Genomic DNA, 55,344 nt, shown 5'->3' on the forward strand with positions numbered 1-55,344 from the left:
TGTCGAAGGTGTGCCACTCCCAGTTGTCCTCCTCGACGTTGGCGAGCGCGGCACACATGCCGCCCTGCGCCGCGCCGGTGTGCGACCGGGTCGGGTAGAGCTTGGTCAGAACCGCGGTGCGGCTGCGCTGGGTCGACTCGATGGCCGCGCGCATGCCGGCGCCGCCGGCGCCGACGATGACGGTGTCGTACTGGTGAATCTGCATGGGGTCAGTCGCCTCTGGTGGCTCGTCAGATGTTCGGGTCGAAGGTGAAGATCACCAGGGTGCCGAGGACGACCGTGAAGACGGTCGCGACACCGAGGAGACCCTTCAGCCACAGACGAGTGGCGTCCTTCTCCGCGTAGTCGTTGATGACGGTGCGCATGCCGTTCGAGCCGTGCAGCATCGCCAGCCACAGCATCAGCAGGTCCCACATCTGCCAGAACGGGGAAGCCCAGCGGCCCGCCACGAAGGCGAAGCTGATCTTCGAGACGCCGCCGTCCAGCATCAGGTTGATCAGCAGGTGGCCGAGGACCAGCACCACCAGGACGACACCCGACAGGCGCATGAACAGCCAGGCGAGCATCTCGAAGTTGGTGCGGGTGCGGCGCGGGGTCTTCTTGGTGCGGGCCCGGGCGGGCTCCACCACGAAGGCGTCGGCAGGGTTGCCGGTGCCCAGACCCTGGCCCGTGTGGGCCTGGAGCGAGGGGACCACCAGGTCCTTGGTCTCAGTGGACATGCCGGATCAGCCCCCGAACCAGGTGCGAAGGGTGTGCTGCAGAACGGGGTAGAAGGCGCCGCCCATCAGGACGACCCAGATGCCGACGACGGTCCACAGCATCTGCTTCTGGTACTTCGGGCCCTTGGCCCAGAAGTCGACCGCCACGACGCGAAGGCCGTTCAGGGCGTGGAACAGGATGGCGGCCACCAGGCCGTACTCCATCAGGTTCACGATCCACACCTTGTAGGTGGCGATCACCGAGTCGTACGCCTCGGGCGACACCCGCACCAGGGCGGTGTCCAGGACATGTGCGAACAGGAAGAAGAAGATCAGGACGCCGGTGACTCGGTGAGCCACCCAGCTCCACATGCCTTCCCGGCCGCGGTACAGCGTTCCAGCCGGCACGGAAAACCCTCCGGAAGCGGATTGGGGGCTCGGCCGGCTTTCTGTCGGTCAGCCCGGCCGGATACGGTCCACCGGCCGCGAGCATCCTATCGACGCGCCGCGCCCCTCCGCCGTCGGGGGCCCCTGCTGTGATCAATCAGGCACGCACGGGCTAATCGGAACGGGAACTCCGACGCTCCGTGACGAAGCGCTCGCAGCACGGCCCGGGGCCGCCCGGTCAGCTCCGGACGGCCACCAGGTGCTCCAGGCGGGTCAGCGCGATCCGGCGCAACTCCTCGGCGGAGATGAGGCGTTCCTCGTCCGGGTCGTTGGCCAGCCGGGTGCGGATCGAGGTCAGCACCGCGTCGAGCATCTCCTCCGGGTCCACCCCGTCGAGGCAGACCACGAAGACGTGGCCGAAACGCGCCTCGTACGCGGCGTGCGCGGCGCGCAGCGCGGTGTGCGCCGCCTGGCTGCCGGGAGCGCGCATGCCGAGCAGCGGCTGCGGCATCCAGCTCTCGTCGGCCAGCGCCTCGGCGAGGTCCGCCGGGCGCAGGTCGTAGCTGGCCTCGCTCGCGGCCGCGAGCAGGGAGCCGATGTCGGGGTAGGGGCGGTGGGCGGTCAGGCGCAGGGCCCAGCGGTGGCTGCCGCAGCAGGCGAGCAGCGCCTCCTCGACCGCGCCGGAGTCGGCCTCGTTGAACCGGTGCAGTCCCAGTAGGGACGGATCCGTCCGCACGTCGAGACGCTGCGGCGGGATGTCGCTGGCCAGCGGATCCTCCTCGTGAGGGCGGGAAGGGGGGATGCTGCAGAGACAGAGGGAGGGTGTGGCAGTGCCTCCGCCCGGAGTCGGCGACGGCTCGGCGGGGCAGCGCCTCCACGGTAGTTGAGGGTTCATCAGTTGGGGAGGCGGCGGGCCGATTTCATCCGATCGAGCTATCAAGTTGTGACCCGCCGCCGTTGTCGTTCACCGAGGTCCGGTCAGCCGGTCCGGTGCACCTTGTGGTTGGCCGCCTGCGCCCGGGGCCGGACCACCAGCAGATCGATGTTGACGTGTGCCGGACGGGTCACCGCCCAGGAGACGGTGTCGGCGACGTCCTCGGAGGTGAGCGGCTCGGCGACGCCCGCGTACACCGCGTCGGCCTTGTCCTGGTCGCCGCGGAACCGGGTCAACGCGAAGCCCTCGGACTTCACCATTCCGGGCGCGATCTCGATCACCCGGATCGGCTCGCCCACGAGTTCGAGGCGGAGGGTCTGCGCCACCGAGTGGACGGCGTGCTTCGCCGCCACGTAGCCGCCGCCGCCCTCGTACGCGGCCAGCGCCGCCGTCGAGGACATGATCAGCACGGTGCCGTCCCCGGTGGCGCGCAGCGCGGGCAGCAGCGCCTGGGTCAGGTGCAGCACGCCCATCACGTTGACCTCGAACATGGTGCGCCAGTCCGCCGGGTCGCCGGTCTCGACGCTTTCCGCGCCGAGCGCGCCGCCCGCGTTGTTCACCAGCACGTCCACCCGGCCGACCTCGGCGGCGAACGCGTCCACCGCGGCCCGGTCGGTGACGTCCAGGGTGAAGGCCCGGCCGCCGAGCTCCTTCGCCAGCGCCTCGATCCGCTCGGTGCGGCGGGCGGTCAGCACCACCTGGAAGCCGTCCGCGGCCAGCCGTCGGGCGGTCGCCGCCCCGATGCCGCTGCTGGCGCCGGTGACCACTGCCACCTTCTGCTCGCTCATGTCCCACTCCTCGTGTCTCGGCCTGGTGTTCGGTGCAGGTGGATCATCCCAAGGAACGGTTCGCACGTGTTGTGAGCAAGCTCCCAGCCGTGGCACCTGTCTGCCCGTGAGGGGCGCGGCTACATTGCGTATCCAGCCGAGGCGTCAATCGGCGCCAACCCCCCATCACCTTCCGCGGAGGACATCCATGGCAGCCGAGCCCCGCCGCACCGAGTCGGGCCTGCCGATCGAGCCGGTGTACGGCCCCGAGACCCTGGCCGGCTTCGACGCCGCGAGCCGGCTCGGCACCCCCGGCCAGTACCCGTTCACCCGCGGCGTCTACCCGACCATGTACACCGGCAAGCCGTGGACGATGCGCCAGTACGCCGGCTTCGGCACCGCCGCCGAGTCCAACGCCCGCTACAAGCAGCTCATCGCCAACGGCACCATGGGCCTGTCAGTCGCCTTCGACCTGCCCACCCAGATGGGCTACGACTCGGACGCGGCGATCTCGCACGGCGAGGTCGGCAAGGTCGGCGTCGCCGTCGACAGCGTCGAGGACATGAACGTCCTGTTCGGCGGCATCCCGCTGGGCGAGGTCTCCACCTCGATGACCATCAACGCACCCGGCTCGCTGCTGCTGCTGCTCTACCAGTTGGTCGGCGAGGCCCAGGGCGTGCCGTCGAACAGGCTCACCGGCACCATCCAGAACGACGTGCTCAAGGAGTACATCGCCCGCGGCACCTACATCTTCCCGCCCAAGCCCTCGCTGCGGCTGATCGCCGACGTCTTCCAGTACTGCCGGGCCGAGATCCCCAAGTGGAACACCATCTCCATCTCCGGCTACCACATGGCCGAGGCCGGGGCGAACCCCGCGCAGGAGATCGCCTTCACCCTCGCCAACGGCATCGAGTACGTGCGCACCGCGGTCGCCGCCGGCATGGACGTCGACGACTTCGCGCCCCGGCTCTCCTTCTTCTTCGTCTCCCGCACCACTCTGCTGGAGGAAGTCGCCAAGTTCCGTGCCGCGCGCCGGATCTGGGCCCGTGTCATGAAGGAGGAGTTCGGCGCGAAGAACCCCAAGTCGCAGATGCTGCGCTTCCACACCCAGACCGCCGGCGTCCAGCTGACCGCCCAGCAGCCCGAGGTCAACCTCGTCCGGGTCTCCGTGCAGGCGCTCGCCGCCGTCCTCGGCGGGACGCAGTCGCTGCACACCAACTCCTTCGACGAGGCGATCGCGCTCCCCACCGAGAAGTCCGCGCGGCTCGCGCTGCGCACCCAGCAGGTGCTCGCCTTCGAGACCGACATCACCGCCACCGTCGACCCGTTCGCGGGCTCCTACGTGGTCGAGGCGATGACGGACGAACTGGAGGCCGCGGCGCTGGAGTTGATGGCCAAGGTCGAGGACATGGGCGGCGCCGTCGCGGCCATCGAACAGGGCTACCAGAAGAGCGAGATCGAGCGCACCGCGTACCGCATCCAGCAGGAGCAGGACTCCGGCACGCGGACCGTGGTCGGCGTCAACCGCTTCCAGCTCGCGGCGGAGGAGCCCTACGAGCCGCTCAGGGTCGACCCGGCGATCGAGGCGCAGCAGGCGGAGCGACTGGCGCGGCTGCGGGCGGACCGGGACTCGTCGGCGGTGGACCGCTCGCTCACCCTGCTGCGCAAGGCGGCGGAGGGGACGGACAACGTGCTGTACCCGATGAAGGAGGCGCTGGCGGCTCGCGCGACGGTCGGCGAGGTGTGCGACGCGCTGCGGGGCGTGTGGGGCACCTACGTGCCGGTGGACCGCTTCTGAGGGGCGCGCCCACGCGCACGTCGCTGTAAGCGAAGAGGGGTGCCGGGGAAGGATCCCCAGCACCCCTCGACTGCGTTCTACGGGTTACTTCTTGATGGCGAAGGACTTGAAGAAGCCCTTGCCCGGGGAGCCCAGGCCGGTGGCCGTGTCGTAGCCGTCGGCGGCCGAGAGGCCGAAGTCGGCGCCGATCTTGTAGAGGCGGACCTTCAGGGCGCCGTTGACGACGCCGAGGTCGACGACGTTGCCGCGCTTGGTGTGGACGGCGTTGTCGTCCACGTCGTGGAAGGCGTTGGTGGCGGCGCGGTCGTACAGGGCCGGGTTGGCGAAGCCGAGGGCGCGGCCGCCGCGGGCCTCGATGGCGTTGGCGAACATGGCCGCGGTCTCCGGGGCGGAGACCGAGGTGCCGCCGAAGCCGCCCTCGCTGTAGGCGCCGTCGGCGGTGAAGCCGACCAGGGTGGCGGCCACCAGGTCACCGCTCATCGCGATGTCGGGGGTGGCGCGCAGCGGGGTCTTGGACGTGCTGCCGTCGGCCGCGGTCCGGCTGATGCGGTCCGGGACGACGCCCTGCTGGTACCACGGCTGGGCGAAGTCCTTGGAGACACCGCCGCCGCCGCCGAAGTAGAACTTGCCCGGCATCGGGGTCCAGGACTTCTGGTCGGCGGAGAGCACCGAGCGCAGGTCGCCCATGGAGACCTCGTGGCCGTACTTGCCGGCCTTGTCGTTCAGCTGGAGGGCGGTGCCGCCGACCGAGGTGACCCACGGGGACGCGGACGGCCAGTCGGCCTGCGCCTGGTTGGTGTCGGCCTCGCAGTTGACGCCGGTGGCGGCCGCGCCCGGGGAGCTGTCGCCGCAGTCGCCGGAGGAGAAGGTGAAGCCGATGCCGGTGAGGGCGCCCAGCTGGAAGATCTGGTTGTCGGCGGCCACCACGGCGGGGTCGATGTCGCCGGACTTGCCGTGCATGATCTCGCCCCACGAGTTGGAGACGACGTCGGCGAGGTGCTCGTCCACGACCTTGGCCATGGCGTCGTAGAGGTCCTCGTCGTAGCAGGAGTTGCCGCCGACGTAGACGACGTTGGCGTCCGGCGCGAGGCCGTGCACCATCTCGACGTCGAGCGCCTCCTCGCCGGCCCAGCCGGCGGGGCCGCCGCACTCGGCCTCGTGGACCCACTTGTCCGGGGTGACGTACTCGGTGTACTGGCCCGGCTTGAACGGCTGGTCGCCGTGCAGGGTGGAGAAGTGGTTGGCGTCCTGCTCCATGGTGGACAGGCCGTACGCGTCGATGATGGCGACGCGGGCGCCCTTGCCGCCGACCTTGGCGTCGGTGACGCCGTAGGCCTTGCGGAGCTGGGAGGGGATGTACGAGCAGGGGGCGAACGGCTCGTTCTTCTCGTAGCCCTCGGGGGCGCCCTTGGCGGTCTTCGAGCCATAGCCGTCCTCGGAGCAGGTCGCGACGGTCGGCAGGGTCGCCGGGTCCTTCTTGTCCGGGCCGGCGAGCTTGGCGGCGGCGTTCAGGCGCTGCTCCGCCTCGCGGACCGAGGTGGCGGAGGAGACGTTCTTGTGGATCGAGTCGGCCAGGCCGGAGACGGCGAGGACGGCGTCGGAGACGGAGGCCGGCACCTTGGCGTCGGCGGTCGGCGCCCGGTGGGTGCCGTCCGCGGTGCGGTAGTTGTGGAAGCCGGTGCCGAACGCCTTGGTCATCGCGGCGGTGGAGCCGGCGACCTGCACGTAGTGGGCGTTGGAGGCGGAGACGGTGAGGCCCGCGGCGGACACCCAGTCGGTGACGGCCTTGACCTGCTCCGGGGTGGCGCCGAACTTCGCCTGGACCTGAGCGGACGTCAGGTACCGGCCGTAGCTCGGGGACTTGGGGTCGGAGACGGCCTGGGCGAGGGCGGCGAGGCCGCTCGCGTCGCGGCCGGCCAGGTAGATCCGGGCGGTCGCCGGGGCGGCGGCGTCGGCCGCGCCCGCGTCGGCCTGCGGGGTGGCCCACTCCGGGTGGGTGCCCGGCAGGGCGCGGGCGGTGTCGCCCACGGGGGTGGCGGCGGTGGCCGGAACGGCCGCGCCGAGGGTGGTGATGATCAGTGCGGCCGCGACGGTGGCCGGAGCGATGCTCTTGGCGAGCCGATTGCGCGTGATGGGCACGTCGGTCCCCCCTTCTCGGTTCGATGGAGCGTCAGCCGCCCTTCGTGAGGGCGTGACGAGGCGCGCCGCAGGCGGACTGTCCCACCCCACTGCGGCACCGGAGTTGACTGTGCGACAGCTGTCTATTCGGACTGATGTGCGCCGCTCAAGAGTGAGGCCGAAAGATTTACCCGGCCATGACCCGATCGGGGGGAAGGGTTGGTCGCGGGCGGGGCGGCGGGCCCCGGGGGAGTGGTCACCGTGTCCGGCCGCCGGTGCAGGTCGTTGCATACGAAGGGAGCCGAACACAGGCGCGGGCCGAATCGAAGAGTCATACCCATCGTGGATCCCGGTATGCATCCAAACGGTGAGAACTTTGGTGGAAGAGGGGCCAAAAGCCTCTCACCGGCCTAGTCTTGTCAAGGTGAACGATCCTCAGCCTGCAGCCGCTGCCACCGTCACCGCCGTCCGCCCGCTCGCCGCCCTCCGGGCCCGAGTAGCGGCCCACCAGGCCGAGTTGATCGACCTGCGCCGTGATCTCCACCGGCATCCGGAGCTCGGCCGCCAGGAGTTCCGCACCACCAAGCTGCTGCGCGAGCGACTGGTCGCCGCCGGGCTGGAGCCGCGGGTGCTCCCGGGCGGCACCGGTCTGCTGGTGGACCTCGTCCCGCCGGGCACCGCGCCCGGCACCCCGCTGCTGGCGTTCCGCGCCGACATCGACGCGCTGCCGATCGACGACGCCAAGAAGGACGTCCCGTACCGCTCCACGGTGCCCGGCCGGGCGCACGCCTGCGGGCACGACGTGCACACCGCGGTGGTGCTCGGCACCGCGCTGGTGCTGGCCGAGGCGCTGGCCGCGGGGGAGCTGACCCGTCCGGTGCGGCTGATCTTTCAGCCGGCGGAGGAGACGATGCCGGGCGGCGCACTGGACGTGATCGCGGCCGGCGGGATGAAGGGGGTCGGGCGGATCTTCGCGGTGCACTGCGACCCCAAGGTGCAGGTCGGCCGGATCGCCCTGAAGACCGGGGCGATCACCTCGGCCTGCGACAAGGTGATGATCAGCGTGGACGGCCCGGGCGGGCACACCGCCCGCCCGCACCTGACCACCGACCTGGTCACCGCGGTCGCCAAGCTGGCCGCCGAGGCGCCGTCCGGGCTGGCCCGCCGGATGGACCCGCGCTGGGGCGTCTCGCTGGTGTGGGGGCGGATCGCGGCCGGCTCGGCGCCGAACGTGATCCCGCAGCACGCCGAACTGGAGGGCACCGTGCGCTGCCTGGAGCTGGCGGGCTGGCGGCAGGCGCCGGAGGTGCTGGAGGAGCTGGTCGCGCACCTGGCCGAGACGTACCGCGCCAAGTGGACGCTGAACTACCACCGGGGCGTCCCGCCGGTGGTCAACGAGGCCGACTCGATCGACCAGCTGGAGCGCGCCATGAACGAGCGGTTCGCCGAGGGCCGGGGCCCGGTGGTGGAGCCGACCGAGCAGAGCCTGGGCGGCGAGGACTTCTCCTGGTACCTGGAGCACGCGCCGGGCGCGCTGGCCCGCCTGGGCGTCCGCAGCCCGGACGAGAAGGGCGTCCGCGACCTCCACCAGGGCGACTTCGACGCGGACGAGCGGGCGATCGCCATCGGCGTCGAGCTGTTCGCCTCGCTGGCCCTGGAGCACGCCCGGATCTGAGCGCGCACCGGGGCGGGCCCCCTTCCGGGAGAGTCGTTCGCGCGGCCGGATCCGCCGCGCGAACGACCACCGGGGAGGGGGCCCGTTCCATGGGCCGGGACCGACGGCCGGGGCCGGCGGGGCCGCTCCGGCGGGTGCGGGGAGGCGTGTTCCGGGGTAAGGGGCGGAGGCGTACCGTGGTGGCGCGCTACCAGCCAGTAGCGGAACGGGAGTTGAACAAGTGTGCGGCTATGTCCGGATTTGCCCGGGCGTACGACCACATTTTGATAACAACCCCGGGGCCCGTGCAGGCCGTAACACAACCGTGTTCTACGCGCGTTACGGTGGCGCTCGACCACGCCAACCGGGTGTGTGAGAAGGAGAAACTCCCTTGCGCCGTTCACTCAAGCTCGCCGCGGCCGTGCTCTCGGGTTCCCTGGGCATCGCCTCGCTCGCCGCCTGCGGCGCAAAGAGCACCGACAACAACACCGCCGGTGCCGGCGGCGGCTCCGGTCTGAAGGTCGGCATGGCCTACGACATCGGCGGCCGTGGGGACCAGTCCTTCAACGACTCCGCCGCGCGTGGTCTGGACCAGGCCAAGTCCGAGCTGGGCGCCACCATCAACGAGGCCGAGGCCAAGTCCGGTGAGTCCGAGGCCGACAAGGAGCAGCGCCTGAAGTCGCTGGTCAACGGTGGCTTCAACCCGGTCATCGCGGTCGGCTTCATCTACCAGGACGCGGTCAACAAGGTCGCCAAGGACAACCCGAACGTCAAGTTCGCGATCGTCGACTCGAACTCGCCGGACCAGCCGTCCAACGTGACCTCGCTGACCTTCTCCGAGGAGCAGGGCTCCTTCCTGGCGGGCGTGGCCGCGGCCAACAAGTCGAAGACCAAGCACGTCGGCTTCATCGGCGGCGTCCAGTCCGAGCTGATCAAGAAGTTCGAGGCCGGCTACACCGCGGGCGCCAAGTCCGTCACCCCGGACATCACCGTCGAGGTCACCTACCTGTCGACCCCGCCGGACAACACCGGCTTCGCCGACCCGGGCAAGGGCAAGCAGGCCGCGCAGGGCCAGCTCGACAAGGGCGCGGACGTCATCTACTCCGCCGCCGGCTCCTCCGGCAGCGGCTCCATCGAGGCCGTCGCCACCGCCCCGGGCAACAAGTGGGCGATCGGCGTCGACTCCGACCAGGCCAACCAGCCGGCCCTGTCGAAGTACAAGGACCACATCCTCACCTCGATGCTGAAGAACGTGAACACCGCGGTGTTCTCCTTCATCAAGTCGGCCAAGGACGGCAACGCCCAGGGCGGCGTGAAGAACTTCGACCTGAAGGACGGCGGCGTGTCGCTGTCCGTCACCGGTGGCTTCATCGACGACATCAAGGCGAAGATCGACGCCGCCACCCAGCAGATCACCAGCGGCGCGACCAAGGTCCCGACCGTCCCGCAGGGCTGATCCCCTGCCGGTGCGCCGCCCGCCCGCCGGGCGGCGCAGTGGTCTGACACATCTCACGGAAGGGGCTCGGACGGGATGCGCGCTGCGCATCCCCCGGGCCCCTGCCCATGCCGCACCCCGGTGTCCGTCCGGCGGCTGCACCACCCCAGGGTTCCCTCTTGAGCCTCCAGCGCGACGAAGCGCCCGACGACCAGCAGGAGATCGCCATCACCCCCTCCGACTCCGCCTCCCCCGGCGGCATCCCCAGCGCGGGGACGGCGACACCGGCCGTCGAACTGCGCGGCATCACCAAGCGCTTCCCCGGTGTGGTGGCCAACCACGACATCGACATCACCGTGCAGCGCGGCACCGTGCACGCCCTGATGGGCGAGAACGGCGCCGGCAAGTCCACCCTGATGAAGATCCTCTACGGGATGCAGAAGCCGGACGAGGGCACCATCGCCATCAACGGCGAGCAGGTGGTCTTCGCCACCCCGGGCGACGCGATCGCCCGCGGCATCGGCATGGTGCACCAGCACTTCATGCTGGCCGACAACCTCACCGTCTGGGAGAACATCGTCCTGGGCAGCGAGAAGCTGTACGGCATCGGCGCGAAGGCGAAGGCGAAGATCCGCGAGCTGTCCGACCAGTACGGCCTCGGCGTGCGGCCGGACGAGCTGGTCGAGGACCTCGGCGTGGCCGACCGGCAGCGCGTGGAGATCCTCAAGGTGCTGTACCGCGGCGCCCGGATCCTGATCCTGGACGAGCCGACCGCGGTCCTGGTCCCGCAGGAGGTCGACGCGCTGTTCGACAACCTGCGCGAGCTCAAGGCCGAGGGCGTCACCGTCATCTTCATCTCGCACAAGCTGCACGAGGTGCTGTCGGTCGCCGACGCGATCAGCGTGATCCGCCGCGGCACCACGGTCGGCGACGCCGACCCGAAGGTCGTCACCGCCCGCCAGCTGGCCGAACTGATGGTCGGCGCCGAACTGCCCTCCCCGGAGAGCCGCGAGTCCACCGTCACCGACGTGGAGATGCTCCGCGTCGAGGGCCTGCGGATCGCCAAGCCGGACGCCGAGGGCGTCGAGCGCGTGGTGCTGGACGACATCTCGCTGCGCATCCACAAGGGCGAGATCCTCGGCATCGCCGGTGTCGAGGGCAACGGCCAGGCCGAACTGGTCGAGGCGATCATGGGCATGCTGCCGCTGGACGCCGGCACCGTCACGCTGGACGGCGCCGACCTGACCGGCACCCGCACCCGGGCCCGCCGCGAGGCCGGCATCGGCTACATCCCGGAGGACCGGCACCGGCACGGCCTGCTGCTGGAGGCCCCGCTCTGGGAGAACCGGATCCTCGGCCACGTCACCGAGCGCCCCAACTCCAAGGGCGCGCTGCTCGACCCGGCCGGCGCCCGGGCCGACACCCAGCGGATCGTCGAGCAGTACGACGTCCGCACCCCCGGCATCGAGGTCACCGCGGCGTCGCTGTCCGGCGGCAACCAGCAGAAGCTGATCATCGGCCGCGAGATGAGCCACGACCCGAAGCTGCTGATCGCCGCCCACCCGACCCGCGGCGTGGACGTCGGCGCGCAGGCGCAGATCTGGGAGCAGATCCGCTCCGCGCAGCGCGAAGGCCTGGCGGTGCTGCTGATCTCCGCCGACCTGGACGAGCTGATCGGCCTGTCCGACACCATCCGGGTGATCTACCGCGGCGCGCTGGTCGCCGACGCCGACCCGGCCACCGTCACCGCGGAGGATCTGGGCACCGCGATGACCGGCGCCGCCACCGGCCACATCGTCTCCGACACCGGCACCACCGGCTCCGACCGGGTTCCGCCCACCGACACCGCCGATTACGTGCAGGCGGGGGAGTAGCCACATGACCAGTCCCAACCCCCCGGCTGCAGAAGCGGCCGACCGGCCGCGCAAGCGGCAGATCGACCTGGAGCGGATCGGGCTCGGCCTGGCCGCGCCCGTGCTGGCCGTGCTGCTGTCGGTGATCATCGCCGGCACGCTGCTGGCGGTCTCCGGCCGCGACCCGTTCGGCGCCTTCCGGATCATGTGGAACTACGGCACCGCGTCGGACGGCCAGGTCGCCGTCCTGAACAAGGCGACCGTGTACTACCTGGCCGCGGCCGCCGCCGCGTTCGGGTTCCGGATGAACCTGTTCAACATCGGCATCGAGGGCCAGTACAAGCTGGCCATGATGATGGCCGCGTTCGTCGGCACCCAGATCGACCTGCCGGCCTTCCTGCAGATCCCGCTGCTGCTGATCGTCGCGATGTTCGTCGGCGGCCTGTGGGCGTCGATTGCCGGTGTGCTGAAGGTCTACCGCGGCGTCAGCGAGGTCATCTCGACCATCATGCTGAACGCCATCGCCACCGCCGTGATCGGCGTGCTGCTGGTGCCGGGCATCCTGGCGCCGAAGACCGGCGGCACCACCAACTCGATCCAGACCGCGAAGATCTCCGAGTCCAGCCACTTCTTCTCGATCGAGACCCAGGGCGGCACCCTGTGGGGCTTCATCGTGATCGCGGCGCTGGTCGGCGTGGTCTTCCACTTCACCCTGAACCGCACCCGGTTCGGCTTCGACCTGCGCGCCACCGGCCGCTCGGAGACCGCCGCCAAGGCCTCCGGCGTCAACGTCAAGCGCATGGTGATCACCTCGATCGTGGTCTCCGGTGCGCTGGCCGGCCTGGTGGGCCTGCCCGAGCTGATGCAGAACACCCCGTACTTCGGCCAGAACGTGCAGGTCGGCCTGGGCTTCATCGGCATCTCGGTGGCGCTGCTCGGCCGCAACACCCCGATCGGCATCGCGTTCTCCGCGCTGCTGTTCGCCTTCCTGGACGCCTCCGGCGCCCAGCTGCCCACCCGGGGCGACTACCCGGCCGAGATCATCCCGGTGATCCAGGGCACCATCGTCATCTGCGTCGTCGTGGCCTACGAACTGGTGCGCCGCTTCGGCCTCAAGCGCCAGCAGCAGAAGGTCGGCGCCGAGCTCGCCGCGCAGGCCGCCGCCGCTGCGGCCGCCCAGAAGGAGGTGGCGGCATGAGCACCACTGTCGCCAAGCCGACGTCGTCCGTCGCGCCCGCGAAGAAGAAGTCCAAGCTGACCTGGCCGGTGGTGCTGCTGCTGATCGCGCTCGCGCTGCTGCTGTTCGCGGCGATCGGCGCGATCACCGGCAACCACGGGCTGACCTCCTCGGGCCAGATCGGCGCCGCGGTGTCCTCCGCCGTGCCGATCGCCATGGCCGGCCTCGGCGGCCTGTGGGCCGAGCGCGCGGGCGTGGTCAACATCGGCCTCGAAGGCATGATGGTGGCCGGCACGTTCTGCGGCGCCTGGGCCGGCTTCCTGGTCAACCCGTGGGTCGGCCTGCTGGCCGGCATGGCGGGCGGCGCGGCCGGCGGTCTGCTGCACGCGCTGATCACCGTCACCTTCGGCGTCGACCACATCGTCTCCGGCGTCGGCATCAACCTGCTGGTCCCCGGCATCTGCGCGTACGTCAACCGGATCTACTACAAGGACTACGTGGCCGACGGCGCCGGTGCGAACCAGTCGCCGCCCGCCGAGTCGCTGCCCACCTTCACCGTCCCCGGCCTGTCGAACTGGCTGGACGGCATCGAGCAGCACCACTGGTTCCTGGTCTCCGACGTGGCCGGCATCGTCCGCGGCCTCACCACCGAGCTGTCGGTGGTCACCCTGATCGCCGGCGCGTTCCTGGTCGGCAGCTACTTCGTGCTCTGGCGCACGGTGTTCGGCCTGCGGCTGCGCTCCTGCGGCGAGAACCCGACCGCCGCCGAGTCGCTGGGCGTCAACGTCTACAAGTACAAGTACCTCGCGGTGATCTCCTCCGGCGCCTTCGCGGGCCTCGGCGGCGCGTACCTCTCGCTGGTCGCCGCGCACTTCTACCGGGACGGCCAGACCCAGGGCCGCGGCTTCATCGGCCTGGCCGCGATGATCTTCGGCAACTGGATGCCGGGCGGCCTGGCCGCCGGCGCGGGCCTGTTCGGCTTCACCGACAGCCTCCAGCTGCGCGACGCCGACTCGGTGCACGTGCTGCTGCTGGTGGTCGCCATCGCGATGGCGGCGCTCGCGCTGTGGCAGTTCTACCGCCGCAAGTTCACGGCCGGCGCGATCAGCCTGGTGGTCGCCGGCGGCGTCGCCCTCTGGTACGCCACCACCGACGCCGTCCAGCGCCCGCTGATCGTCGCCACCCCGTACGTGATCACCCTGGTGGTGCTCGCGCTGGCCGCCCAGCGACTGCGGATGCCCAAGGCCGACGGCCAGATCTACCGCAAGGGACAGGCCAAGTGACGCCGCCCCCGACCGCGGACGCGGTGGACTGGGAGGCGCTGCGGGAGGCCGCCCGCGCGGCGATGCGCCACGCCTACGCCCCCTACAGCAAGTACCCGGTCGGGGCGGCGGCCCTGGTCGACGACGGCCGCACGGTGACCGGCTGCAACGTGGAGAACGCCTCCTACGGCCTCGGCCTGTGCGCCGAGTGCGGCCTGGTCTCCGCGCTGCACGCCACCGGCGGCGGCCGGCTGACGGCGTTCACCTGCGTGGACGGCGCCGGCGAGCTGCTGATGCCGTGCGGGCGCTGCCGCCAGCTGCTCTTCGAGCACGGCGGCCCCGACCTGCTGGTCGAACTGCCCTCCGGGGTACGGCCGATGAGCGAGGTCCTGCCGGACGCGTTCGGGCCGGACAAGCTGTAGCTTCTGCTGGCTGATCACTTTGTTACGCGCGTAGAGTGTCGCGGGAGGACATCCCGCGGCACTCTTCGCATTTCACACCTCTCTGGAGCACCTGCATGGACGCCATCTCCGTCATCCGGGCCAAGCGCGACCGGGGCGAGCTGACCGACCCCCAGATCGACTGGGTGATCGACGCCTACACCCGCGGCGAGGTCGCCGACGAGCAGATGTCCGCCCTCGCGATGGCCATCCTGCTCAACGGCATGACGGCCCGTGAGATCAGCCGCTGGACCGACGCGATGATCCGCTCCGGCGAGCGCATGGACTTCTCCTCGCTCGGCGTCCCCACCGCCGACAAGCACTCCACCGGCGGCGTCGGCGACAAGATCACCCTCCCGCTCGCCCCGCTGGTCGCCGCCTGCGGCGCCGCCGTTCCGCAGCTCTCCGGCCGCGGCCTCGGCCACACCGGCGGCACCCTCGACAAGCTCGAATCCATCCCCGGCTGGCGCGCCCTGCTCTCCAACGACGAGATGCTCGCCGTCCTGCGCGACTGCGGCGCCGTGATCTGCGCCGCCGGCGACGGCCTGGCCCCCGCCGACAAGAAGCTCTACGCCCTGCGCGACGTCACCGGCACCGTCGAGGCCATCCCGCTGATCGCCTCCTCGATCATGTCCAAGAAGATCGCCGAGGGCACCGGCGCACTCGTCCTGGACGTCAAGGTCGGCTCCGGCGCGTTCATGAAGAACCTCGACGACGCGCGCGAGCTCGCCCGCACCATGGTCGGCCTCGGCCGCTCCGCCGGCGTCGCGACCGTCGCCCTGCTCACCGACATGTCCACCCCGCTCGGACTCACCGCCGGCAACGCCCTCGAAGTCCGCGAATCGCTGGAGGTCCTCGCCGGCGGCGGCCCCGCCGACGTCGTCGAACTCACCCTCGCGCTCGCCCGCGAGATGCTCGCCGCCGCGGGCGTCCACGGCAAGGACCCGGCCGACGCCCTCCGCGACGGCTCCGCCATGGACCACTGGCGCCGCATGATCACCGCCCAGGGCGGCGACGTCGACGCCCCCCTCCCCGTCGCCCGCGAGACCCACGTCATCCCCGCCCCCGCCACCGGCGTCCTCACCACCCTCGACGCCTACGCCGTCGGCGTCGCCGCCTGGCGCCTCGGCGCCGGCCGCGCCCGCAAGGAGGACCCGGTCCAGGCCGGCGCCGGCATCGAACTCCACGCCAAGCCCGGCGCCACCGTCACCGCCGGCCAGCCCCTCCTCACCCTCCACACCGACACCCCCGAGCGCTTCCCCTACGCCATCGAGGCCCTCGCCGACGCTGTCACCGTTGCCCCCGTCGGCACCGCCTTCACCCCGGCCCCGATCGTCCTGGACCGGATCGCCTGACGGTTCGCCGACGCGCCCTGCGCGCCCGCTCTCAGGAGTAGGTGCGCAGGACGCCGGTGTCGAGGGTCCACGGGCCGACGGTGATGACGTCGCCGAAGGCGAAGTGCTCCCGGCGGGCGTACTCGGGCTCGTCGTGGACGATGCCGGTGCCCTTGCGGGGGTCGACCAGCAAGTAGGTCGGGATGCCCATGGCCGAGTAGTCGCGGACCTTGGTCAGGTAGTCGTTCTCCGGGTTGGACGCCGAGACGACCTCCACGACGAGGAGGACCTGATGAGGGAGCAGCGCGGCTTCCTCGTCGTTCAGGGCCTCCTCGTGGAAGACCATGATGTCGGGGTTGCGGAGCCGGCCTCGGACGGGATCCACCAGGTCCGCGCCGCCGTGGGCGAGGTGGCCGGGGTGGGTCTGCGGGAGCTGGTCGTTGAGCTGGCGGGCGATGCGGATGACGGCGAGCTCGTGGCGCTTGACCGGCGACATCATCATCACGATGGTGTCGTTCGAGATCTCGATCTTCCCTATTCCCGGCACCTGCGGAAGCTGGTCGGCGATCGCACGGAGTCTGGCGAACTGGGCAGGGTCGACGCTCATGCCCGGAGTGTATCGACGGCCACCGCCCGGCGGGCGGCTGTGGCGCGGTGGGTGGCGTACAGGGTGACGCCGGCCGCGCAGGCCATGGCGGTGAGGGCGACGGCAGCCGTGCCGGACCAGCCGGTGGAGTGGTAGGCGTCGGCGCCGATCGTGCCGCCGAGGCTGTTGCCGAGGTAGTAGGCGATCAGGTAGAGCGCGGAGGCCTGGGCGCGGCCGGTGGCGGCGGTGCGGCCGACGGCGGAGGACGCGGTGGCGTGGCCCGCGAAGAAGCCGGCGGTGATCAGGACCAGGCCGAGGATCGCGCAGAACAGCGAGTCCGCGAGGGAGAGCAGCAGGCCGGCCGTGGTGGCGGAGATCGCCAGGTAGAGGGTGCCGCGGCGACCCCAGCGGGCGGTCAGCCGACCGGCCGAGGCGGAGGACGCCGTGCCGACCAGGTACACCACGAAGATCGACGCGGCGACGGACTCCGGCAGGTGGAACGGCGCCGAGGTGAGCCGGTACCCGACGGTGTTGTAGACCGCGCCGAAGACCGCCATGAACAGCATCCCGAGCGCGTACAGCCGCAGCAGCAGCGGGTTGCGCAGGTGTCCGGTGACGGTCGTGGCCAGCGCGCGGGCGTCCACCGGCGTCCGCCGGAAGTGCCGGGCCCGGGGGATCAGCAGCCGGAAGGCGAGCACCGCGAGCAGCGCGAGGACGGCCGAGACCGCCAGTCCCCAGCGCCAGCCCCAGGCGGCCGCGACCCAGCCGGAGACCAGACGTCCGCCCATCCCGCCGATCGAGTTGCCGGCCACGTACAGGCCCATCGCGGAGGCCAGCGCCGTCGGGTGCACCTCCTCGGCGAGGTAGGCCATCGCGGTGGCCGGGAGCCCGGCCAGCGCCGCGCCCTGGACGGCCCGCAGGACCACCAGCGTGGTGAGGTCCGGGGCGAACGGCAGCGCGAGGGCGAGCAGCGCGGCGGCGAGGGTGGACGCCGTCATCACGGCGGTGCGTCCGTACCGGTCGGAGAGGGCGCTGGCGGGCAGCAGCGCGAGCGCGAGGCCGAGGGTGGACGCGGAGGCCGTCCAGCTGGCCTGACCGGGCGTCAGGTCGAGGTCGGCGGAGAGGATCGGCAGCAGGCCCTGGGTGGAGTACAGCAGGACGAAGGTGGCGACACCGGCCGCGAACAGGGCGAGGTTGGCGCGGCGGAAGTCCCGGCTGCCGGGGCGCAGGCGCGGGTCGGTCACGGATGCGGGGGATGCGGGGGCGGGCGCGGAGAGCGCCTCGGTACTGGCAGGCTGCATGCCAATGACGCTAGGGCGGCGCGGGCTGATGCGTCCAATGCATGAATGAGGGAAGATCCATGCCGTGACGTATGAGAGCAGCTCCGCGCCCAACCGCCTCGCCGAACTCGGTCCGGACGCCGATGTGACGCGCCTCGCACCGCAGTTGGCGGAGTTCGCGGCGGTCGCCCGACTGGAACACGTCACCCGGGCCGCGCAGCTGCTCGGCATGCCGCAGCCCACCCTCTCCCGCGCGGTCGCCCGCCTGGAGGCGCAGCTCGGCGTCGACCTGCTCGCCCGGCAGGGCCGCACCGTCCGCCTGACCCGGGCCGGACGGCTGCTGCTGGACGCCGTCGAACGGGCGCTCGCCGAGGTCGAACGCGGCGCGGAGGCGGCCCGCGCGGAGGCCGACCCGACGGCCGGGCGGGTCGCGTTCGGCTTCCTGCACACCATGGGGACGGACGCGGTGCCCGCCCTGCTGCGAGGGTTCCGGGCCGGGCATCCGCAGGTCCGCTTCCAACTGGTGCAGGACTACGTCGCCGCGATGCTGGAACGCCTGCGCGCCGGGGAGTTGGACCTCTGCCTGGTCTCCCCGCTCCCCGACACGCCCGAACTGACGGCCCGTCCGCTCGACGAACAGCGCCTCTACCTGACCGTCCCTGCGGACCACCGGCTCGCGGGGCGCCGCCGGATCCGCCTCGCCGAGGTCGCCGACGAGCCGTGGGTGACGGTCGAGGAGGGCTACGGCCTGCGCCACATCATGGAGGGCTTCTGCGCGAAGGCCGGCTTCACCCCGCGGATCGCCTTCGAGGGCGAGGAGGTCGAAACCCTCCGCGGCCTGGTCGCCGCCGGCCTGGGCGTCGCGCTCCTCCCACCCGCCCTCGTCCCCCGCCCGGGCGTCGTGGAACTCGAAGTCACCGCCCCCCGCACCCGCCGAGCCATCGGCCTCGCCTGGCACGCGACCCGCCCCCTCACCCCACCGGCAGCCGCATTCCGGGACTTCGTCCTGTCCCGCCGGGGAAGCATCCTCGCGCACGACTGAGCGAGGGTTCCGCTTCGCGGTGTGGGTTCCGCTTCGCGGTGGGTGAGGTAGGGCGGGGCAACTCGTCGGCCTGGCCCGGCGGGCCGCGCATCCCCTCGCCCCATCGGTGGCTGCGTTTCGCGACCTCGTGCTGTCGCGGCGGAGGCACCTCTGCTCAGGGCCGTGCGGGGGTTCCGCTCCCCTCGGTGGGTGGGGCGCGTGGCTGATCTACGCGCGTAGGGGCTATGCTCCGGCAATGGAGAAGCAGATCACTCTCGCGGGCACGACGGCCCCGCGTGTTCCCACGGCGGAGCAGATTGCCCGCGCCCCCAAGGTTCTGTTGCACGACCACCTCGACGGTGGGTTGCGGCCGGAGACCATCGTCGAGCTGGCGGCGGACTGCGGCTACGAAGGGCTGCCGACCACCGACCCGGCGGAGCTCGGGGTGTGGTTCCGGGAGGCGGCGGACTCGGGGTCGTTGGAGCGGTACCTGGAGACGTTCGCGCACACGTGTGCGGTGATGCAGACCCGGGAGGCGCTGGTCCGGGTGGCGGCGGACTGCGCGGAGGACCTGGCCGCGGACGGCGTGGTGTACGCCGAGGTGAGGTACGCGCCGGAGCAGCACCTGGAGGCGGGGCTGACCCTGGACGAGGTGGTGGAGGCCGTCAACGAGGGCTTCCGGTTGGGCGAGGCGAACGCCCGGGCGCGCGGGCACCGGATCCGGGTCGGGACGCTGTTGACCGCGATGCGGCACGCGGCCCGTTCGCAGGAGATCGCCGAGCTGGCGAACCGCCACCGGGACCGCGGGGTGGTCGGGTTCGACATCGCGGGCGCGGAGGCCGGTCACCCGCCGACCCGGCACCAGGCCGCGTTCGACTACCTCAAGGGCGAGAACAACCACTTCACCATCCACGCCGGTGAGGCGTTCGGGCTGCCGTCGATCTGGGAGGCGGTGCAGTGCTGCGGCGCGGACCGGCTCGGTCACGGTGTGCGGATCGTGGACGACATCACGGTCGGCGAGGACGGCCGGGTGGAGCTCGGGCGGCTGGCCGCGTACGTGCGGGACAAGCGGGTGCCGCTGGAGATGTGCCCGACGTCGAACCTGCAGACCGGCGCGGCGGCGTCGTACGCCGAGCACCCGATCGGGCTGCTGGCGGGGCTGAAGTTCCGGGTCACCGTCAACACCGACAACCGGCTGATGAGCGGGACCAGCATGAGCCGCGAGTTCGGGCACCTGGTGGACGCGTTCGGCTACACGCTGGGCGACCTGGAGTGGTTCACCGTCAACGCGATGAAGTCGGCGTTCCTGCCGTTCGACGAGCGGCTGGCGATGATCAACGATGTGATCAAGCCGGGGTACGCGGAGCTGAAGGCCGAGTGGCTGTTCGGTCCGCGCGGCTGACGGTCCGTCGGCGGCGGGCTGCCCCCGAGTGGTCAACGTCCATGGAGATGGTCGGACTTATCACTCGGGGGAGTGGTCGGATTTTGAACCGGGCGTGGCGCTGTCACTACGGTGAGCCGGTCACTGCTGACTCGGTGTGACGGCCGTGCCCTGAATCCCCGGGCGTGCGACCCCGCACCGGCCCGACCAGGACTGAGGACGCACACATGAAGCAGGCCACTCTCAAGGCCGCCGGCACCGCCGTGCTCGGCGTTGTCGCCGCCGCCGTCGCCGCGGGCACCGCCTCCGCCGCGCCGGTCGCCCCCGGCGGCCTCGGACTGCCGACCGGCGCGCTCACCAACCCGGGTGTGACCGGCGCCGCCACCGGGGCCGTGAGCAAGCTGCCCGGCGCCGACCAGCTCGGCACCGTGACGGGCGCGCTCAACCCGGCCGCCGGCACCCCGGCCGCCGCCCCCGCGCCGGCCCAGGCCACGGAGCAGACCGCGTCGGTCGCCGAGCAGGTCGGCCCCGCCGGTGTCGACCCGCAGGCCGCGCCCGAGCACCGGGTGGGCGGCCTGGACGCCGTCCCGGGCGGCCAGGGCCTGGCCAAGACCCCGGTCGGCGGTGTGATCAGCACGCTGACCAGCCTGACCCCGACCGGCGGCGGCGCCCCCGGCCTGCCGGGCCTGCCCGGCGTGGGCGGCTGACGGCTCCGGCGAGGAGCAGAACGGCCGAGGGGCCGTCCCGCAGCAGCGGGGCGGCCCCTTCGTCATGGGCGGTACGGGTGGCGCGGGCGTCATCGGGCGCCGCGGGCGGGTCACGGCTCCTGCGGGAGCAGCAGCCACAGCGCCAGGTAGATCAGGAACTGCGGGCCGGGCAGCAGGCAGGACGCCAGGAAGATGATCCGGACCGTCCACGGCGTGAACCCGAAGCGCTGGGCGATGCCGGCGCAGACGCCGCCGATGACGCGGTGGTGACGGGGACGGGCGAGGGTGCTCATCTTCTCCTCCGAGGGGAGTGCTTCCGGGCCGGGCGGTCCGACCGGGGATGACTCCATCGTCGCGCCGCGACCTGCTGCTCTCCGTCCGCCGCGATGCCGATTCGGACCCGGAGCCGCTCCCCGTCCCGGGGTACGCCGACCTCGGGGTCGACTCCGGGGCGGACCCCGAGGCCGGGAACCTTCGCGTGCATTTCGTCTTCCGGGCAAACAAGGTCAAAGGGTGGGTGAAGGGACGGAACTGACTGGTGGTCGACGTCGGGGAAATGCCACACTCGCGCGAATTGATCTTCTTCCGCCGAATTCGAAGGACTTCCCGTGCGTGCGAACCGGTTGCCGGCCGCCTTTGCCCTGACCGTTCTCGCCATGGCGGGAACGGCCGCCTGCGGATCGGAGGACCGTCCGGGCCCGGCCGCGGAGAACGGGCTGGCCGGGCTCTCGGGGGCGGAGGTCGTCGCCCGGATGCAGGCGGCCGGGGCCGGGGCGACCTCGGTGCGGATGATCCTTCGGGGCGACTCGGAGGACGGCAGCGAGACTGCCACCGTCGCCGCCGCCCGCAACGGCGACTGCACCGACGAGGTGGCCGGGGGCAACCCGATCGAGGACGGCTACAGCAGGCAACTGCGGCAGACCCACGTCCTGCGCAAGGACGGGCGGACCTTCTTCAAGGCGGGCGGCCTGCGCGGCCTCGGCGGGCCGGCCGACCAGTGGATGTCCACCAGCAGTAAGGAGGCCGACCAGCTGGCGACCTACTGCGACCTGGCCCTCGGCCTGCCGGACGAGCTGAACACCCTGACGGGCGGCGCCCGCAGCGGGCAGTGGGTCCGCGACGGCAGCACCCGGATCGGCGGCGTCCCGGCGGTGGTCCTGCACTTCACGACGGAGGACGCCGTCGACGAACTCGCCCTGGACACCGGCCCCGCCGGCAGCTCGGAGCTCCGGATCGCGGTCGCCGCCGAAGGCGAACCGCATCTGCTGCGGGTGGAGCTCGCCTCCGGCTCGAACCGCCTCACCGTGCGGCTCCGCGACCACGGCGCGCCGGTGACGGTCACGCCGCCGCCCGCCGACCAGGTCCACGACTTCGACGCGCAGCTGCCGGTGGGCGAGGAGCTGCCGGAGGGCTGAACTGCCGCCGCGGGGCGGCGGAATTCCGGGCCTGCGCATTCGACCGTTCGATCGTGAGCGAATGCCGTGGGAGCGGAAATCGGACCGCGACGCGGGCCCTCAGCGCCGCGGAGCCACCGGGGAGCCGAGCGTCCGGATCACGGGCGCCGCGACGGAGCGCGGGCGCTGCTCCTTCGGGCCCCGGCGCGGCGTCGCGGCGCGCGGCGCCACGGCCGGGCGGCGCAGGGCGTGGGTGCGCAGCGGGGTGGCCAGGAGCAGGTGGGCGGCGGCGGCGCCGAGGGTGCCGAGGAGGATGTCGTCGACGTCGAGGACGTGGCCGGGGGCCCAGCCCTCAAGGATCTCCAGGGCGGTGGCGAGCAGGGCGGCGGCACCGGTGGTGCGGAGGAAGGACAGCAGCCAGGACCGGTCGGGGCTGCCGACGGCGAGCGGGAGCAGCAGGCCCGCGGGGGCCAACGGCAGGAGGCCGGAGGCGAGCGCGGCGGGCAGGGTGCGGGTGGTGAGCGCCTGGTGCACGGAGGCGAACGGGGTGAGGTTGGACGGGCCGGTCCAGGCGGCGGTGACCGGCCGGAGGGCCAGCCAGACCAGCAGCAGGAGGTGGAGGGTCAGCAGCAGCCGGGCTGCCGTCCGGTACCGGTACGGCGCCGTCGTGCGGTCGGTTCGCGCAGTGGTGTGCACATTCCGGGGGACGCGCGCCGTACCGGCGGTGGTTCCGCCGTACGGGTGATCAGGGGCAGTGGCGGGCCGACGGCGCGCCGAACACCCCGGGCGCCGTCGCCGTCGCCGTCGGCGAGGGCGTGGCCGACGGCGTCGGGACCCGGCTCGGGGTGGCCTTCGCGGAAGCGGACGGGGACGCGGCCGGCGAGGTGGCGCCGGCCGACCCGGTCGCCGTCGGGGCGACCGGCATCAGGACGGGCGTGGGGCAGGCGGTGCGGCTGGCGGGCGCGCCGGCGTCGACCGGCACCGCGGTGGGGCGGATGCCGCAGCCGGTGAGCAGGGCCGTCGAGCCGGCCAGCAGGGCGACGGCGCGGAGGCGGCGGCGGGCGGTCATGGTGCTTCTTCCGGGCCGGGGGCGGGCGGTTGGGTGAGCGGCAGGGTGAGGGTGAACACGGCACCGCCCTCCGGGTTGTTGGCGGCGGTGATGGCGCCGCCGTGGATGAGGGCGTTGGCCTCGGCGATGGACAGGCCCAGGCCGCTGCCCTCGGAGCGGGCCCGGCCCTTGTCGGCCTTGTAGAAGCGGTCGAAGACGTGCGGCAGCACGTCCTCGGGGATGCCGGGGCCGCCGTCGGAGACGGACACCACCACGGTCTCGCCGTCCTGGCGGACCTTCACCTTCACCGGGGAGCCGCCGTGCTTGAGCGCGTTGCCGATCAGGTTGGCGAACACCACGTCCAGGCGGCGTGGGTCGACGACGGCCAGGATGCCGCGCGGGGCGTCCAGTTCGACGGCGTCGTACCAGGCCCGGCCGTCGATGCAGGACATGATCAGGTCGGCCATGTCGACCTCGTCGGCGACCAGCTTGGCGGTGCCGGCGTCGAACCGGGTCACCTCCATCAGGTTCTCCACCAGGTCGGACAGCCGACGGGTCTCGGAGACCACGATCCGCACCGCCGGCTCGATCATCGGGTCGAGCGAGTCGGCCTCGTCCTCCAGGATGTCGGTGACGGCCGTCATCGCGGTCAGCGGGGTGCGCAGCTCGTGCGACATGTCGGCGACGAACCGCCGGGACTGCGCCTCGCGTGCGCTCAGCTCCGCGACCTGCTCCGACAGCGACTCCGCGGTGCGGTTGAACGTCCGCGCCAGGTCGGCGAGTTCGTCGTTGCCCTCGACGTCGAGCCGGGTGTCCAGCTCGCCCTCGCCGAGCCGCCGGGCGGCGTCGCCGAGCCGGCGCACCGGCCGCAGCACCGTCGCCGAGGCGCCCTGCGCGAGCAGCGCGGAGCCGACCAGCGCCAGCAGGGTGGCGATCGCCAGCGACCAGCCGAGGGTGTTCAGGTCGGCCCGCTCGTTCTGCAGCGACTTGAACATGTAGGCGGTCGGCCCGTCCGGCTCGACCTTCGTCCCGCCGACCACGTACGGCCCGGACAGGTTCACCCGCTGCCAGTACAGGTGGTACTGGTACGGGTTGCCCGGGCCGATCTCGCGCGGCTTGTTGACCGCGGTGACCAGCGCCGGCGGCACCTGCTTGGCGGTGAAGGCGATCGGGTCGGAGGAGGCGGTGCAGTCCGGCTGCGACGGGTCGACCACGACCACGTCGTACGCCAGGCCGGAACTCGCCACCTGCACCGCCAGCGACGACAGGTCCTGGCAGGTCGGGTGCACCGGCAGCTGCGAGACGGTGCGGGTCAACGAGCCGCGGAAGTCGTTCAGGGAGGCGTTCTGGGCGCGCCTGAGCACCGCGTCGCGGTTCAGCCAGTAGGCGATCCCGGACGCGGACACGGCGGTCACCAGCGCGACCGCGGCGAACACCGCGATCAGCCGGACCCGCAACGAGCTGAGCCGCTGCCAGGACACCGAACGGGCACGGTGCGGCGCGGACTGATGGTCGGTCAAAAAAGGCTCACCAGGCAGAAGGAGGGCGTCACGCGGGCGGGTCCAGACGGTAGCCGACCCCGCGGACGGTACGGATCAGCGTCGGCGCGGACGGCACGTCCTCGACCTTCGCCCGCAGCCGCTGCACGCACGCGTCCACCAGGCGGGAGTCGCCCAGGTAGTCGTGCTCCCAGACCAGCCGCAGCAGCTGCTGTCGGGACAGCGCCTGCCCCGGGCGGCGGCTCAGCTCCAGCAGCAGCCGCAGCTCGGTCGGGGTCAGCTGGAGGTCCTGGCCGTCCTTGGTCACGGTCATCGCCGAACGGTCGATCACCAGGCCGCCGTACGCCGCGGAGTCCGAGCTCTCCCGCTCGCCGCGGCGCAGCACGGCCCGGATCCGGGCGTCCAGCACCCGTGGCTGCACCGGCTTCACCACGTAGTCGTCGGCGCCGGACTCCAGGCCGACCACCACGTCGATGTCGTCGGAGCGCGCCGTCAACAGGATGATCGGCAGCTGGTCGGTGCGCCGGATGCGCCGGCACACCTCGAAACCGTCGATGCCCGGCAGCATCACGTCGAGCACGATCAGGTCCGGGCGCTGCTCCTTGAACAGGCGCAGACCGTCCTCGCCGGACGCGGCGGTGGCGACCCGGTGACCCTGGCGGGTGAGGGCGAGTTCGAGGCCCGTGCGAATGGCGTCGTCGTCCTCGATCAGAAGCAGGTAAGACACGGAGGTCATTGTGTCCCACCCTGACCCGGGAAACACCCACCCGGGTGATCCTGGCCCTCCCGGGAACCGGATCGGCCCGCTCCGGCGTCAGCCCTGTCGGAGCCGACGACTGCCCGGAAACGGGTGTCCTTGTGACAGCCCTGTGACAGTCGACAGACACCGCCATGACGAGCGCCCGGCAGGATTTTCCTTGTCGCCGCAACAGACACCGGGCCCGGCCCGGAGCGGCGACGAGCAAGGAACCGCTCGTACCGACCATGGGGGTGCCCGATGACCGCAACGCTGACGACCCGAAACGCCGGGCCGCGTGCAGCCGTGCTGGGCACCAACCGGCCGCGTCACGAGGAGGAGAGCGCCGGCGCCGTCGTCGTACGGGGGTGCACGCACAGCGCCGGAACCCGCCGCCCGGTCGTGGGGACCAGGAGCGGGGACACCACCCACGGCCGGCTGGGGAGCCAGGCCGCGGGCCGGATGCTGCGGCTCGCGCCGCAGACCTTCCGGGGGGAGCAGGCCGACCAGGGAGGCGCGCAGGGCGAGCAGCCGGCCGCCGCGACGGACGAGGCACGCGACATCGCCGAGTTCACCGCGTACGTGCGTGAGCGCCGCGCCTCCCTGTACGCCACCGCCTACCACCTGACCGGCGACCGCCACGAGGCCGAGGACCTGCTGCAGTCCGCGCTGTTCTCCACCTACCGCGCGTGGGGCCGGATCACCGACAAGGCCGCGGTCGGCGGTTACCTCCGCCGCACCATGACCAACCTGCACATCTCGGCCTGGCGCCGCCGCAAGGTCAACGAGTACCCGACCGAGGAACTCCCCGAGCACGCCGGCGACACCGACGCCATGGGCGGCACCGAACTGCGCACCGTGCTCTGGCAGGCGCTCGCCAAGCTGCCCGAGAACCAGCGGACCATGCTCGTGCTGCGCTACTACGAGGGCCGCACCGACCCGGAGATCGCCGACATCCTCGGCATCAGCGTCGGCACCGTGAAGAGCTCCATCTGGCGCGCGCTGCGCCGGATGCGCGAGGACGAGCAGCTCAACCGCTCCGGCGACACCGTGCACGCCTTCGGCGAGCTGGTCGCCTGAGCGACACGACTCCCGTCGGGGGACGGGTGGTGGGGGAAGGTGGTGGACGACGGCGGACCGCTCTGGGGGGAGCGTCCGCCGGGGGCCGTCCGGCACCGCAGGCGAAGGCGGGCCCCGGTGCGGGGGAGAAAGCACCGGGGCCCGCCTCCGTCGTCTCCCGGCCCGCCGACCGCCACAATGAGCGGATGGACGACCCCGTGGCGGAATCCCCGCAGGCCCGCGCCGACCGGCGGCTGGTCGAGATGCTCCAGGAACTGCGGGTGCTGCAGACCGGCGTGCAGATCGTCTTCGCGTTCCTGCTCGGCGTCGCCTTCACCCCGCGGTTCGCCGAACTCGACGACGCCCGGCAGGACCTGTACGTGGTGGTGCTGCTGCTCACGGTGGTCGCCGCCGCCGTGCTCGCCACGCCCGTCGCCCTGCACCGCGGCCTGTTCCGGCACCCCAAGCGGACCAGGATCGTCAAGGTCTCCGCCCGGATCGCCCAGGTCGGCCTGGTCCTGCTGGCGATGGCGCTCAGCGGCGCCGTCCTGCTGGTCCTCGCCGTGGTCCTCGGCTTCCCCGCGGCCATTCCGATCACCGCGGTGATCGCGCTGCTGTTCGGCGGCCTCTGGTTCCTGCTGCCCTGGCTGGTCCGCCGCGGCGTGCCCGACGAGGGCTGACCCGCCGTCAGTGCGCGTCGGCGGTGTGCAGCACGTCCTGGGCGCGGTTCAGGCCGCGCAGCACGAACGCCTCGACGGCGTCCGCACAGCGGTCCAGCAGCTCCGGCATCCGCTGCTGCTCCTGCTCGGAGAAGCGGTCCACCACGAAGTCGCTCACCCTGACGCCCTTCGGCGGTCGGCCCACGCCCACCCGCAGCCGCGCGTAGTCGGCGGTGCCCAGCGCCGTGTGCACCGAACGGGTGCCGTTGTGGCCGCCCGGGCCTCCGCCGCGCTTCAACCGGGCCGCGCCGAACGGGAAGTCCAGGTCGTCCTGGATCACCAGCAGCCGCTCCACCGGCACCTGGTGACGGCGCAGCAGCGCCGCGACCGGGCGTCCCGACAGGTTGATCGACCACTGCGGCTCGGCCAGCAGCACGGTGCGGCCGTCGAGGGCGAACGAGGCGGTGCGGGTGGTCACCCCGCGCCAGCGGGCGCCGTGGCGCTCGGCCAGCCGGTCCGCCACCAGGAAGCCCGCGTTGTGCCGCGTCCCCGCGTACCGGCGGGTCGGATTGCCCAGCCCGGCCACCAGCCAGCGCTCGTCCACTGCGACGTCCCCCTTGTGTCTCAGACCAGTTCGGCGGGCAGTTGGCGGGCCACCGCGGCGATCCGGCGGCCGGCCTCGACGCCCGAGCAGGCGTACGAGCCCAGTTCGACCTGGCGGGCGACGATGCCGCGCTCGGCGTGCATCAGGCGCAGGCCGCGGCGCAGCAGGTAGGGGATCGACTTGCGGCCCTCGCGGACGTCCCGGCGGAAGCGCCGCCAGGCCGTGGTGGACGGCTTGTTGCGCAGGCACAGGGCGTCGCCGAGCAGGCCCTCGGCCTGGCAGCGGCGGACCAGCTCGGCCGCGAAGATGCCCTCCGCGACGAACGCCGCCGCGCCGTCCAGCTCCAGCGTGCGGCTGCCGGAGCGGCCGTTCGCGGGGATCGAGTACACCGGCACCTCGGCCTGCCCGTCGAAGGCGAGCGTCCGGATCGCCGCCAGCGCCTGCTCGCCGTGCCAGGAGTCCGGCGAGTCCCAGTCCGGCCCGCCGCCGTCCGGCAGCTGCGGCAGCGTCGGGTCGTCGCCGTCCTTGTAGAAGTCGTCGAGCTGGAGCACCGGCAGGCCGCTGCGCTCGGCCAGCGAGGACTTCCCCGACCCCGAGGGGCCCGACAGCAGGATGACGCGGGATATCGGTCGGCGGTTCAGCGGGGAGTCACTCACGAGATACCAGTCTGACGCATCCGACGGGCTGGTCGTAACCCGCCGGTCGGCCCCGATTCGAGTGCGAGGGCATGAGGACGGGCCCGCACCAGGGGGGGGAGAAGTGCGGGCCCGTCGCGGCCGCCCGGGCCCCCGGGGGGGTAGGGGCGCTGAGGACGGCCGGTCTGTGTGGAGTTGGCCGGTCGGGCCGGGCTAGATGCCCATCGGGTGCCAGACCGTCTTGGTCTCCAGGAAGGAGAGCAGTCGCCCGGTGCCGGGGGAGGCCGTCCAGTCCACGGCGGACGGGTCGGCGGCCGGTCGGACCACTCGCTTCAATGTATCCGCCGCCGACGCCTCCAGGGCGGCCGCCGCGCCGGGTCCTTCCAGGTCGATCGCCCCGGCCAGGTCGAGGGCGTTGACGTCCTGGTGGGAGGCCAGCGTGGGGGCGATGTCCGCGGTGCGGCCGGAGATCAGGTTGACCACGCCGCCCGGCACGTCGGAGGTGGCGAGCACCTCGCCCAGCGACAGCGCCGGCAGCGGGGCCTGCTCGGCCGCAGCCACCACCACGGTGTTGCCGGTGGCGATCGCCGGAGCGACCACCGACACCAGGCCGAGCAGCGAGAAGCCGTGACCGGTGCGCGGCGCGACCACGCCGACCACGCCGGTCGGCTCCGGGGTGGACAGGTTGAAGAACGGACCGGCCACCGGGTTGGCGCCGCCCGCGATCTGCGCGACCTTGTCGGTCCAGCCCGCGTACCAGACCCAGCGGTCGATCGCCGCGTCCACCAGTGCCGCCGCCTTCTTGGCGCCCAGCCCCTCGGCGGCCGCCACCTCGGCGGTGAACTGCTCGCGGCGGCCCTGCAGCATCTCCGCGACCCGGTACAGCACCTGGCCGCGGTTGTACGCGGTGGTGCCCGACCAGCCCTTCACGGCCGCGCGGGCCGCCAGCACGGCGTCCCGGGTGTCCTTGCGGGTGCCCAGCGGGGCGTTGGCCAGCCACTGGTCCTTCGTGTCGGTCACCTCGTACACCCGCCCGCTCTCCGAGCGCGGGAACTTCCCGCCGACGTACAGCTTGTAGGTCTTGAAGACCTCGATCCGCATGGCAGTCTCAGACATCGAGGGCCTCGACATTCAGGTAGGGCTCCAGACCGTGGCGGCCGCCCTCGCGGCCGTAACCGGACTCCTTGTACCCGCCGAACGGCGAGGTCGGGTCGAACTTGTTGAAGGTGTTCGCCCACACCACGCCCGCGCGGAGCCGGTTCGCCATCCACAGGATGCGCGAGCCCTTCTCCGTCCAGATGCCCGCGGACAGGCCGAACGGGGTGTTGTTGGCCTTCTCCACGGCCTCGGCCGGGGTGCGGAAGGTCAGCACCGACAGCACCGGCCCGAAGATCTCCTCGCGGGCGATCCGGTGCGCCTGCGAGACGCCGGTGAACAGGGTGGGGCGGAACCAGTAGCCCGCGCCGGGCAGTTCGCACTCCGGCGCCCAGCGCTCGGCGCCCTCCTGCTCGCCCGCGGCGGCCAACTCGGTGATCCGGGCCAGCTGCGCGGCCGAGTTGATCGCGCCGATGTCGGTGTTCTTGTCCAGCGGGTCGCCGACCCGCAGGGTGCCCATCCGGCGCTTCAGCGCGTCCAGCAGCTCGTCCTGGATCGACTCCTGCACCAGCAGGCGGCTGCCCGCGCAGCACACGTGGCCCTGGTTGAAGAAGATGCCGTTGACGATGCCCTCGACGGCCTGGTCCAGCGGCGCGTCGTCGAACACGATGTTCGCGGCCTTGCCGCCGAGCTCCAGCGAGAGCTTCTTGCGGGTGCCGGCGATCTGCTTGGCGATCGCCCGGCCGACCGGGGTGGAGCCGGTGAAGGCGACCTTGTTCACGTCCGGGTGCGCGGTCAGCGCGGCACCGGTGCGGCCGTCACCGGTGACGATGTTCACCACGCCGTCCGGCAGGCCCGCCTGGCGGCAGATCTCGGCGAACCGCAGAGCCGTCAGCGGGGTGGTCTCGGCGGGCTTCAGCACCACCGTGTTGCCGGTGGCCAGCGCCGGGGCGACCTTCCACGCCAGCATCAGCAGTGGGAAGTTCCACGGGATCACCTGCGCGGCGACGCCCAGCGGGCGCGGGTTCGGCCCGAAGCCGGCGAAGTCGAGCTTGTCGGCCCAGCCCGCGTAGTAGAAGAAGTGCGCGGCGACCAGCGGCAGGTCGACGTCGCGGGTCTCCCGGATCGGCTTGCCGTTGTCGATCGACTCCAGGACGGCCAGCTCGCGGCTGCGCTCCTGGACGATCCGGGCGATCCGGAACAGGTACTTGGCGCGCTCGCTGCCCGGCAGCGACGACCAGTCGGCGAACGCCTTCCGGGCGGCCGCCACCGCACGGTCCACGTCCTCCTCGGTGCCCTGCGCGAACTCCGCCAGCACCTGCTCGGTCGCCGGGTTGACGGTCTTCAGCGCCTCCGAGCCGGAGGAGTCGACGAACCGGCCGCCGATGAAGTGGCCGTAGGACGTCGCGATCTCGCCCGCGGCGGCGGGGGACTCGGGCGCGGGGGCGTACTCGAACAGGCCGGAGGCCTTCGCGGGCTGCACGGGCTGCGCGGTCTTCTTGTCGGTCTTCGCCATGGTCAGTCCACCGTCACGTAGTCGGGACCGGAGTACCGGCCGGTGCGCAGCTTCTGGCGCTGCATCAGCAGGTCGTTCAGCAGGCTGGACGCGCCGAACCGGAACCAGTGCGGGCTCAGCCAGTCGTCGCCCAGCGTCTCGTTCACCATCACCAGGTACTTCATCGCGTCCTTGGTGGTGCGGATGCCGCCGGCCGGCTTCACGCCGACCTGCGTGCCGGTGGCCGCGCGGAAGTCCCGCACCGCCTCCAGCATCAGCAGCGTCACCGGGGGAGTGGCGTTCACCGCGACCTTGCCGGTGGACGTCTTGATGAAGTCCGCGCCCGCGATCATCGCCAGCCAGGACGCGCGGCGGACGTTGTCGTACGTCTGCAGCTCACCGGTCTCGAAGATCACCTTCAGGTGGGCGGAGCTGCCGTCGGGACGCCTGCACGCCTCCTTGACGGCGCGGATCTCCTCGAAGACCTCCAGGTAGCGGCCGGAGAGGAACGCGCCCCGGTCGATCACCATGTCGATCTCGTCGGCGCCCGCGGCGACCGCCTCCGCGGTGTCCGCCAGCTTCACCGGCATCCCGGCCCGGCCGGACGGGAACGCGGTGGCCACCGACGCCACCTGGATGTCGCTGCCGCGCAGCGCGGTCTTCGCGGTTTCGACCATGTCCGGATACACGCAGATCGCCGCGACCTGCGGAGCGGTGCGGTCGGTCGGGTCCGGGTTCAGGCCCTTCGCGCACAGCGAGCGGACCTTGCCGACCGTGTCCGCGCCCTCCAGCGTGGTCAGGTCGATCATCGAGATGGCGAGGTCGATGGCGAAGGCCTTGGCGGTGGTCTTGATCGACCGGGTGCCGAGAGTCGCTGCGCGCGCCTCCAGGCCCACCTGGTCGACCCCGGGCAGGCCGTGCAGGAAGCGGCGCAAGGTGGCCTCGGACGCCGCGACGTCCGCGAGGCCGCCGCCCGTGGCGCCGGGGGCGTTGGCTGCAAGAGTGGACATAGTCACCAGGGCAGCATATCTACGCGCGTAGGCGAATGGTAGGCGGGGCGTGCATTCAGGGGCCCGGGGAACGGCGGGGTCGAGGCTGCGGGTGGTCGGGGACAGCGGAGGGTCGTGTTGCTGGCGGTGAAAGACAGGAACCAAAAACGGCGGAACGCACAGCGCCCTGTTGATCATCCGCAGACATGCCCTCGCCGTTCTCCCCCAGCCCTGGCGGGCCGGGAGGTGCCCCCACGAGCACCTGTCGGGGCTCCCTGGTGGTGCACCATTTGAGGGTGAGTGAAGCGAAAGCAAGGGGCCGGCGGCCCGGGGGTGAGGACACCCGGGGGGCGGTGCTGGTGGCGGCGCGGGCCGAATTCGCGGCGCGCGGGTACCAGAAGGCCGGCATGCGGGCGATCGCTCGGGCGGCGGGGGTGGATGCGGCGTTGCTGCACCACTACTTCGGGAGCAAGGACCGGCTGTTCATGGCCGCGTTGGAGTTTCCGTTCGAGCCGCGCGCCGTGGTCGAGAAGGTCTTCGAGGGCGACCCGGCGTCAGCCGGCGAGCGGGTGGCGGCGTTCGTGCTGGAGTTGTGGGAGCAGCCGCCGGTGCGCGAGCGGTTGCTCGCGCTGGTGCGGACGGCGGCCGCCAGCGAGGAGGTGGCGGCGCTGATGCGGTCGTTCATGGTGACCGAGCTGGTCGACCGGGTGGCGGCCCGACTGGACGTCGAGCAGCCGGAGTTGCGGGTGGAGCTGGTGATGTCGCAGATCGTCGGCCTGGCGGTGGCCCGGTACGTGATCGCGGTGGAGCCGCTCGCCTCGGCACCCCCGGAGGTGCTGGCCCCGTTGCTGGGGCGCACCGTCCAGGGGTACCTGACGGGCTGACGGGTCAGGCCTGGCCGCCGCCGAAGCGCTCGGTCCAGGCGGCGAGGTCCTCGTCGGTGATCTTGGCGAACAGCACCGGCGGCACGGTGAAGCCGGTGCCGGCCGGGACCAGCGAGAGCGCCCGGGCCTCGTCGGCGGAGATCCAGGTGCGGGTGTCGCCGTCGAGCGCGAAGGACTCGCGGACGGTGCGGGCCGCGGTCGGGATGAACGGCTCGGAGACCACCGAGTAGAGGTGGATCAGGTTGATCGCGGTGCGCAGGGTGCGGGCCGCGGCCTCCGGGTCGGTCTTGATCTGCGTCCACGGCGCGGTGACGTCGAGGTAGGAGTTGCCGGCCGACCAGAGCGCGCGCAGCGCCTGTGCGGCCTTGCGGAAGTTGAGCGCGTCCAGCTGGGCCTCGTACTCGGCGAGCAGGTCGGCGATCTGCGCGCCGAGCGCGATCTCGGTCTCGCTGTTCTCGGCGCCGGCCGGGACCTCGTCGCCGAAGCGCTTGCGGCTGAAGGACAGCACGCGGTTGACGAAGTTGCCGAGGGTGTCGGCGAGGTCCTTGTTGACGGTGGCCGCGAACAGGTCCCAGGTGAAGCTGGAGTCGTCGGACTCGGGGGCGCTCGCCATCAGGTAGTAGCGCCAGTAGTCGGCGGGGAGCAGTTCGAGCGCGACGTCGGTGAAGATGCCGAGCTTCTGGCTGGTGGAGAACTTGCCGCCGTAGTACGTCAGCCAGTTGAAGGCCTTGACGTAGTCGACCTTCTTCCAGGGCTTGCGCGAGCCGAGGATGGTGGCGGGGAACATCACCGTGTGGAACGGGACGTTGTCCTTGGCCATGAACTCGGTGTAGCGGACGGTGTCGTCGGCCTCGTACCACCAGGAGCGCCAGTCGCCGCCGGTCGCGTCGGCCCACTCCTTGGTGGCGCCGATGTACTCGATCGGGGCGTCGAACCAGACGTAGAAGACCTTGCCCTCGGCGGCCAGCTCGGGCCACACGTCGGCGGGGACGGGGACGCCCCACTCCAGGTCGCGGGTGATGGCGCGGTCCTGCAGGCCCTCGGTGAGCCACTTGCGGGCGATCGAGGAGGCGAGCACCGGCCAGCTGTCGCCGTTCGCGTCGATCCAGGCCTCGACCTCGTCGGTGAGCTTGGACTGGAGCAGGAACAGGTGCTTGGTCTCCCGGACCTCCAGCTCGGAGCTGCCGCTGATCGCCGAGCGCGGCTCCAGCAGGTCGGTCGGGTCGAGCACGCGGGTGCAGCTCTCGCACTGGTCGCCGCGGGCCTTGTCATAGCCGCAGTGCGGGCAGGTGCCGACGATGTAGCGGTCGGGCAGGAAGCGGCCGTCGGCGATCGAGTAGACCTGGCGGATCGCCCGCTCCTCGATGAAGCCGTTGGCGTGCAGCTCGCGGGCGATCTCCTGGGTGATCTCCCGGTTCTGCGGCGAGGACGAGCGGCCGAACCAGTCGAAGGACAGCTGGAAGCCGTCGTAGATGGCCTTCTGCTGGTCGTGCGCCCGGGCGCAGAACTCGGCGACCGGCAGCCCGGCCTCCTGGGCGGCCAGCTCGGCCGGGGTGCCGTGCTCGTCGGTGGCGCAGATGTACAGCACCTCGTGGCCGCGCTGGCGCAGGTAGCGGGAGTACACGTCCGCCGGGAGCATCGACCCGACCATGTTGCCCAGGTGCTTGATCCCGTTGATGTAGGGAAGCGCGCTGGTGATCAACTGCCGAGTCATCCTGGGGAACTCCGATGCTCTCCGGCGGGCACGCGGCGGTGCCCGCGAGCGGGTGTCGAGGGCCGGTCCGCGACGCGTTCTCAGCGGCCGCCCGGCCGCCGCAATCGTACCGAACCGGCCCGCTGTCGCCGCACCGCTTATTGCGGGGCTGTCAAGCCCCGCGACGGGGGCGACCCGACGACGGGTCAGATCGCGTAGCGCCAGGCGGTGAGCAGGTACGCGCCGTACCAGCAGCCGAACAGGGCGGCGCCGGCGAGGACGGCGATCCGGGTGCCGCGGCGGGCCCGGGCGAGGGCGCCGGCGGCGGGGAGCAGGAAGAGCAGCGCGGGGGCCAGCAGGCGCGGCTTGCAGTGGTAGTAGTTGCTCTGCGCCAGGGTCAGCACCACCACCGTCGCGCCGTAGACCAGCAGCGGCGGCCAGGTGGTGCGGCGGACGGCCAGGGCGGTGCCGAGCAGGTGGGCGAGGATCAGGACGGCGATCGAGACCGGGACCCAGCCCTCGCCGGTCTGCAGGGTGCGGGTCAGGAACTCCCACAGCGAGGCGCCCCAGTCCCAGTGGGTGTCCCAGCCGGCCCGCTGGACGGCGAACCAGGCGTCGGCGTCGCCCAGCCGGTCGGCGACCCACCACAGGTACAGCGGGGTGCTGGTGCAGGCCAGCGCGGTGGCGGCGAGCGGGCCGGGGAGCAGGCGGCGCTCGCGGCGCAGTTCCAGCAGGGCGGCGACGGCGAGCGCGGCGACCACGGCGAGGCCGGCCGGGCGGGTCAGCCCGGCGAGGAAGGCGAACAGGCCGGCGGTGGGCCAGGCGCGGCGGTGCGCGGCGAGCAGCGCGGCGGCGGCGGTGGCCAGCAGCAGCGACTCGCTGTAGGCCATGAAGAACACCAGGGACATCGGCTGCGCGGCGGCCAGCAGCACCAGGACCACGGTGGCGGTCCGCCGGGTGTACAGCCGGCCCACCAGCCGGTGGATCGTCACCAGGGCGGCCAGCAGGGCGAGTTGGGCGGTGACGATGCCGGAGACGGACCAGCTCAGGCCGGTCGCCGCGTGCACGAGGCGGACCAGGATCGGGAACAGCGGGAAGAAGGCCAGGTCGTTGCCGGTCAGCTCGCCCTCGGGCGTGTAGCTGTAGGCGTCGGGGTAGCCGGCGGAGGCTATCTCCAGGAAGTGCCGCCCGTCCCAGGCGGTCAGCCGGTCGGTCAGCGTGGTGCCGGGCCGGGTGATCATCGCGGCCAGCAGCGTCAGGTGCAGGACCAGCGCGCCCGCGTACACCGCCAGGGCCGGGCCGGCCGCGTGCCACAGCCGGGCCAGTGGCTCCGGGAGCGCGGGTGCGGGGCGCGGGGACGGCGGGGCGGTGGGCGTCGGGCGGTCGGTCAGGGCGGTGGTCGGCATCGGGGGTCCTGGTCGGTCGGGGATCAGGGCTGCGGGTGGGTGGTGCTGGCGATCGGCCGCGACGGCGGGGGCGAGATGGCGGCGTCGTAGGGCGGGGTGCGGGTCGGGCTCGGGGCGAGGGTGGCGGACGGGGTGGGCGTCCGGACGGTCGCCGGGGCGTCGGCCGGTCCGACGGGACGGGGCGGGCGGTCGGGGGCGAGCGTGACGCCGACGGTGATCGCCAGGCAGGCGGTGACGGTCAGGGTCGCGCCGACCCGGACCCGGCGGCGCCGGCGGCCGCGGGCGGCGATCTGCCGGGCGGGCGGGGCGAAGGTGCGGGCGGAGGCGGCGTCGGCGGCTGTCCGCAGCGCGGCCGCCAGTCTCGGGTCAGGGGAGTGCATCGATGTTCTCCTCGGCCTCGGAGGGGGTGTCGAGGTGCTGGGCGAGGGCGGCCCGGGCCCGGGACAGGTGGGCCTTGACGGTGCCGGGGGCCATGCCGGTCTCGTCGGCGATCCGGTCCAGCGGCAGGTCGCAGACGTAGAACAGGGCGGCGCACAGGCGCTGGCGTTCGGACAGGCGGCGCAGCGCGGCGGCCAGGTCGACGGTGCCCGGGTCGGGCCCGGCCACGTCGGCGGGTTCGCCGTGCCGCCGCCAGGCCCGGGCGGCGGTGCGGGCCCGCCGCCAGCGGCTGATCGCCAGGCGGCCCGCGACGGTGCGCACCCAGGCTTCGGGCGCGTGGTCGCGGTCGAGGGAGCGGCGGTGGCCCCAGGCGCGGACGAAGGCCTCCTGGACCACGTCCTGCGCCTCGTGGAGGTCGCCGGTGACGAGGTACAGCTGGCCGGTGAGCCGGCGGACCGAGTGGCTGTAGAAGTCGGTGAACTCCTCCTCGGTCATCGGTCGGCTCCTTGCAGGTCGGTTGCTTACCTGTCGCTACGAACGGGAGCGGTCGTCGGGTTGACGTGGGTGACGCAGCTCACGGCGAGGGGTGTCGGCGGCCTTGACGGGCTTCGCCGCCCGGGCACAGAATTCATCGCATGATGAATTACTCGGCGGGGTCGGCGGACGACCCCGCGATCCGGATCACCGGACTCGTCGTGCGGCGCGGCGGCGCCACCGTGCTGCCCGGCCTCGACCTGGACGTCCCCCGCGGCACCGTCACCGGCCTGCTCGGCCCCAGCGGCTGCGGCAAGACCACCCTGCTGCGCGCCGTCGTCGGCGTGCAGCGCACCGCCGCCGGCACCGTCACCGTGCTCGGCAGCCCGGCCGGCAGCGCCGCCCTGCGCGACCGGGTCGGCTACGTCACCCAGGCGCCCTCCGTCTACGGCGACCTGACGGTCGGCGAGAACCTCGACTACTTCGCCGCCGTCCTCGGCGCCCCGCGCACCGACCCCGACCGGGTGATCGAACAGGTCGGCCTGGACGCCCACCGCCGCACCCCCGTCGCCCGGCTCTCCGGCGGCCAGCGCGCCCGGGTCTCGCTCGCCGCCGCCCTGCTCGGCCGGCCCGAACTGCTGATCCTCGACGAACCCACGGTCGGCCTCGACCCGGTGCTGCGCCGCGACCTCTGGCAGCTGTTCGCCGACCTCGCCCGGGCCGGCGCCACCCTGCTGGTCTCCAGCCACGTGATGGACGAGGCCACCCGCTGCGACCGCCTGCTGCTGATGCGCGACGGCCGGCTGCTCGCCCACGACACCCCCGCCGCGCTGCTCGCCGCCACCGGCGCGAGCGACGTCGAGAGCGCCTTCCTCACCCTCGTGCAGCAACACCCGCAGGAGACCGCCCGATGAGCGCCGCCGCCCGCCGCACCCTGGCCACCGCCCGCCGCGTCCTCGCCCAGCTGCGCCACGACCCGCGCACCGTCGCCATGCTGCTGGCCGTGCCCTGCCTGCTGCTGGTGCTGCTCAAGTACATGTACGACCGGCAGCCCGGCACCTTCGACCGGATCGGCCCCGAGCTGCTCGGCGTCTTCCCGCTGATGGTGATGTTCCTGGTCACCTCGGTGGCGATGCTGCGCGAACGCACCACCGGCACCCTGGAGCGGCTGCTCACCATGCCGCTCGGCCGGCTCGACCTGCTGCTCGGCTACGCCCTCGCGTTCGGCCTGGTCGCCCTGGTGCAGGCCGCGCTGGCCTCCGCCCTCACCATCGGCCTGCTCGGCCTCCAGGTGGCCGGACCCACCTGGCTGGTGTTCGCCGTCGCGCTCGCCGACGGACTGCTCGGCATGGCCCTCGGCCTGCTGGTCTCCGCGTTCGCCGCCACCGAGTTCCAGGCCGTCCAGTTCCTGCCCGCCGTGCTGCTGCCGCAGCTGCTGCTGTGCGGACTGTTCGTGCCCCGCGCAGACATGGCCCCCGCCCTGCGGGTGATCTCCGACGTGCTGCCGCTCTCCTACGCCGTCGACGCGATGGGCCGGATCACCGCGCGGAGCGGCGTCGACGGACAGGTGGTGGCCGACCTCGCGGTGGTGGCCGGCAGCGCGCTGCTCGCCCTCGCCCTCGGCGCGGCCACGCTGCGCCGCCGCACCGCCTGAACGCCCCAGGTCACGGGACGGATCATTCGTGACCGTCCCGTGCCCCCGCTGCCATTGGGGACGGCCCCGACCCTGGGGCAGAATCGACGCCATGACCGAATCCGACCGGACACCCGACCAGGGGTCCGCCGCCGACGGGCCCAAGTACGCCGACCGCGTCCACCGCTCCGTCCCCGGCGTCATCGCGGGCGTCATGCTGCTCGGAGTCGCCGGCTGGCTGATCATCGACGCCGTCGTCTCCGGCACCGGCGCCACCCCGTGGGTCGCGCTCGCCGCCGCGCCCGTCTTCGTCTTCCCGGTGGCCGCCTACACGCTGCGGCCCGTGGTGAAGTCCAACGACCAGCGGCTGCTGGTCCGCAACCCGCTGCGCACCGTGGTCGTGCCGTGGGCCAGTGTGGAGGGGCTGAGGGCCGGCTATTCGGTCGAACTCTTCGCCGGCGGACGCAAGTTCCAGGTCTGGGCGGTTCCGGTCTCGATCCGCCAGCGCAAGAAGGCCACCCGCCGCGCGGCCAGGGCCGCCGCCCAGGGCGACCCGGCGCTGCCCAAGGCCCGCACCAGGCAGACGTCCGCGCGCCCCGACCAGCTCGACCCGACCCGCGCCTGGTCCGACGCGGTGGTCGCCTCCCTCCAGGAGCAGGCCGAGCGCTACGCCCGCAACCCCGGCGCCTCCGGCGAGGTCCGGGCCACCTGGTGCTGGTGGGTGATCGCCCCCACCCTGGCGGGCCTGGTCGCCCTGGTCTCGGTCGTCGCCGCGACCTGACGACGGCACACAGAGGGCCCCGGGATTCCTCCCGGGGCCCTTTTCCGTCGCCGGGGGTCAGACGAGGCCGGCGGCGGCCGCCAGGTCCTGCTTGAGGGCGGTCAGCAGGGCGTGGGCCTGTTCGCGGGCGGCGGGGAGGTCCTCCCGGGCGGCGACCGGGAGGACGGCCTCCAGGTAGCACTTGAGCTTGGGTTCGGTGCCGGACGGGCGGACCACGATCCGGGCGGAGCCGACCGCGGGGCCGGTGAGGTAGTAGCGCAGGCCGTCGGTCGGCGGCAGCTCGGGCGTGCCGGCGGTGAGGTCGTCGGCGCGGGCGACGGCGAGGCCGGCCAGTTCGACGGGGGGCTTGTCGCGCAGGGTGCGCATCGCCTCGGCGATGACGGAGAGGTCGTCGACGCGGACCGAGAGCTGGTCGGTGGCGTGCAGGCCGTGCGCGAGGGCGAGGTCGTCCAGCAGGTCGGCGAGGGTGCGGCCGTCGCGCTTCAGGCCGGCGGCGAGCTCGGCCATCTGCAGGGCGGCGGTGATGCCGTCCTTGTCGCGCACGCCGTCCGGGTCGACGCAGTAGCCGAGCGCCTCCTCGTAGCCGTAGCGGATGCCCGCGGCGCGGGAGATCCACTTGAAGCCGGTGAGGGTTTCCGCGTAGCCGAGGCCGGCCGCGGCGGCGATCTTCCCGAGCAGGGTCGAGGAGACGACGGTGGTGGCGAAGACACCGCTCGCGCCCTTGGCGGCGAGGGCCGCGCCGAGCAGCGCGCCGACCTCGTCGCCGCGCAGCATCCGCCAGTCGCCGTCGGCGGTGGGGACGGCGACGGCGCAGCGGTCCGCGTCCGGGTCGTTGGCGATCACCAGGTCGGGGCGGGCGGCGCGGGCGGTGGCGAAGGCCAGGTCCATCGCGCCGGGCTCTTCCGGGTTGGGGAAGGCGACGGTCGGGAAGTCCGGGTCGGGCTCGGCCTGTTCGGCGACCACGGTCGGCGCGGGGAAGCCGGCCCGCTCGAACGCGGCCAGCAGCACGTCGCGGCCGACGCCGTGCAACGGGGTGTAGACGGTGGTCAGTCCGCGCGGCCCGTCGGCGTCCAGGACGGCGGCGGCCCGGTCGAGGTAGGCGTCCAGGACGTCCTCGCCGAGCACCTCCCAGCCCTCGGTGGCGCGCGGGACGTCGGCGAGGGCGCCGAGCGCGTCGATCTCGGCGGCGATCTCGGCGTCGGCGGGCGGCACGATCTGCGAGCCGTCGCCCAGGTAGACCTTGTAGCCGTTGTCCTGCGGCGGGTTGTGGCTGGCGGTGACGACCACGCCGGCCGCCGCGCCCAGGTGCCGGATGGCGTACGCGAGCACGGGGGTGGGCAGCGGCCGGGGCAGCAGCGCGGCGCGCAGGCCGGCGCCGACCACCACGGCGGCGGTGTCGCGGGCGAAGTCGTACGACTTGTGCCGGGCGTCGTAGCCGATCACCACCAGGTCGCCCAGCTCGGGGTGCTTGCGGACGTACCCGGCGAGGCCGGCGGCGGCGCGGATCACCACGGCGCGGTTCATCCGCATCGGGCCGGCGCCGAGTTCGCCGCGCAGGCCGGCGGTGCCGAACTGGAGCCGGCCGGAGAACCGTTCGGCCAGCCGCGACCAGGCGATCCGCTCCTCGGCCTCGACCTCGGGGCCCTCGGCGGCGGCCAGCAGCGCGGACAGCTCCTCCCGGGTCTGCGGGTCGGGGTCCTCGGCCAGCCAGGCACGGGCCCGGTCGAGGAGGTCGTTGGTGGGTGCCTTCGGCATGCGGCCCGCTCCCTGTACGTGGATGGACGGAGTGTGGGTACTGCGGCGGAGGGAGCGACGGCGGCCACCGAACCCGTCGATGGCCGCCGTCGTCCTGCGCCGATTCTCGGTCAGAGGTGCTGAGCTGCCCGGGAGTCGCCTCCCGGGCGGGGTGTCAGATGCGCTCCAGGACCTTCGCCAGCAGGGCGCCCATCCGTTCGGCGGAGGCCTTGCCGGCCTCCAGCACCTCGGCGTGGTTGAGCGGCTCGCCGGTGATGCCCGCGGCCAGGTTGGTGACCAGCGAGATGCCGAGCACCTCGGCGCCGGCCTCGCGGGCGGCGATGGCCTCCAGGGTGGTGGACATGCCGACCAGCTCGCCGCCGAGCACCCGGGCCATGTTGACCTCGGCCGGGGTCTCGTAGTGCGGGCCGCGGAACTGCACGTACACGGCCTCGTCCAGCGACGGGTCGACCTCGCGGCACAGCGCGCGCAGGCGCTTGGAGTACAGGTCGGTGAGGTCGACGAAGTTGGCGCCGACGATCGGGGAGTCCGCGGTCAGGTTGATGTGGTCGCTGATCAGCACCGGCTGACCGGGCGTCCAGCCCTGGCGCAGGCCGCCGCAGCCGTTGGTCAGCACGATGGTGCTGCAGCCCGCCGCGGCGGCGGTGCGCACGCCGTGCACCACGGTGGCCACGCCGTGGCCCTCGTAGTAGTGGTTGCGGCCGAGGAACACCAGCGCCCGGCGGTCGCCGTCGCCGGGCATGCGCACCGAGCGGATGGTGCCGGCGTGGCCCGCCACCGCGGGGGCGGGGAAGCCGGGCAGGTCGGTGACCGGGAACTCGGCGAGCGTCTCACCGAGGGCGTCGGCGGCCGGCACCCAGCCGGAGCCCATCACCAGGGCGACGTCGTGGCGCTCGGCGCCGGTGAGTTCGCGCAGCCGGTCGGCGGCTTCCCGGGCGGCGGCGTAGGGGTCGGCGGAGACGACCGTCTGAGGAGATGCGTTCACATGGTCGAGGATAGGTCAAATCTGCCTACGCGCGTAGACAACGGGGCCGAGCCATGCCGGATCGTTACCGGAATGCACGGAACGCCGCCATTCGTCCCCGCCGGGGCTGACGGGGACGCGGCCGAACTCCCGTCCGCCGCAGGCGCGGACGCGCCGTCAGCAGGGGCGGTGGCGCAGGTCCAGCACGTAGTCGTCGGGGGCGCCGGCGCTCTCCGCGGCGTCCGCGATCAGGCCGAGGTAGCGGGCCGCGGGCAGGCCGCCCTCGTAGTCGTTCAGCACGTACGTCCACACCGCGACTTCACCGTCCAGGGTCTGCGCGCGCAGCTTCACCTTGCGGTAGATGCCGAGCTGCACGCCCTCCCAGCGGTCCAGGCCGTCCTCGTCCATCGGGGCGACGTCGTAGAGCGAGACGAAGACCTGCTCCTTCTCGTCCTCCACCACGGTGGCCAGCGAGCCCTCCCAGCCCAGCTGCTCGCCGCCGAAGGTCAGCCGCCAGCCGGGCAGCCAGCCGGAGCCGCGCAGCGGGGAGTGCGGGGCACGCCGGCTCATCTGCCGGGCGTCGAGGTTGGTGGCGTAGGCGGCATAGAGCGACATGTGCGTCAGCCTACGGGAGCGGCCCGCCCGCAGCCCCCGACCGGGCCTGCCCGCGGACCCCGCCCCTACCGGCGCCCCCGGGCCGGGAGCAAGGGTCGACAACAACGGCCCCGGCGTGGAATCCGTTCCGGCGTGCGGGACAATGGAGCACGTGACTCGGATCGTGATCATCGGTGGCGGACCAGGCGGATACGAGGCGGCCCTCGTGGCCGCCCAGCTCGGCGCGGAGGTGACCGTCGTCGATCGCGACGGTCTGGGCGGATCGGCGGTGCTGACGGACTGCGTGCCGTCCAAGACGCTGATCGCCACCGCCGAGGTGATGACTACCTTCGACAGCTCCTACGAGGAACTCGGCATCCTGGTCGCGGACGGCACGCCGGACGCCGCCGACCCGGCCCGGGTGGTCGGAGTGGACCTCGGCAAGGTGAACCGACGGGTGAAGCGGCTGGCGATCGCCCAGTCGCACGACATCACCCAGGCCGTGACCCGGGCCGGCGTCACCGTGCTGCGCGGCCGCGGCCGGCTCGGCAGCAGCGGGCAGGCCATCGACGGCTCCCGCGAGGTGCTGGTCGACCACACCGACGGCCGGGTCGAGTCGCTGCGCGCCGACGCGGTGCTGATCGCCACCGGCGTGCGCCCGCGCGAACTCCCCGACGCCCAGCCGGACGGCGAGCGGATCCTGGCCTGGACGCAGGTGTACGACCTGGAGGAGCTGCCGCGCGAGCTGATCGTGGTCGGCTCCGGCGTCACCGGCGCCGAGTTCGCCGGCGCCTACCAGGCGCTCGGCTCGAACGTCACGCTGGTCTCCTCGCGCGACCGGGTGCTGCCGGGCGAGGACCCGGACGCCGCCGAGGTGCTGGAGGACGTGTTCCGCCGCCGCGGCATGAACGTGATGGGCCGCAGCCGCGCCGAGAGCGTCAAGCGGATCGGGGACCGGGTGGAGGTCACGCTGGCCGACGGCAAGGTGATCACCGGCACGCACTGTCTGATGGCGGTCGGCTCCATCCCCAACACCGCGGACCTGGGCCTGGAGGAGGCCGGCGTCGCGGTCAACGACTGGGGCCAGATCAAGGTGGACCGGGTCTCCCGCACCTCCGCCCCCGGCGTGTACGCGGCCGGCGACTGCACCGGCGTGTTCATGCTGGCCTCGGTGGCCGCCATGCAGGGCCGGATCGCGATGTACCACGCGCTCGGCGACGCGGTGCAGCCGCTGAACCTGAAGACCGTGGCGTCCAACGTGTTCACCGACCCGGAGATCGCCACCGTCGGCTACACCCACGCCGACGTGTCCTGCGGAAAGATGGACGCGGTCGAGATCAAGCTCCCGCTGCGCGGCAACCCGCGGGCCAAGATGCAGGGCATCCGGGACGGCTTCGTGAAGCTGTTCGCCCGCCCGGGCACCGGCATCGTGGTGGGCGGCGTGGTGGTCGCGCCGCGCGCCTCCGAACTGATCCACTCCATCTCGATCGCGGTGGACAACAACCTGACGGTCGAGCAGGTGGCCAACACCTTCACCGTCTACCCGTCGCTGTCCGGCTCCACCGCCGAGGCCGCCCGCCAGCTGCACATCCGCAAGCGCGAGGGCGCCGGTTCCTGACGTTCCACCGGCTCGTTCGGGCCGAGCCGGGCGCACGCCGCCCGGCTCACCCGCCCGGCGGAGCGCGCATTGTACGGTCGTGCGCCGCTCTTGGGTGAGCAAATCCGGTTACCAGGTGCAAACGCCTGAAAGCAGACGGTCACTCGGGTTACCGTCGGTTCTGTGTTTGCTGCAGAACGTCGCCAGTTGATCCTCGAGATGGTGCGCGCCAACGGAGCCGTGTCGCTCCGAGAGCTGGCCCGCGTCGTCCAGACCTCCGAAGTCACCGTCCGCCGGGACGTCCGGGCGCTGGAGGCCGAAGGGCTGCTCGACCGCCGCCACGGCGGCGCGGTGCTCCCCGGCGGCTTCAGCCGGGAGCCCGGCTATCCGCAGAAAACCCATCTCGCCGCGGCCGAGAAGAGCGCCATCGCCGATCTCGCCGCGGGCCTGGTCGAGGAGGGCGACGCCATCGTGGTCGGCGCCGGCACCACCACCCAGGAGCTGGCCCGCCGACTCGCCCGGGTGCCCGGGCTGACGGTGGTCACCAACTCGCTGCTGGTCGCCCAGGCGCTGGCGCACGCCAACCGGGTCGAGGTGGTGATGACGGGCGGCACCCTGCGCGGCTCCAACTACGCGCTGGTCGGCAGTGGCGCCGAGCAGTCGCTGGCCGGGCTGCGGGTCACCAAGGCCTTCATCTCCGGCAGCGGGCTGACCGCCGAACGCGGCCTTTCCACCGCCAACATGCTCTCCGCCAGCGTCGACCGGGCCCTGGTGCAGTCCGCCAACGAGGTGATCGTCCTCGCCGACCACACCAAGCTCGGCGCGGACAGCATGTTCCAGACCGTCGCCACCGATGCCATCACCCGGCTGGTCACCGACGAGCACACCGCGGCGGAGGACCCGACCGCCCGCGAACTCGACGCGCTCGCCGACTGCGGGGTGCAGATCTCGGTCGCCGCGCTCGGCCTGCCCGCCGAGGCGCCGGCGGTGCACCCGCAGCCGTCCGCCGCACCGCCCCGCCGCCCCGTCCCGCCGGCCGGGCTCGCCGCCCCCGGCACCCCGCTCCCCGGCCAGCGCCGCCCCGCCCCGCACGGCGGCCTGCCGATCCCCGCGCGGCTCGCCGAGCGGATCCGCTGACCGCTTCCGGCCCGGCGGTCCCTGCCCTCTGGCAGGCCGGCCGGGCCCGCTTGTAGCGTCTGCGCCCATGGACGCATCGAACGAAAGACCCTACGGCACAACGGAATTGACGGTGCGTGCGGCCCGCGGCGGGCGGGGCCCCGCGACCTGGGGGCAGCGGGCCGTCCACACCGCGCTGGTGAAGCTGGGCCCCGATGCGCCCCGGTACAACCTGCGGATGGCGGCGCCCGTCGAGCCGGGCCTGCCGTTGGCGACGGCGCTCGGGGCCTTCACCGAACTGCTGCACCTGCACGACGCGTTGCGCACCCGGCTGGTCGAGCGGGACGGCGACCTGGTGCAGGAGGTGGACGCGGACGGGGCGCTGCCGGTCGCCGTGCTGCACCGCGACAGCGCCGAGCGGGCCGCCGGGGCCGCGGCGGAGCTGCTCGCCGAGTTCGCCGCCCGGCCGTTCGACCTGTCGGGGGAGTGGCCGGTGCGGCTCGGCCTGGTGCTGGTGGACGGCCTGGTCCGGCAGGTGGCGCTGGTGCTGTCGCACACCGCCTCGGACGGCTGGGGGATGCGCCGCGCGGTCCGCGACCTGACGCTGCTGGCCGGTGGGCGCAGCGCCGCCGAGCTGCGCGCCGAGCGGACGTTCGCGCAGCCGCTGGAGGAGGCCGCCGAGCAGGACTCGCCGCGCGGCCGCCGCCGGGACGCCGCCGCCCGCCGGCACTGGCGGGACAAGCTGAGCCGCGGCCCGCGCGCCCAACTGCCGCGCCCGGACGGCGAACCGGACCCGGAGCGGCGGTTCCCGTTCGCGGTGCTGCGCTCCCCGGAGCTGGCCGCCGCGCTGCCGCGGGCCGCGGTCCGGCTGCGCACCAGTGACGCCACGGTGCTGCTGGCGGCCGCCGCCACCGAGCTGGGGCGGCTGGGCGGGCAGCGCGAGGTGCTGTTCCAGGTGGTGGTCGGCAACCGGTTCACCGAGCAGGCCGCGGAGGCCGTCACCACGCTCGCCCAGGAGGGCCTGTTCCATCTCCCGGAGCTGGCCGAGGACTTCGCGGGGACGGTCGGCCGCTGCCAGGGCCCGGCGCTCAGCGCCTACCGCCACTCCGGGTACCACAAGCCGCAGTTGGACGCCGACCTGGCGGCGCTGCGGGCGTCCGGCGTGGAGCCCGCCGACCACTCGGTGATCTGGAACGACACCCGGGACCCGCTGGCCGTGGCGATGTCCGACGGGGCGGCCGAAGCCGGGGAGGTGGAGCGGGAGTTGAGGTTCCCGGAGGCGTTCCCGGCCCGCCCCGGGGTGTCCGTCGCGGTGGACGTGGTCGCCGTGCCGGGCGCGATCGAGCTGCTGATGGTCGCCGACGGCGCGCTGCTGGAGCGTCCGCAGATGGCGCAGTTCCTGTGCGGCGTCGAGCAGTTGGTGCTGGACGCGGCCGGATGAACGGAAGGGCGGCGGGAGTCCGTGGACTCCCGCCGCCCTTCCGGACGGATCAGACGTCCTTGATCTCGCAGAGCGCGGCGCCACTGGAGACCGACTGGCCGACCTCGGCCTTCAGGCCGACCACGGTGCCGGCCTTGTGGGCGTTCAGCGGCTGCTCCATCTTCATCGCCTCCAGGACCACGATCAGCTCGCCCTCGGCGACCACCTGGCCCTCCTCGACGGCGACCTTGACGATGGTGCCCTGCATCGGCGAGGCGAGGGTGTCGCCGGAGACCGCGGAGGCGGCCTTCTTGGCGCCCACCCGGCGCTTCGCCTTGCCCGCCGAGGCGCCCGCGGCCGGGGCCGAGGCGACGCCCAGCGAGGACGGCAGCGACACCTCGATGCGCTTGCCGCCGACCTCGACCACCACGGTCTCGCGGCCCTCGGGCTCCTCGCCGTCGCCGCCGGCGCCGACGAACGCCGGGATGGTGTTGTCGAACTCGGTCTCGATCCAGCGGGTGTAGACCGTGAACGGGCCCTCGGAGCCGTGCACCTCGGGGGCGAACGCCGGGTCGGTGACCACGGCCTGGTGGAACGGGATGGCGGTGGCCATGCCCTCCACCTTGAACTCCTCCAGGGCGCGCTTGGCGCGCTGCAGGGCCTGCTTGCGGTCGGTGCCGGTGACGATCAGCTTGGCCAGCAGCGAGTCCCAGGCGGGGCCGATCACCGAGCCGGACTCCACGCCGGCGTCCAGGCGCACGCCCGGGCCGGACGGCGGGGCGAACAGCGTCACGGTGCCGGGCGCGGGCAGGAAGTTGCGGCCCGGGTCCTCGCCGTTGATCCGGAACTCGAAGGAGTGGCCGCGGACCTCCGGGTCGTCGTAGCCGAGCTCCTCGCCGTCGGCGATCCGGAACATCTCCCGGACCAGGTCGAGGCCGGTGACCTCCTCGGACACCGGGTGCTCGACCTGCAGCCGGGTGTTGACCTCCAGGAAGGAGATCAGACCGTCCTGGGAGACCAGGAACTCGCAGGTGCCGGCGCCGACGTAGCCCGCCTCGCGCAGGATCGCCTTGGACGCCCGGTACAGCTCGGCGTTCTGCTCGGCCGTCAGGAACGGCGCGGGCGCCTCCTCGACCAGCTTCTGGTGGCGGCGCTGCAGCGAGCAGTCACGGGTGGAGACGACCACCACGTTGCCGTGCTGGTCGGCCAGGCACTGGGTCTCCACGTGCCGCGGCTTGTCCAGGTACTGCTCGACGAAGCACTCGCCGCGGCCGAACGCGGCCACCGCCTCGCGCACCGCCGACTCGTACAGCTCCGGGATCTCCTCCAGCGTGCGGGCGACCTTCAGGCCGCGGCCGCCGCCGCCGAACGCCGCCTTGATGGCGACCGGCAGGCCGTGCTCGGACGCGAACGCGACCACCTCGTCGGCCCCGGACACCGGCTCGGCGGTGCCCGCGACCAGCGGGGCGCCGGCGCGCTGCGCCACGTGGCGGGCGGTGACCTTGTCGCCCAGGTCGCGGATGGCCTGCGGCGGCGGGCCGATCCAGGTCAGACCGGCGTCGATCACGGCCTGCGCGAAGTCGGCGTTCTCGGACAGGAAGCCGTAACCGGGGTGGATCGCGTCCGCACCCGAATCGGCGGCCGCCTTCAGGACCTTCGCGATGTCCAGGTAACTGCTCGCGGGGGTGTCGCCGCCCAGCGCGTACGCCTCGTCGGCCGCCCGCACGTGCAGCGCGTCCCGGTCCGGCTCGGCGTACACGGCGACACTCGCGATGCCGGCATCCCGGCACGCCCGGGCGACGCGGACAGCGATTTCGCCGCGATTGGCGATGAGCACCTTGCGCACTGTGGCTCCCTTCTCGAACCTCGTCGAGTCTATGGATTGAAGGGCGCTACCGGCGAGTAGTCCCTGGTGGTGAGCGTGCTCACACGCTCGGTGTCCCGATTTCCGTACGGGCGGCGGCGGTTGGCGGCGCGCCGCAGGTCGCGGACGCGCGGGGGGCCGCGCCGGGGTGCCCGGCGAGCCGGGCGGACCGGGTGGCCTTCGCCACACCGGGGTGTCGGATCAAGCGGCCGCCGGCTGCGGCGGGGCGGTCGCCCCGGCGGTCACGTCCGCCTCGAACTCGACCACGTCCGGGCCGTAGGCGCGGGTGTTGACCACCCGCAGCACCACCGCGAACGCCCCGTCCGGGCCGTGCCGCCGGGCCAGCGACCGGTGGTGGGCGGCCAGGTAGCGGACCGCGGCGTGGTTGGAGACCGCGGTCTGACCGGCGATCAGGAACACCGGTCGGCTGCCCGGCCGCAGGTGTATCCGGGCCAGCAGCGCGTACGCCGTCCCGCCCGGCTGCTCGGCGGCCGTCCGGAAGGCGAACTCCCGGTCCCCGACCAGCAGCGTGCGGACCGGATGCCCGGTGGCCTCCGGCGGGGCGACGAACGCCGCGCCGGGCAGCCAGGACGCCAGGTGCGCGGCGGTCCGCGCGTTGCTCTCCGGGCCGCCCACGCAGAACTCGGTCTTGTCGCCCAGCCCCTGACGCACCTCGTCGTGCGAGGTCAGCACGGACCGGGCGCCGCACTCGCGGACCAGCGCGGCCAGCTCCATCAGCGCGTACACGTCGTCACGGGCCACGCTGTGCGGATCGGCCGAGGCGACCTGCCGGTTGGCGACCAGCAGCGCCTCGCCGCCGGACGTCAGCCCGAAGAACGCGCGCTCCCGCTCCAGCCGGCGCCGCCGGCGCAGCGTCTGCGCCAGCCAGCCGAGGCCCGCGCTGATCGCCGAAGCGACCAGGCCCAGCACGACGTTCAGCACACCATCGGTCATTTTCCGCTTCCCGTCGCCCCTTTCCGGTCCGGTTCGCCAGCCTAACGGCGGCCCACCTGCCCAGGGTGTGGAACTGTGCAACAGATGTGGGGCCCCGGTTCTGTCCAATTCCGCACCTTGCGAACCGGAAGCCGCTTCCTCTCTTACCGCCGCGGCATAACGGAATGGTTCAGACCATTGACCGGGTTCGGCGGCCGTCCCTAGCGTCGCCACCACATATCCGCAGAATTCACGGGGGAATCGTGAAGCGCATCGTCCTGCCCGTCGCCCTGGCGGCGACCGCCCTGTTGCTCACCGCCTGCTCCAGCAGCGGCAGTTCGACCAGGACCGCGGCCGCGCCGTCGCCCACCGCCAAGACCTACGGCTGCCTCACCGAGGAACAGGCCGCCAAGGGCTCGTTCGCCCTCGACGCGGGCACCGCCGGCGGCACCGGCCTGGACGCCTACTACCGCGACTCGGACGCCGGCGGGGCCAAGGTGGGGGTGATCTTCTCCCACCAGCTGAGCGGCTCGCTGTGCGAATGGGCGCCGGTGTTCGACGAGTTCACCAAGGCCGGGTACGCCGTGCTGGCCTTCACCTCCGAGGGCGACGTCACCGAGGGCATCAAGGCCTCCGCCGTCCGCCTCAAGGAGAAGGGCGTCACCAGCCTCGCCCTGATCGGCGCCTCCAAGGGCGGCACCTCCTCGCTGGTCGCCGCCAAGCTGGACAGCCCGCTGCCGATCAAGGCCGTGGTCTCGCTCAGCTCGCCCGACGTGTTCAACCAGTTCAACGCGGGGCTCGCGGTCAAGTCGGTGAAGATCCCGACCTACTTCGCCGCCGAGGAGATGGACGCCCCGTTCGCCGCCAACGCCAAGGAGCTGTACGACGCCTCGGTGGCCGAGGACAAGCAGCTGAAGATCTACCCGGGCGGCAACCACGGCGCGCCGCTGCTCAAGGACGGCGCGCTGCCCGACGTCAAGGCCTACCTGGCCAAGCACGCCCCCGCGGCGGGCTGAGGACCCGTCAGGCCCACAGGTCGGTGATCCGCACGTCCAGCTCGGCGAGCAGGCGGCGGAGCAGCGGCAGCGACAGGCCGATCACATTGCCGGGGTCGCCGTCGATCCCCTCCAGGAACGGTGCCGAACGGCCGTCCAGGGTGAACGCCCCGGCCACGTGCAGCGGCTCGCCGGAGGCGACGTAGGCGGCGACCTCGGCGTCGTCCGGCGTGCCGAACCGGACGGTGGTGGAGGCGGTGGCCTGCGCCTGCCGTCCGGTGGCGGTGTCGATCACGCAGTGGCCGGTGCGCAGCACGCCCGCGCGGCCGCGCATCGACCGCCAGCGCTCGATCGCCTCCGCGGCGTCGGCCGGCTTGCCGAGCGCGAGGCCGTCCAGCTCCAGCACCGAGTCGCAGCCGATCACGAGCGGCGGCTCGCCGGGCTCGGCGGCCAGTTCGCCGGCGATCTTCTCGGCCTTCGCCACCGCCAGCACCAGCGCGAGCTCGCCGGGCGTCGGCGCGGACAGCGCATCCTCGTCCACCCCGCTCACCCGCACCAGCGGATCCAGGCCCGCCTGCCGCAGCAGGCCCAGCCGGGCAGGGGAGGCGGACGCGAGAACGAGCGGGCGGCGAGCGGTCATGCCGCCCAGCCTAGCCGTGCCGGGCCAGCAGCAGCGTCGCGGCGATCACGGCCAGCACCGCCAGCACCACCGCCGTCCGGTGCAGCCTGCGCTGGACTTCGCGGGCCTCGGGCGAAGGTTCGTCGCGGGGGTCTGACCAGAGCATTCGATCAGCCTGCAACGCGGGAGCGGTACGGCGCCTGAGTATCCGTACTCAGTCCCGGCACGAGTGATGGTTCGGACGCCTGCTTGACGTCGCGCCGTTGTCACCCTGCAATGGACCCACTGACTTGTCCGGTTCATGATCGGCCCCGTGCGGGGAGCCGAACTCCCCCCACGGACCGACGGCAGGTCGACTCCAGGTCAGGGCACGCACAGCAGACCACCCCACTGGTTCCGGCTGAGGAGTCCCATGTCCGACCTCGTCACCACCGCAAGAGCCGCCACCGACGCGGCCCGCCCGCACCTCGTCGCGCTCTACCGGGCCGTCACCGGCCTCCTGTTCGCCTGCCACGGCGCCGCCTCCCTCTTCGGCATCCTCGGCGGGGCGCACGGCGGCGGCACCGTCCCGATCGGCAGCTGGCCCGGCTGGTACGCCGCCGTCATCCAACTCGTCTGCGGCGCGCTGGTCCTGCTCGGCATCGGCACCCGGACCGCCGCGCTGGTCGCCTCCGGCTCGATGGCCTACGCCTACTTCTCCGTCCACCAGCAGAACGCGCTGTTCCCCCTGCAGAACGGCGGCGAGCCCGCGGTGCTGTTCTGCTGGGCGTTCCTGCTGATCGCGGCGGTCGGGCCGGGCAGCTTCGCGGTCGGGCGGAAGTTCGCTCGCTGAGCGGCCGGACAGGCCCTGGGCGGCGCCCCCGGGTTCGCACCCGCTCGCGCCGCCGTTGTGCTCCTCGCCGCGTTTCACGACGGCGGCGGGGAGCACGGCCCCGACAGGGCCACGGCCACCAGTGAGCGCAGGGCCGGTGCGACCTGGCCGAGGGGCAGGGTGGACTCGTCGGCGAAGAGTTCCACCAGCCAGCCGCCCGCAGGGTTCGCGCCGCCCGCCGCCACCATCGCCCGGTAGCCGGAGACCACCATCACCGCTTCCTCCGCCGCGTCGTTGCCCGGGGCGCCGACCCGCAGGGCGAACGCCCCGCCGGTCACCGCCCGGCCGGTCAGCGGGTAGTGCCGCAGGTCGAACACCGCGTCCGGGGCCTCGATCTGGGCCCGCTGGGTCTGTGCCCGGGCCGAGGCCGGGCCGCCGGTCATCCGGTACACGGCGTGCCGGGCGGTGCGCATCAGCGGCGAACCCGGCGGCACGTACGACACCCACCAGCCGACGGCGTTCACCAGTCGGGAAGCGGTCTCGGCGAGGACCGACAGCCGCCCCAGCGTGTCCGCGGGATGCGTCACCGCGCCCTGCACGCCGCCCTGGTCCAGGGCCGCCAGCACCGCCGCCAGCAGCTGCCCCGGGTCGGCGCTGTGCGCGGAGCCCCGGAACCGCCGCCGGTCGCCGTTCGGCCGGCCGCTGGGCGCCCGTCGGCTGTCCGCGAGCTGCACCACCGGATCCGGTGCGAACCCGGGCCCGTGGCCCCGGCCCGCCACCACCGGGTGCGCGGCCCGGGCCGCCTTCGCCCGGTACTGCGCGGCGTCGGCCAGCCGGAACAGCCGGTCCGCGGTGGTGACCGGGCCGATCGAGTCCCCGGTCGAGGCGATCCCGCAGGCGACGCCCTCGCCGTCCGTCAACTCCAGTGCGCGGGCGCACAGTTCCTCTGCGACCGCGACCACCTCGTCGGCGGACTGGCCCTCCGCGAGCAGGCAGAACTCGTCGCCGCCGAGGCGTGCGGCGAGGCTGCCCGGCAGCTTCGCCGCGGTGAGCGACAGCTGGTGCGCGAACCGCTCCAGCAGCCGGTCGCCCATCTCGTGGCCCAGCTGGTCGTTGACCCGCTTCAGCCCGTTCACGTCGCACACCACCAGCGTCACCACCACGCCGTCCCGGGCGTGCGCCTTCAGGGCCTCCTCCAGCCGGGCGTCCACGGCGCGACGGTTCGCCAGGCCGGTCAGCGCGTCCGTGAACGCCAGGCGGCGCAGGTCGGCGACCCGCTCGGTCTGCGCCAGGCCCGCCGAGATCTGCGCGGCCAGCAGGGTCGCGTACTCGGCGTCGGCGTCCGTGAACACCGGCATCCCGATCCCGCGCGCCAGGTACAGCTCGCCCCACGCCTGACCGTGCAGCACGATCGGCGCGACCAGGCAGCAGCCCCTCCCGCGCCGCCGCAGGCCCGCCGCGCGGGAGCGGCAGAACGCGCCGGACGCCGGAAGCGGATGACCGGCGTGCGGGCCGAGGTCCTCCGCCGTCTGCACCCACGCCCGGGGAAGCCGGCCGGTGGTCCAGTGCTCCTCCAGGTACGTCACGATCTCCGGGAAGTCCGCCACCGGGTACGACTCGTCCTCCGGCAGTTCCTCCTCGCCCGGCGCGAGCTCCCCGTGATTGACCAGCACCCGCAGCCGGCCCGACTCGCGGTCCCACACCGAGACCGCCGCCATCGTCGCCCCCAACGCGGACGTCGCCCGCGCCGCCGCGGCCCGCACCGCCTCCAGCGGCGTCATCGCCCCGGCCATCGCCTGCGCGAGCTCCACCACCGCCTGCAACCGCGAGTCCGGCGCCGCAACCTGCTCACTCATCGTCGCCACATTCCCTCCCGCGGGCTGTTTCGTCCAGCCTAGGGGGGTTTGGGGGGATTTTTGGCCAGGCAGGCGGGCGCGAACACAGGGGCGCGGGGGAACTGCGCGACAGGCGCCGACGAGTCGTTGTGCGCCGTTCAGGCGGTGGCGGTGGGCGTCCGGGTCAGGAGCCAGGGTTCGACCAGGCCGAGGCCGCGGACCGGGCGGCGCCACATGGGCTGGAGGTGGAAGCGGTGGCCGGGGGCGGGGGAGGTCTCGGGGAGCGTCGCGGTGCCGTTGTGTTCGAGGGCCGCCGCGAGTTCGCCGTCGACCAGGACGGCGTCCTTGGGGGCGATGGAGGTGAGCCGGGAGGCCAGGTTGACGGTGGTGCCGAAGACGTCGCCCATGCGGGAGGTGACGGTGCCGAAGGCCATGCCGACGCGCAGGGCGGGCATGTTGTCCTCCTTGGCGAGGGTCTCGACCAGGGAGAGGGCGATCTCGGCGACGGTGGCCGGGTCCTCGGAGACGAAGAGGATCTCGTCGCCGAGGGTCTTGACGACCCGTCCGCCCTGGCCGGCGATCAGGTCGGAGCAGGTGTTCTCGAAGCCTTCGACGAGTTCGCCGAGCTCCTCCTCCTCCAGGCGGCGGGAGAGCCGGGTGAAGCCCACCAGGTCGGCGAAGGCGACGGCGAGCCGGCCGGAGGTGATCTCGTGGTCCTCGGCGGCCTGCACGACCCGGCCGGTGACGGCGGCGAGTTGGCGGCGCCAGACGTAGACCAGGAACTGTTCGAGCTCGGGGAGGAGCAGTTCGACCAGCGGGTAGGCGACGTCGGAGCGGGTGAGGCCGGGTTCGACGGGCTGGGTGAGGTTGTCGAGGAAGGTGTCCATCTGCCAGCCGGCGAGCCGCGCGGTGGTCTGGCCGGTGGAGCGGGCGACCTGGATCGCCATGGGCTCGCTGAGCAGCCCGGACTCGATCAGGCCGGCCAGGCGGCGCAGCGCGATCACGTCGTTGTCGTTGAGGGCGCGGGACTGGCCGATGTCGGGGAAGCCCATGGCGCGCCAGAAGCGGGTGGCGAGGTCCATCGGGACCTCGGCGGCGCGTGCGGCCTGGTACGGGGTGTACTTGCGCGGGGCGTCGAGGATCAGCCGCTCCAGATCGGTCGCGACGGTGGTCTCGTCCGTCTCGCCGGGCGTGCCGGCGGGAGTGCCGCTGTTGCCGGAGCCCGTGGTGGCGCCGCCGTTGTCTGTCACCGGTCCGTCCCCGTGCGTCTGCGCACTTGTGTCTTGCCGTCCTCGGGGTTGGCTGCGCGACCACCGCGGGGGTAGTGGCGAGCCTCACACCGCTGCCAGGTGGAATGTTCGCACGGAATCGCGTAATCCGGGGCATCCGCCCGGCAGCCGGTCCGAGGGTCCCGCAGGGTGAGACCGGCCCTGCGCGACGTGGTCAGTTCTGCGGGCGTACGTGGACCACGTCGCCGGCGGCGACGGCGTGCCGGGTGCCGTCGGGGGTGCGGACCACCAGTCGGCCGTCGCCGTCGACGGCCACCG

Annotated in this window: 55 protein-coding genes (2 of these 55 only partly in view); 23 read left to right on the forward strand and 32 right to left on the reverse strand. The window is 72.9% G+C overall.

Going from position 1 to position 55,344, the window contains the following annotated elements; genetic code table 11:
* The 5 genes from sdhA to ACI1MP_RS23325 all read right to left on the reverse strand — a co-directional run.
* Window positions 1-205, reverse strand: partial view of a succinate dehydrogenase flavoprotein subunit gene (sdhA, locus tag ACI1MP_RS23305; protein WP_380342557.1) — the 5' portion only. Its footprint begins 1,538 nt before the window's first position; the window shows 205 of its 1,743 coding nt (coding positions 1-205); it begins with the start codon at window positions 203-205; the stop codon falls past the left edge of the window.
* Between the two features lie 25 nt (window positions 206-230).
* On the reverse strand, window positions 231-719 hold the full coding sequence (gene sdhD, locus ACI1MP_RS23310) for a succinate dehydrogenase, hydrophobic membrane anchor protein (protein WP_043914353.1): 489 nt from the start codon (window positions 717-719) through the stop codon (window positions 231-233).
* 6 nt (window positions 720-725) lie between these two features.
* Entirely contained in the window at window positions 726-1,106 is a 381-nt protein-coding gene (sdhC, locus tag ACI1MP_RS23315; RefSeq protein ID WP_043914351.1) for a succinate dehydrogenase, cytochrome b556 subunit, read from the reverse strand.
* Between the two features lie 217 nt (window positions 1,107-1,323).
* Window positions 1,324-1,821: a 2-oxo-4-hydroxy-4-carboxy-5-ureidoimidazoline decarboxylase gene (locus ACI1MP_RS23320; RefSeq protein ID WP_100587253.1), complete on the reverse strand. Its 498-nt coding sequence runs from the start codon at window positions 1,819-1,821 to the stop codon at window positions 1,324-1,326.
* Window positions 1,822-2,063: 242 nt separating this feature from the next.
* Entirely contained in the window at window positions 2,064-2,807 is a 744-nt protein-coding gene (locus ACI1MP_RS23325; protein ID WP_043914350.1) for an SDR family oxidoreductase, read from the reverse strand.
* 187 nt (window positions 2,808-2,994) lie between these two features.
* Here ACI1MP_RS23325 and ACI1MP_RS23330 point away from each other — a divergent pair, with 187 nt between their 5' ends.
* The gene (locus ACI1MP_RS23330; protein WP_189271412.1) at window positions 2,995-4,584 is read left to right on the forward strand and encodes a methylmalonyl-CoA mutase; all 1,590 of its coding nucleotides are present in this window, start codon (window positions 2,995-2,997) and stop codon (window positions 4,582-4,584) included.
* Window positions 4,585-4,668: 84 nt separating this feature from the next.
* Here ACI1MP_RS23330 and ACI1MP_RS23335 read toward each other — a convergent pair whose 3' ends face one another.
* A complete protein-coding gene (locus ACI1MP_RS23335) occupies window positions 4,669-6,723 on the reverse strand; it encodes a protease pro-enzyme activation domain-containing protein (protein WP_404869395.1) in 2,055 nt (684 codons plus the stop codon).
* A gap of 403 nt (window positions 6,724-7,126) precedes the next feature.
* Between ACI1MP_RS23335 and ACI1MP_RS23340 the strand changes: the two genes are divergently transcribed.
* From ACI1MP_RS23340 to ACI1MP_RS23370, 7 genes are all read left to right on the forward strand, one after another.
* A complete protein-coding gene (locus ACI1MP_RS23340; RefSeq protein WP_100587256.1) occupies window positions 7,127-8,377 on the forward strand; it encodes an amidohydrolase in 1,251 nt (416 codons plus the stop codon).
* Window positions 8,378-8,747: 370 nt separating this feature from the next.
* Entirely contained in the window at window positions 8,748-9,812 is a 1,065-nt protein-coding gene (locus ACI1MP_RS23345; RefSeq protein ID WP_100587257.1) for a BMP family protein, read from the forward strand.
* Window positions 9,813-9,919: 107 nt separating this feature from the next.
* Window positions 9,920-11,665 carry an ABC transporter ATP-binding protein gene (locus ACI1MP_RS23350; RefSeq protein ID WP_380342568.1) on the forward strand — a complete coding sequence of 582 codons (1,746 nt, stop codon included), beginning with the start codon at window positions 9,920-9,922 and terminating at the stop codon, window positions 11,663-11,665.
* Window positions 11,666-11,669: 4 nt separating this feature from the next.
* Complete coding sequence (locus tag ACI1MP_RS23355) at window positions 11,670-12,842, forward strand: ABC transporter permease (protein ID WP_380342571.1); 1,173 nt, start codon at window positions 11,670-11,672, stop codon at window positions 12,840-12,842.
* On the forward strand, window positions 12,839-14,104 hold the full coding sequence (locus tag ACI1MP_RS23360; protein WP_043914345.1) for an ABC transporter permease: 1,266 nt from the start codon (window positions 12,839-12,841) through the stop codon (window positions 14,102-14,104). The genes ACI1MP_RS23355 and ACI1MP_RS23360 overlap by 4 nt, the downstream gene beginning before the upstream one ends.
* Complete coding sequence (locus ACI1MP_RS23365) at window positions 14,101-14,505, forward strand: cytidine deaminase (protein ID WP_380342575.1); 405 nt, start codon at window positions 14,101-14,103, stop codon at window positions 14,503-14,505. Before ACI1MP_RS23360 ends, ACI1MP_RS23365 begins: the two co-directional genes overlap by 4 nt.
* Before the next feature lie 95 nt (window positions 14,506-14,600).
* Window positions 14,601-15,878, forward strand: coding sequence for a thymidine phosphorylase (locus tag ACI1MP_RS23370; RefSeq protein WP_189271407.1), 1,278 nt, complete (start codon window positions 14,601-14,603; stop codon window positions 15,876-15,878).
* A gap of 31 nt (window positions 15,879-15,909) precedes the next feature.
* On the opposite strand, the gene ACI1MP_RS23375 is transcribed toward ACI1MP_RS23370, so the two are convergent.
* Together ACI1MP_RS23375 and ACI1MP_RS23380 are read right to left on the reverse strand one after the other, a co-directional pair.
* On the reverse strand, window positions 15,910-16,464 hold the full coding sequence (locus ACI1MP_RS23375; RefSeq protein WP_380342579.1) for a Uma2 family endonuclease: 555 nt from the start codon (window positions 16,462-16,464) through the stop codon (window positions 15,910-15,912).
* The gene (locus ACI1MP_RS23380) at window positions 16,461-17,744 is read right to left on the reverse strand and encodes an MFS transporter (RefSeq protein WP_380342582.1); all 1,284 of its coding nucleotides are present in this window, start codon (window positions 17,742-17,744) and stop codon (window positions 16,461-16,463) included. The genes ACI1MP_RS23375 and ACI1MP_RS23380 overlap by 4 nt, the downstream gene beginning before the upstream one ends.
* A 64-nt stretch (window positions 17,745-17,808) precedes the next feature.
* On the opposite strand from ACI1MP_RS23380, the gene ACI1MP_RS23385 reads away from it, so the two are divergent.
* From ACI1MP_RS23385 to ACI1MP_RS23395, 3 genes are all read left to right on the forward strand, one after another.
* Window positions 17,809-18,765, forward strand: coding sequence for a LysR family transcriptional regulator (locus ACI1MP_RS23385; protein WP_404869396.1), 957 nt, complete (start codon window positions 17,809-17,811; stop codon window positions 18,763-18,765).
* Window positions 18,766-19,000: 235 nt separating this feature from the next.
* A complete protein-coding gene (locus ACI1MP_RS23390; protein ID WP_380342588.1) occupies window positions 19,001-20,146 on the forward strand; it encodes an adenosine deaminase in 1,146 nt (381 codons plus the stop codon).
* Window positions 20,147-20,352: 206 nt separating this feature from the next.
* Window positions 20,353-20,832, forward strand: coding sequence for a hypothetical protein (locus ACI1MP_RS23395; protein ID WP_404869397.1), 480 nt, complete (start codon window positions 20,353-20,355; stop codon window positions 20,830-20,832).
* Window positions 20,833-20,942: 110 nt separating this feature from the next.
* Here the strand turns inward: ACI1MP_RS23395 and ACI1MP_RS23400 are convergent, their stop codons facing one another.
* Window positions 20,943-21,125 carry a PspC domain-containing protein gene (locus ACI1MP_RS23400; protein ID WP_100587265.1) on the reverse strand — a complete coding sequence of 61 codons (183 nt, stop codon included), beginning with the start codon at window positions 21,123-21,125 and terminating at the stop codon, window positions 20,943-20,945.
* Between the two features lie 363 nt (window positions 21,126-21,488).
* Here ACI1MP_RS23400 and ACI1MP_RS23405 point away from each other — a divergent pair, with 363 nt between their 5' ends.
* Complete coding sequence (locus ACI1MP_RS23405; RefSeq protein ID WP_404869398.1) at window positions 21,489-22,247, forward strand: hypothetical protein; 759 nt, start codon at window positions 21,489-21,491, stop codon at window positions 22,245-22,247.
* A 99-nt stretch (window positions 22,248-22,346) separates the two neighbouring features.
* Here the strand turns inward: ACI1MP_RS23405 and ACI1MP_RS23410 are convergent, their stop codons facing one another.
* The 4 genes from ACI1MP_RS23410 to ACI1MP_RS23425 are packed head-to-tail and all read right to left on the reverse strand — an operon-like array spanning window position 22,347 to window position 25,500.
* Window positions 22,347-22,922 (reverse strand): VanZ family protein, encoded by a 576-nt coding sequence (locus ACI1MP_RS23410; RefSeq protein WP_404869399.1) that lies wholly within the window; start codon window positions 22,920-22,922, stop codon window positions 22,347-22,349.
* A 49-nt stretch (window positions 22,923-22,971) separates the two neighbouring features.
* Window positions 22,972-23,295 carry a hypothetical protein gene (locus tag ACI1MP_RS23415; protein ID WP_404869400.1) on the reverse strand — a complete coding sequence of 108 codons (324 nt, stop codon included), beginning with the start codon at window positions 23,293-23,295 and terminating at the stop codon, window positions 22,972-22,974.
* Window positions 23,292-24,794 carry an ATP-binding protein gene (locus ACI1MP_RS23420; RefSeq protein ID WP_404869401.1) on the reverse strand — a complete coding sequence of 501 codons (1,503 nt, stop codon included), beginning with the start codon at window positions 24,792-24,794 and terminating at the stop codon, window positions 23,292-23,294. The genes ACI1MP_RS23415 and ACI1MP_RS23420 overlap by 4 nt, the downstream gene beginning before the upstream one ends.
* A gap of 28 nt (window positions 24,795-24,822) precedes the next feature.
* On the reverse strand, window positions 24,823-25,500 hold the full coding sequence (locus tag ACI1MP_RS23425; RefSeq protein ID WP_100587346.1) for a response regulator transcription factor: 678 nt from the start codon (window positions 25,498-25,500) through the stop codon (window positions 24,823-24,825).
* 270 nt (window positions 25,501-25,770) lie between these two features.
* Between ACI1MP_RS23425 and ACI1MP_RS23430 the strand changes: the two genes are divergently transcribed.
* Both ACI1MP_RS23430 and ACI1MP_RS23435 read left to right on the forward strand, forming a co-directional pair.
* Complete coding sequence (locus ACI1MP_RS23430) at window positions 25,771-26,589, forward strand: SigE family RNA polymerase sigma factor (RefSeq protein WP_100587270.1); 819 nt, start codon at window positions 25,771-25,773, stop codon at window positions 26,587-26,589.
* A 185-nt stretch (window positions 26,590-26,774) separates the two neighbouring features.
* The gene (locus tag ACI1MP_RS23435) at window positions 26,775-27,248 is read left to right on the forward strand and encodes a DUF6328 family protein (protein WP_404869402.1); all 474 of its coding nucleotides are present in this window, start codon (window positions 26,775-26,777) and stop codon (window positions 27,246-27,248) included.
* A gap of 7 nt (window positions 27,249-27,255) precedes the next feature.
* On the opposite strand, the gene pth is transcribed toward ACI1MP_RS23435, so the two are convergent.
* The 5 genes from pth to deoC form a co-directional block, all read right to left on the reverse strand.
* Complete coding sequence (pth, locus tag ACI1MP_RS23440; RefSeq protein ID WP_404869403.1) at window positions 27,256-27,831, reverse strand: aminoacyl-tRNA hydrolase; 576 nt, start codon at window positions 27,829-27,831, stop codon at window positions 27,256-27,258.
* 20 nt (window positions 27,832-27,851) lie between these two features.
* Window positions 27,852-28,487, reverse strand: a complete 636-nt coding sequence (locus ACI1MP_RS23445; protein ID WP_100587273.1) for an ATP-binding protein — start codon at window positions 28,485-28,487, stop codon at window positions 27,852-27,854.
* Between the two features lie 192 nt (window positions 28,488-28,679).
* Window positions 28,680-29,582, reverse strand: coding sequence for an aldehyde dehydrogenase family protein (locus tag ACI1MP_RS23450; RefSeq protein WP_189277711.1), 903 nt, complete (start codon window positions 29,580-29,582; stop codon window positions 28,680-28,682).
* Complete coding sequence (locus ACI1MP_RS23455) at window positions 29,575-31,077, reverse strand: aldehyde dehydrogenase family protein (RefSeq protein ID WP_380342618.1); 1,503 nt, start codon at window positions 31,075-31,077, stop codon at window positions 29,575-29,577. The genes ACI1MP_RS23450 and ACI1MP_RS23455 overlap by 8 nt, the downstream gene beginning before the upstream one ends.
* A 2-nt stretch (window positions 31,078-31,079) precedes the next feature.
* Window positions 31,080-32,066: a deoxyribose-phosphate aldolase gene (gene deoC, locus ACI1MP_RS23460; protein WP_100587275.1), complete on the reverse strand. Its 987-nt coding sequence runs from the start codon at window positions 32,064-32,066 to the stop codon at window positions 31,080-31,082.
* Window positions 32,067-32,341: 275 nt separating this feature from the next.
* Between deoC and ACI1MP_RS23465 the strand changes: the two genes are divergently transcribed.
* Window positions 32,342-32,929 (forward strand): TetR family transcriptional regulator, encoded by a 588-nt coding sequence (locus tag ACI1MP_RS23465; RefSeq protein ID WP_380342622.1) that lies wholly within the window; start codon window positions 32,342-32,344, stop codon window positions 32,927-32,929.
* Between the two features lie 4 nt (window positions 32,930-32,933).
* Here the strand turns inward: ACI1MP_RS23465 and metG are convergent, their stop codons facing one another.
* The 4 genes from metG to ACI1MP_RS23485 all read right to left on the reverse strand — a co-directional run bounded on the left by metG (window position 32,934) and on the right by ACI1MP_RS23485 (window position 36,901).
* Window positions 32,934-34,643 (reverse strand): methionine--tRNA ligase, encoded by a 1,710-nt coding sequence (metG, locus tag ACI1MP_RS23470; RefSeq protein ID WP_380342625.1) that lies wholly within the window; start codon window positions 34,641-34,643, stop codon window positions 32,934-32,936.
* Between the two features lie 185 nt (window positions 34,644-34,828).
* A complete protein-coding gene (locus ACI1MP_RS23475) occupies window positions 34,829-36,028 on the reverse strand; it encodes a hypothetical protein (protein WP_404869404.1) in 1,200 nt (399 codons plus the stop codon).
* A 23-nt stretch (window positions 36,029-36,051) separates the two neighbouring features.
* On the reverse strand, window positions 36,052-36,408 hold the full coding sequence (locus ACI1MP_RS23480; RefSeq protein ID WP_380342631.1) for a hypothetical protein: 357 nt from the start codon (window positions 36,406-36,408) through the stop codon (window positions 36,052-36,054).
* Window positions 36,395-36,901 carry a SigE family RNA polymerase sigma factor gene (locus ACI1MP_RS23485; protein ID WP_363471652.1) on the reverse strand — a complete coding sequence of 169 codons (507 nt, stop codon included), beginning with the start codon at window positions 36,899-36,901 and terminating at the stop codon, window positions 36,395-36,397. Before ACI1MP_RS23485 ends, ACI1MP_RS23480 begins: the two co-directional genes overlap by 14 nt.
* Before the next feature lie 140 nt (window positions 36,902-37,041).
* Between ACI1MP_RS23485 and ACI1MP_RS23490 the strand changes: the two genes are divergently transcribed.
* The 3 genes from ACI1MP_RS23490 (at window position 37,042) to ACI1MP_RS23500 (ending at window position 39,294) form a co-directional block, all read left to right on the forward strand.
* Window positions 37,042-37,794 carry an ABC transporter ATP-binding protein gene (locus tag ACI1MP_RS23490; RefSeq protein ID WP_404869405.1) on the forward strand — a complete coding sequence of 251 codons (753 nt, stop codon included), beginning with the start codon at window positions 37,042-37,044 and terminating at the stop codon, window positions 37,792-37,794.
* Window positions 37,791-38,534: an ABC transporter permease gene (locus ACI1MP_RS23495; protein WP_100587281.1), complete on the forward strand. Its 744-nt coding sequence runs from the start codon at window positions 37,791-37,793 to the stop codon at window positions 38,532-38,534. The genes ACI1MP_RS23490 and ACI1MP_RS23495 overlap by 4 nt, the downstream gene beginning before the upstream one ends.
* A gap of 91 nt (window positions 38,535-38,625) precedes the next feature.
* Entirely contained in the window at window positions 38,626-39,294 is a 669-nt protein-coding gene (locus ACI1MP_RS23500; protein ID WP_380342637.1) for a PH domain-containing protein, read from the forward strand.
* Between the two features lie 57 nt (window positions 39,295-39,351).
* Here ACI1MP_RS23500 and ACI1MP_RS23505 read toward each other — a convergent pair whose 3' ends face one another.
* The 3 genes from ACI1MP_RS23505 to ACI1MP_RS23515 form a co-directional block, all read right to left on the reverse strand.
* A complete protein-coding gene (locus ACI1MP_RS23505; protein ID WP_404869406.1) occupies window positions 39,352-41,049 on the reverse strand; it encodes a phospho-sugar mutase in 1,698 nt (565 codons plus the stop codon).
* 154 nt (window positions 41,050-41,203) lie between these two features.
* On the reverse strand, window positions 41,204-42,034 hold the full coding sequence (locus ACI1MP_RS23510) for a purine-nucleoside phosphorylase (protein ID WP_189277692.1): 831 nt from the start codon (window positions 42,032-42,034) through the stop codon (window positions 41,204-41,206).
* Between the two features lie 156 nt (window positions 42,035-42,190).
* A complete protein-coding gene (locus tag ACI1MP_RS23515; protein ID WP_100587284.1) occupies window positions 42,191-42,628 on the reverse strand; it encodes a gamma-glutamylcyclotransferase in 438 nt (145 codons plus the stop codon).
* Window positions 42,629-42,770: 142 nt separating this feature from the next.
* On the opposite strand from ACI1MP_RS23515, the gene ACI1MP_RS23520 reads away from it, so the two are divergent.
* From ACI1MP_RS23520 to ACI1MP_RS23530, 3 genes are all read left to right on the forward strand, one after another.
* Window positions 42,771-44,225 carry an NAD(P)H-quinone dehydrogenase gene (locus ACI1MP_RS23520; RefSeq protein ID WP_100587285.1) on the forward strand — a complete coding sequence of 485 codons (1,455 nt, stop codon included), beginning with the start codon at window positions 42,771-42,773 and terminating at the stop codon, window positions 44,223-44,225.
* Window positions 44,226-44,423: 198 nt separating this feature from the next.
* Window positions 44,424-45,341 carry a DeoR/GlpR family DNA-binding transcription regulator gene (locus tag ACI1MP_RS23525; protein ID WP_380342703.1) on the forward strand — a complete coding sequence of 306 codons (918 nt, stop codon included), beginning with the start codon at window positions 44,424-44,426 and terminating at the stop codon, window positions 45,339-45,341.
* A 112-nt stretch (window positions 45,342-45,453) separates the two neighbouring features.
* Entirely contained in the window at window positions 45,454-46,761 is a 1,308-nt protein-coding gene (locus ACI1MP_RS23530; RefSeq protein WP_404869407.1) for a condensation domain-containing protein, read from the forward strand.
* Window positions 46,762-46,810: 49 nt separating this feature from the next.
* Here ACI1MP_RS23530 and ACI1MP_RS23535 read toward each other — a convergent pair whose 3' ends face one another.
* Window positions 46,811-48,586, reverse strand: coding sequence for a biotin carboxylase N-terminal domain-containing protein (locus ACI1MP_RS23535; protein WP_189277687.1), 1,776 nt, complete (start codon window positions 48,584-48,586; stop codon window positions 46,811-46,813).
* Between the two features lie 219 nt (window positions 48,587-48,805).
* A complete protein-coding gene (locus tag ACI1MP_RS23540; protein ID WP_404869408.1) occupies window positions 48,806-49,558 on the reverse strand; it encodes a hypothetical protein in 753 nt (250 codons plus the stop codon).
* A 242-nt stretch (window positions 49,559-49,800) separates the two neighbouring features.
* Between ACI1MP_RS23540 and ACI1MP_RS23545 the strand changes: the two genes are divergently transcribed.
* The gene (locus ACI1MP_RS23545) at window positions 49,801-50,553 is read left to right on the forward strand and encodes an alpha/beta hydrolase family protein (protein WP_404869409.1); all 753 of its coding nucleotides are present in this window, start codon (window positions 49,801-49,803) and stop codon (window positions 50,551-50,553) included.
* Window positions 50,554-50,560: 7 nt separating this feature from the next.
* On the opposite strand, the gene ACI1MP_RS23550 is transcribed toward ACI1MP_RS23545, so the two are convergent.
* On the reverse strand, window positions 50,561-51,172 hold the full coding sequence (locus tag ACI1MP_RS23550; RefSeq protein WP_404869410.1) for a nucleoside triphosphate pyrophosphatase: 612 nt from the start codon (window positions 51,170-51,172) through the stop codon (window positions 50,561-50,563).
* 10 nt (window positions 51,173-51,182) lie between these two features.
* On the reverse strand, window positions 51,183-51,317 hold the full coding sequence (gene mmpB / locus ACI1MP_RS23555; protein WP_255419013.1) for a morphogenic membrane protein MmpB: 135 nt from the start codon (window positions 51,315-51,317) through the stop codon (window positions 51,183-51,185).
* Window positions 51,318-51,563: 246 nt separating this feature from the next.
* Here mmpB and ACI1MP_RS23560 point away from each other — a divergent pair, with 246 nt between their 5' ends.
* Window positions 51,564-51,983: a DoxX family protein gene (locus ACI1MP_RS23560; RefSeq protein WP_100587291.1), complete on the forward strand. Its 420-nt coding sequence runs from the start codon at window positions 51,564-51,566 to the stop codon at window positions 51,981-51,983.
* Window positions 51,984-52,057: 74 nt separating this feature from the next.
* On the opposite strand, the gene ACI1MP_RS23565 is transcribed toward ACI1MP_RS23560, so the two are convergent.
* The 3 genes from ACI1MP_RS23565 to ACI1MP_RS23575 form a co-directional block, all read right to left on the reverse strand.
* A complete protein-coding gene (locus tag ACI1MP_RS23565) occupies window positions 52,058-53,818 on the reverse strand; it encodes a diguanylate cyclase domain-containing protein (protein ID WP_380342653.1) in 1,761 nt (586 codons plus the stop codon).
* Between the two features lie 137 nt (window positions 53,819-53,955).
* Entirely contained in the window at window positions 53,956-55,047 is a 1,092-nt protein-coding gene (locus ACI1MP_RS23570) for an adenylate/guanylate cyclase domain-containing protein (RefSeq protein WP_380342656.1), read from the reverse strand.
* A 193-nt stretch (window positions 55,048-55,240) separates the two neighbouring features.
* Window positions 55,241-55,344, reverse strand: the 3' portion of a protein-coding gene (locus ACI1MP_RS23575) for a biotin--[acetyl-CoA-carboxylase] ligase (protein WP_404869411.1). It continues 793 nt past the right edge of the window; 104 of the gene's 897 nt are visible here — the last part of the coding sequence; the start codon falls outside the window, past its right edge; it ends in the stop codon at window positions 55,241-55,243.

The sequence above is a fragment of the Kitasatospora griseola genome (assembly GCF_044999035.1).
Classification (GTDB): domain Bacteria; phylum Actinomycetota; class Actinomycetes; order Streptomycetales; family Streptomycetaceae; genus Kitasatospora; species Kitasatospora griseola.

Coding starts and splice junctions, on each gene's coding strand:
- sdhD (WP_043914353.1), bottom strand. CDS start 719: ATGTCCACTGAGACCAAGGACCTGGTGGTCCCCTCGCTCCAGGCCCAC.
- ACI1MP_RS23325 (WP_043914350.1), bottom strand. CDS start 2,807: ATGAGCGAGCAGAAGGTGGCAGTGGTCACCGGCGCCAGCAGCGGCATC.
- ACI1MP_RS23330 (WP_189271412.1), top strand. CDS start 2,995: ATGGCAGCCGAGCCCCGCCGCACCGAGTCGGGCCTGCCGATCGAGCCG.
- ACI1MP_RS23350 (WP_380342568.1), top strand. CDS start 9,920: ATGCCGCACCCCGGTGTCCGTCCGGCGGCTGCACCACCCCAGGGTTCC.
- ACI1MP_RS23355 (WP_380342571.1), top strand. CDS start 11,670: ATGACCAGTCCCAACCCCCCGGCTGCAGAAGCGGCCGACCGGCCGCGC.
- ACI1MP_RS23360 (WP_043914345.1), top strand. CDS start 12,839: ATGAGCACCACTGTCGCCAAGCCGACGTCGTCCGTCGCGCCCGCGAAG.
- ACI1MP_RS23370 (WP_189271407.1), top strand. CDS start 14,601: ATGGACGCCATCTCCGTCATCCGGGCCAAGCGCGACCGGGGCGAGCTG.
- ACI1MP_RS23375 (WP_380342579.1), bottom strand. CDS start 16,464: ATGAGCGTCGACCCTGCCCAGTTCGCCAGACTCCGTGCGATCGCCGAC.
- ACI1MP_RS23380 (WP_380342582.1), bottom strand. CDS start 17,744: ATGCAGCCTGCCAGTACCGAGGCGCTCTCCGCGCCCGCCCCCGCATCC.
- ACI1MP_RS23390 (WP_380342588.1), top strand. CDS start 19,001: ATGGAGAAGCAGATCACTCTCGCGGGCACGACGGCCCCGCGTGTTCCC.
- ACI1MP_RS23395 (WP_404869397.1), top strand. CDS start 20,353: ATGAAGCAGGCCACTCTCAAGGCCGCCGGCACCGCCGTGCTCGGCGTT.
- ACI1MP_RS23400 (WP_100587265.1), bottom strand. CDS start 21,125: ATGAGCACCCTCGCCCGTCCCCGTCACCACCGCGTCATCGGCGGCGTC.
- ACI1MP_RS23405 (WP_404869398.1), top strand. CDS start 21,489: ATGGCGGGAACGGCCGCCTGCGGATCGGAGGACCGTCCGGGCCCGGCC.
- ACI1MP_RS23415 (WP_404869400.1), bottom strand. CDS start 23,295: ATGACCGCCCGCCGCCGCCTCCGCGCCGTCGCCCTGCTGGCCGGCTCG.
- ACI1MP_RS23430 (WP_100587270.1), top strand. CDS start 25,771: ATGACCGCAACGCTGACGACCCGAAACGCCGGGCCGCGTGCAGCCGTG.
- ACI1MP_RS23435 (WP_404869402.1), top strand. CDS start 26,775: ATGGACGACCCCGTGGCGGAATCCCCGCAGGCCCGCGCCGACCGGCGG.
- ACI1MP_RS23450 (WP_189277711.1), bottom strand. CDS start 29,582: ATGTCTGAGACTGCCATGCGGATCGAGGTCTTCAAGACCTACAAGCTG.
- ACI1MP_RS23455 (WP_380342618.1), bottom strand. CDS start 31,077: ATGGCGAAGACCGACAAGAAGACCGCGCAGCCCGTGCAGCCCGCGAAG.
- deoC (WP_100587275.1), bottom strand. CDS start 32,066: ATGTCCACTCTTGCAGCCAACGCCCCCGGCGCCACGGGCGGCGGCCTC.
- metG (WP_380342625.1), bottom strand. CDS start 34,643: ATGACTCGGCAGTTGATCACCAGCGCGCTTCCCTACATCAACGGGATC.
- ACI1MP_RS23475 (WP_404869404.1), bottom strand. CDS start 36,028: ATGCCGACCACCGCCCTGACCGACCGCCCGACGCCCACCGCCCCGCCG.
- ACI1MP_RS23480 (WP_380342631.1), bottom strand. CDS start 36,408: ATGCACTCCCCTGACCCGAGACTGGCGGCCGCGCTGCGGACAGCCGCC.
- ACI1MP_RS23485 (WP_363471652.1), bottom strand. CDS start 36,901: ATGACCGAGGAGGAGTTCACCGACTTCTACAGCCACTCGGTCCGCCGG.
- ACI1MP_RS23490 (WP_404869405.1), top strand. CDS start 37,042: ATGATGAATTACTCGGCGGGGTCGGCGGACGACCCCGCGATCCGGATC.
- ACI1MP_RS23495 (WP_100587281.1), top strand. CDS start 37,791: ATGAGCGCCGCCGCCCGCCGCACCCTGGCCACCGCCCGCCGCGTCCTC.
- ACI1MP_RS23500 (WP_380342637.1), top strand. CDS start 38,626: ATGACCGAATCCGACCGGACACCCGACCAGGGGTCCGCCGCCGACGGG.
- ACI1MP_RS23505 (WP_404869406.1), bottom strand. CDS start 41,049: ATGCCGAAGGCACCCACCAACGACCTCCTCGACCGGGCCCGTGCCTGG.
- ACI1MP_RS23515 (WP_100587284.1), bottom strand. CDS start 42,628: ATGTCGCTCTATGCCGCCTACGCCACCAACCTCGACGCCCGGCAGATG.
- ACI1MP_RS23520 (WP_100587285.1), top strand. CDS start 42,771: ATGGAGCACGTGACTCGGATCGTGATCATCGGTGGCGGACCAGGCGGA.
- ACI1MP_RS23525 (WP_380342703.1), top strand. CDS start 44,424: ATGGTGCGCGCCAACGGAGCCGTGTCGCTCCGAGAGCTGGCCCGCGTC.
- ACI1MP_RS23540 (WP_404869408.1), bottom strand. CDS start 49,558: ATGACCGATGGTGTGCTGAACGTCGTGCTGGGCCTGGTCGCTTCGGCG.
- ACI1MP_RS23550 (WP_404869410.1), bottom strand. CDS start 51,172: ATGACCGCTCGCCGCCCGCTCGTTCTCGCGTCCGCCTCCCCTGCCCGG.
- mmpB (WP_255419013.1), bottom strand. CDS start 51,317: ATGCTCTGGTCAGACCCCCGCGACGAACCTTCGCCCGAGGCCCGCGAA.
- ACI1MP_RS23560 (WP_100587291.1), top strand. CDS start 51,564: ATGTCCGACCTCGTCACCACCGCAAGAGCCGCCACCGACGCGGCCCGC.
- ACI1MP_RS23565 (WP_380342653.1), bottom strand. CDS start 53,818: ATGAGTGAGCAGGTTGCGGCGCCGGACTCGCGGTTGCAGGCGGTGGTG.